Below are 55526 nucleotides of genomic sequence, written 5' to 3' on the forward strand. Positions count from 1 at the left end.
GACAGGATCTCCAGTGCGACGGGAACATCCCTCGCATCCGCGTCCAGAAACAGGACCCGGGGGTGGGCACTGACAACCGTGGGAAAATCACCGGACAAGGTCGCCTCCAGGGAGAGGTAGGCATCCAGCAGGCCGGCGCCATGAACCGCCAGGTCATAGTTCAGAAGAGGGTCTACGGTCGTGGTCAGCCGGCCATCAATCATCAATGCCCGGAAACGGTCCTGGGCCATGGGCACACCGCTACCCTCCGCCAGCCGGTGCATCAGGGCATAGACACCGGTCACATGGGGCGCTGCCATGGAAGTACCGGCAAGGTAGGCATAGCCCGAGCTCCAGCTGTCAACGTTATCCGCCCCGCAAATGGCGTCACTGCCGGCAACGTCGCACCAGGCGTTGTAGATGCCGTCGGCGCCGCTACCGACATCGCCACCGGGGGCAACCAGATCCACCGACTGACCAAAGTTGGAATAACTGGCCAGAGCGCCGGAGAGGCTGACGGCGCCGACACCCACTACACCCCGGTTCGCTGCCGGGTAAACCGCCGAGGCATTGCCACTGTTGCCACCTGCGGCGACAACCAATATGCCCTGCGCGAGCGCCGCATCGGTGGCTTGCTTCAGACTGTTGAGATCCGGCAACCCGCCCAGGCTGAGATTGATAACGTCTATGTCGTTGCGAGCCACTGCTGCATTGATGGCGTCGACCAGGTCAGCCACCGTACCACTGCCATCTTCGCCGGTATCCTTGTTTACCCCGAGAACCCGGTAGGGAAAAAGCGTCGAATCATCGGCAACACCCACCGTGCCAGACGTGTTGTCTTCTGCCGCTATAATCCCACCTACATGGGTGCCGTGAAAGCTGGTCATGGCGCTGCCAGGGGTGGGCGGCGTGGCTGGATTGACGTCCCGGCCCGGGCTACTGTCAACGTCGTAATCCCTGCTGACAAAATCGAGCTGCTCCACTTGGCTCTGGCCGATCACATTGGTATCAAGATCGTCATGCCAGGGACCATAGCTGCCCGGGGTCGGAGAGAACAGGCCGGTGTCCATGACTGCCACGCCGACACCCGTCCCGGCGCCAGAGTTCACCGTCAGGCCCCAGGCCTCAGCCATTCTGATCATGTCCAGGTTCCAACGATTGTCAGGATTGGAGTAGCCGGGAACGTTACTGGCAGGATCTGTCGCTAACAGACGAAACAGATAATTTGGCTCCACCACGGCCCCGGTTTCAGCCCGCAACTCCCGAATCCAATCGACCGTAGCCTGGCGAGGGTCGGATTCCGCTGATCCTGACGCACTCTGTGCCATAGCAGTTTCGGGGCGACGCAGGTGGAGGGTTCGGGGACCAATGGAGCGCAGGACTTGCACGTCCGGACGCTGCCCCAGAGCGGTTGCTGATGATGACTGGACCGTAACCTGATCCATCGTGACAATGGCCTCATTCACCGCCAGGGCCGGCTCTGGCCAGGCGGCGTTGCTGGACAATACCCCGCCCAGAGGCGCCAGAGTCAGAACATAGCGCACTGGCTCACCACCGGTAACGGCAATCCGGATTTCCGAATCGCCTTCCGCCAGTGACCGTGGCAGGCTCATCCCGTAACCTTCCGCCTGCGTACAGACGCCGTTTTGGCAAAGCTCCTGGCCGTCAATGGTCACGCTCAGGCCGATATTCTCGGGCGATCCGTCCGTCGCCGGGAAAACCTGAAGGAAAACATTGTCGTCTGGTTCCAGGGGGGCGTGGTAGTAGTCGAGGCCATCATCCGGAAAGACCAGGCCGTTGTCGTAGGTTCCCGGGCTCGCACTCAGGTAGCCGCTTACAACGGCCGGAACCGGCAGCAGCTGGGCAGTCTCGGGGGAATCATTGCGGGTAATACCCTGCCACCCGGAATCATTGGCTTGCCAGAGGTCCGCGTAATCCCGGTCGACCCGGGTATCGGCGGCAATATCGATAATACCGCTAAGGTCAGCGAGATCGGCGTCACCGGAAGATCCGCCGTCACTACCGCCACCACCACCGCCACCACATGCGCTCAGCAGAACACTGGCTGCAAGTAGCATGGAGACAGGCGCAAACCGGGAATACGTACCTCTATAGATCATACCTACCCTTACCTAGTTCTGAGTGGTGGCGGGTCGATCCGCCGTTGAACCCTACCTTCAGCATAGCGGACATGTCCGACCCTGCGGCCCGGACGACAGGCGCAGGTTCTTCGCGAACACTCGAGCCCGGGCACAGCGGCGGGCGCAGAGCGGCCTGCCGCGCTGCCGGTCTCGTAGTTACGGTAATTTAACAGGAAGGGATGAACAAAAAAGAGAAACGGAGCGCCCTTGGGCGCTCCGTCATGGGGTCAGGCGGAGATTGGTCACGAAACCCGGGGGTCAGTCACTGACCTTCAGCACGACCTTGCCGGTGGCGGTGCGACCGGTGAGGGCATGGAGGGCATCGACGTAATCCTCGAAATCGTAGACTTCGCTGATTTTCGGCTTGATCTTGCCTTCGCCAAAGAGCTGGAACAGTTCCTTCATGTTCTGGGCGCTGTTCTGCGGCTCTTTCTGGGTAAAGGCACCCCAGAACACGCCCACCACGGAACAGCTCTTGAGCAGCGTCAGGTTGGCAGGGATTTTGGGAATGTCCCCGGCAGCGAAGCCGATGATCAGGTGACGACCGTTCCAGGCCATGGCCCGCAGGGCCTGCTCGGTAAACTCGCCGCCAACAGGGTCGTAGATCACGTCCACACCCTTGCCGCCAGTCATTTCCTTGATCATATCCTTGAGGGGCTTGTCGGTGTTGCTGTAGTTCAACAGCTCATCGGCACCGGCCTCCCTGCAGACCTGGAGCTTATCATCGGTGCTGGCCGCGGCAATCACGTGGGCTCCCATAGCCTTGCCCAGCTCAACGGTGGCCAGACCAACACCGCCACTGGCGCCCAGCACCAGCAGGCTCTCGCCGGGCTGGATGTTGGCGCGTTGTTTCAGGGCGTGGTAGGAGGTGCCGTAGACCATGGTGAAGGCGGCACCCTCTTCATCGCTCATGCCTTCGGGCAACGGCAGCAGGCGGTTTTCTTCCACCAGCATCTCTTCCGAGAAGGCACCATAGCCGGTCATTCCGATTACCCGGTCACCGGCCTTGTAACGGCTCACTTTCTCGCCAACGGCGATGACCTCACCGGCCATCTCGCCGCCCGGGGAGAACGGCATCTCCGGCTTGATCTGGTACTTGCCTTCAATGATGAGCGTATCGGGGAAGTTCAGGCCAGCGGCCTTGACCCGCACCTTGACCTGGCTGCCCTTGGGCTCCGGGCTTTCAATATCCTCAATCACCAGCTTTTCGGCCGGACCATACTCTTTACAGAGAATCGCACGCATTCTGTTGCTCCAATCCTTTAACAGGGCGGTTCATGTTATTGACGGTATCCGGTGTCCCACCTGATCAGATCGCTGGTTGCGAACCAACCACAGGAGACACCAGCTGAAGCCGGGTTAACGGATCAAGCTACCCCGATGCGGGTCATGAATCAAATAAACATGCCTTATGGAACAACATCACTGTTATTGATTCAGAGTAAAAGGAGGCCTCCCACCAACAGCGCCCCCACAAGAACCACCGCCGCCAGGATTAACCCGTTGCGAATCCCCGGCGCGATCACCTGGCCACTCTCGCCCCTGACCCCGGCGTGATGATTGATCAGCCGGTCATGGTGATGGCTTTCGCGGATCACCGATATCATTTCCTCACACATTGCACGATCAAACAGCTCCGGTCGGAACTGGTCCATGTCATGACGCTTGAGGATTCTGGTGACGTCCTCCGCCTGGGGAACGTACTTCATTGACCAGTCGGTAAACGTCACTTCGTCAAGAGGCTCCTCCAGCAGTGTCGTGATGTTCCGGTGCCGTTCGTCCCTGCGGATACGCCCATAGAGCTCACGAACCTGATCCTCCTCACCCTCCAGGTACTGGAAAAAGTGATGGTTGCCGTAGTACAGGCCTCCGACGATTCCATACTTCGGATTATTGCGGCGGGACGCCAGCAGTATCCTTGCGACGTGGGGTTCCACGCCGGAGGCCGCGGGCTGGGGCTTGAAGGTGGCTTCACTGGCATAGGCCAGGCGGATCAGAGACATCGTATTTCTCCTGAACAGCGTTGGATGAGATCCCTGTCAAATACCCCTTTTAACCCGTTTTGGATCATCCTGCGGCGGATGAACCCCGGACCAAAATGGGCTATCCTTCGCGCTCCTGAACCCCCACGCCACTGACTGACCGCCCGAGCCCGGATCTTCTGCCATGCCCGATATCATCTATATCCTGGAAATGATTGGTGTTGTGGCCTTCGCCATTTCGGGGATGATCGTGGCACGACAGAAAAACATGGACCCGGTAGGGGTCTTCACCATCGGCTTTGTCACCGCCCTCGGCGGCGGTACCCTGCGCGACCTGATGATGGACAATCACCCTCTCTACTGGATCAAGCACCAGGAACAGCCCATCCTGATCCTTTCGATGGCGGTGGTGTTCAGTTACTCCGGCCTCGCCGGCCGGATCCGCGAGTCCCGCATCGTGTTTCCCGACGCCATCGGCCTTGGGGTATTTTCCATTCTTGGCGCCCAGCTGGCGCTGGATCTCGGTCACTCCTGGTTCATTGCCTCGTTGCTCGGCGTCATGACCGGCACCTTCGGCGGCGCCCTGCGGGATACCCTGTGTAACGAGGTTCCGTTCATCTTCCGCAAGGACCAGATTTATGCATCCATTTCCTTCGCTGGATGCTGGCTGTATTTTCTCTGCCAATGGCTGTTGGCCAGTGAATCCCTTGCCCTGACCATCGGCCTGCTGTTCATCGTTATCGCCAGGATGGCCGCCGTTCGCTTCGATATCCGTTTGCAGCGGGACCACCACGGCTGACCCGGGCCGTCATCCTGAGGTATGATTGCGCTTTTTTAACGCCACCCGATTCCCATCTGCATTGAGGCTCTCCTCCCATGCTTGAAAAACTGTTCCAACTGCAGGCCCATGGCACCACCGTCAGGCGCGAAGTCATTGCGGGGATTACCACCTTCCTGACCATGGCCTACATCGTGGTGGTCAACCCGTCCATCCTGTCCGCGACGGGCATGGACTTTGGCGCGGTGTTCGTGGCCACCTGTATCGCCGCGGTCATCGGCACCCTGATCATGGGTCTGTGGGCAAACTACCCTATCGCCCTGGCCCCCGGCATGGGCCTGAACGCGTTCTTCTCGTTCACTGTCGTAGGCAGCATGGGTTACAGCTGGCAGGTTGCCCTGGGGGCCGTGTTCCTGTCGGGCTTCCTGTTCTTCCTGCTGAGCATTTTCAAGGTGCGGGAATGGATCATCAACAGCATTCCGCTGTCGTTACGGTTCGGCATCTCCGCCGGCATCGGTTTCTTCCTTGCCCTGATTGCCTTCAAGAACGCCGGCATCGTGGTGGACCACCCGGCGACCCTGGTGGGCCTGGGTGACATCAAGGCGGCCGAGAGCCTGCTGTTCTTTGCCGGTTTCGCGGTGATCTGCGCCCTCTCCTTCCGTCGCGTGACAGGCGCCGTGATGATCGGCATCCTTGCGATTACGGTGACCGCCATGCTCCTGGGTATGGTGGAATACAACGGACTGGTGTCAGCGCCCCCGAGCGTGGCACCCACCTTCCTGCAGATGGATGTCGCCGGCGCCCTGAATGTCGGCATGATTTCCGTGGTCTTCGCCTTCCTGTTCGTGGACCTTTTCGATACCTCCGGCACCCTGATCGGTGCCGCCCAGCGGGGCGGACTTCTGGACAAGGACGGCAAGCTTCCTCGCCTGGGCCGGGCGCTGATGTCCGATTCCGTGGCCACCATGTCCGGTGCCGCCATGGGCACATCCACCACAACCAGCTATATCGAGTCCACCGCGGGCATCACCGCCGGCGGACGCACCGGCCTTACTGCTGTGGTGGTGGCAATGCTGTTTCTGGCCTGCCTGCTGTTCTCGCCGATCGCCGCGGTGATTCCCCCCTACGCCACCGCCCCTGCGCTGCTCTATGTCGCGGTGCTGATGACCAGTGGCCTCAAGCTGATCGACTGGGATGACGTCACCGATGCCGCCCCCGCGGTGGTGACCGCGCTGATGATGCCGCTGACCTTCTCGATCGCTCACGGCATTGCCATTGGCTTTGTCACTTACGCGGTACTCAAGGCCCTGAGCGGTCGCTGGTCGGACCTGAATATCAGCGTGGTGGTCATCGCCATTGTCTTCGTTCTCAAATTCATCTTCCTCGACGCCTGATCCGGCGCCGGAGCCCCTATGGACTACTTTGCCGACAGCATCAAGAAAGCCATCCGCACCGTGCCGGACTGGCCCAAACCCGGTGTCGCGTTTCGGGACATCACCACCGTCCTTCAGGACCGGACCGCCTTCCGGAAACTAGTGGATGCGTTCGTGCACCGCTACCACGACCAGAAGATCGACGCCATTGCCGCCATTGATGCCCGCGGGTTCATTATCGGTTCGCCCCTGGCCTACGAGCTGAACGCCGGCCTGGTGCTGGTGCGCAAGAAGGGCAAGCTGCCCTTCGATACGCTGGTGGAGGACTATGAGCTGGAATACGGTACAGCTTCCGTTGAGCTGCACAAGGACGCCTTCCGTCCCGGCGACAAGGTGGTCCTGGTGGACGACCTGATCGCCACCGGCGGCACCATGCTGGCGGCCAGCCGGCTTATCCGCCAGATCGGGGCGGAGATCGTCGAGGTGTCCGCCATGATCGACCTGCCGGACCTGGGCGGTTCAAGCAAACTCCGGGAGGAGGGCCTGAACGTCTATACTGTGTGCCAGTTTGACGGCGAGTAGGATCCTCCTCGCCAAAACCGGAACTGACACGGGAGCGCAGACATGCCCTATCAACACCGCTGGTACAATGACACCACCATCGACTGGCCTGTGGGCAAGGTGGTGTGTGTCGGTCGCAACTACGTAGCCCATGCCCGGGAACTGAACAACCCCGTACCCTCGCAGCCCCTGCTGTTCATGAAACCGGCCACCTCGGTGGTGGCCCTGGACGCCCCTCTGCTCCTGCCCTCAGGAACCGGCCCGGTCCACTACGAAACCGAACTCGCGATCCTGATCGGCAAACCCCTGACCAGGGCCAACGGAACCCAGGCCAAAGAGGCCATCGCAGGCGTGGGCCTGGCCCTGGACCTGACCCTGCGGGATCTGCAGACCCAGCTCAAGGCCGACGGCCACCCCTGGGAAAGGGCCAAGGCCTTCGACGGCGCCTGCCCCCTTTCTTCCTTTGTTCCTGTGTCTGACTTTGGCGATATCGCCGGTGCCGGTTTCTCCCTGACCATTGACGGCGAACTCCGCCAGAAAGGCAACACCGCCGACATGATCACGCCGGTGCTGCCGCTGATCATCCACATCAGTGAGACCTTCACGCTCCGGCCCGGGGACGTGGTGCTCACCGGTACGCCGGCTGGCGTCGGGGCTCTCGAGTCGGGCCAGAAGCTGCTTCTGAGTCTCGATGGTGGGCTTGAGGTGGAAACCAGCGTACAGTGAGAGTTCCTCCGGCAGGAGGTCATTCTGATCCCGCTATACGTATTGGTGATATGTCAAAGAAACCTGTTACGTCCCGGCGCGGGCGGTTCCTCAAACTGGCTGGCATGACGGCTTCCGTGGCCGGACAATACGCTGGCCAGCGGGCCCGGCGCCTTGTCGGCCGCGAGTCAGAGGAGCAGCGCTCCAAACAGTACGCCCGCATGGCGGACGAAATCGTCGACACCCTCGGCGAGCTCAAGGGCGCGGTCATGAAGGTGGGCCAGGTGGCGTCCCAGACCCAGGACTTCCTGCCCAGGGAGTTCTCCGAAGCCCTCCAGCGTCTGCAGAAAGAAGCCCCGCCGATGCCCTTCGAGATCATCCGTCAGCAGGTGGAGGCGGAGCTGGGAGCGCCGGTTGACGCTTTGTTCGCCGACCTCCAGGAGCGGCCCTACGCCGCCGCTTCCATCGGCCAGGTCCACCGGGCCACGCTGAAAGATGGCCGCGAGGTGATCGTCAAGGTCCAGTATCCGGGGGTTGATGAATCCTGCGACTCGGATCTCAGGCAGCTGCGCATGACCCTCAAATTCGGCGGCCTGCTGCGCATGCCCAGGGAAAGCGCCGACCGCCTGTTCGAGGAAATCCGCGTCCGCCTGAAAGAGGAGCTGGATTACAATAACGAAGCCAGCAACATCCGTCGCTTTCGCGCCTACCATGAGAAGCACCCCTGGGTTCGCATTCCGGAGGTGATTGACAGTCACTCCACCCGCCACGTGCTGACCATGGGACTGGAGGAAGGGGATCATCTGCAGCAGGTCGCCAATGACCCCGACCGCTACGACCAGGCCACCATCAACCTGCTGGGGGAGCGCCTCTTCATCACCATGGCGGATGAACTGTTCGACTTCCAGTGCATCCATGGCGACCCCCATGCCGGTAACTTTGCGTTCCGGCCGGACGGCATCATCGTCCTTTACGACTTTGGCTGCGTGAAGTCGCTGCGTCCCTCGGTGGTGGCAAGCTATCGTCAGGCGCTGATTGCCACGCTGGAGGAGGACTACGAGGCCCTCGACCGGCATCTCATCGATCTGGGGGCCCGGGTCGCGACCAAGCCGCCCATCCACGCCGACTACTACGCCATGTGGCGAAATCTTCTGATTCCTCCCTTCGCGGGCGAGACACCCTACGATTTTGGCGCGTCGGATATCCACAGGCAGATTGCCGCCCACACCCACACCGTCTTCCGCTATCTGGACCGGTTGCAGCCTGCGGTGGAGAGTATGTTCATCGACCGCATGGTGGCGGGGCATTACTGGATTCTGAAACAGATGGGAGTCCAGGCGGCCCTCGGGCCGCTGCTGGAGCATTATCTTAAGGATGATGAAACCGGATCAGAGTGACCGGACGGTCGTCTCGACGTCACGGGCCTCAAGGAACTGCTTGGCGGCGTCCAGCTGTTCGCTGTCGGCGGCGTGGATAGCCACCACGTAGTCCCCCTTCCGAAGGGATGTCTCGGCGCTGGCCGCATAGGCGGTGTGATCCGGCCGTAGAGCGAGGATACCGCCAACTATCAGGCCAATCATGGCGCCATAGGCCGGCATGGCGGCACCAGAGAAGAAAGGGTTGTCCGAGACCGTATTGACGCCAACAGCCGCCAGTATCAGGTAGAGCACGAAGCCGACCACCGCACCGATGACCGTCATCCAGACCAGGGAACGGACCAGCGTACGGCGGATGCCCCGGTTCTCGGGTTCCAGGGACGCGCCGGGGTTGCTCTGGTCCGGCGTGACAACATGAACCTGGCCCGAAGACAGGGTGGTGTTCTCGCAGAGCGCCTCGGCGAGCTCTTTCGCCTGCTTCTCACTGTCGCATTTGGCCGCGAGCTTGTGATCGTGGCGTTCGCCGGAGAAAGGCACTGAGCTGTTCATGGCTACCTCCTTGAAGGTTCGCTGAAAAATACGCTCACCTTCGTTTACGATGACATTTCGAATGCGTTCATCGTCAGTGTAGCTGAAGAACCCGAATCATGAAGTCGAAGGACGAAGTCAGCGGGGGGAGGTCATTGCGGCAACCCATTCGGGTACGCCGACGCTGGCGGGCTGGCGGATCACCCGTGCCCGTGACATGGTCGGTACCTCGCCAGGGTCAATGACGGTAATGGGTACGTCGAAATCCACCAGTTCCACCAGACCCGCCGCCGGATAGACCTGCAGTGAGGTCCCCACGATCAGCAGATGGTCTGCCTGGGGAACGATCTCGGCGGCTGTCTCGATCATCGGCACCGCTTCGCCGAACCAGACCACATGGGGGCGGAGCTGGCTGCCCTGCTCACAGGTATCCCCCAGATGGATTTCCCCGTAGCCATGCTCATAGACCAGATCCGGCTCCCCGGAACTGCGGACCTTGACGAGTTCACCGTGGAGGTGCACCACCTCGCTGGAGCCCGCCCGCTCATGCAGGTCATCCACGTTCTGGGTGATGATCGTGACCCGGTAATTCCGCTCCAGCTCCGCAAGGGCATAGTGGGCCGGATTTGGGCGCACATCACCAAGCTGGCGCCGTCGCTGGTTGTAGAAATCCAGCACCAGCTCCGGGTTGCGGACAAAAGCCTCCGGTGTGGCCACCTCCTCAATGCTGTATTTCTCCCACAGCCCGCCGCTGTCGCGAAAGGTGGACAGGCCGCTTTCGGCGCTGATGCCGGCGCCGGTCAGCACAACCACATGGTCTTTCATCAGACTCCCCCCTTTTCGGACAATCACGGTCAAAGGTCGAAGATCTTGCCCGGGTTCATCACGCCATTGGGATCGAACACCTGCTTGATACCTCTGAGATAATCGATCTCCGCCGGGCTGCGGGTGTACTGCAGGTAGCCCTTCTTCACCAGGCCGACGCCATGCTCGGCGGAAATGCTGCCCCGGTGGCGCTGGACAATATCGAACACCCAGGTGTTCACCTGCTGGCACTTGTCGAAGAACTCCTCCTTCGCCATGGCCTCAGGCTTGAGGATGTTCAGGTGCAGGTTGCCATCACCGATGTGACCGAACCAGATGATCTCGAAATCCGGGTAATGCTCGGTGACCACCGCCTCGATCTCCCGCAGGAACGGCGGCACCTTCGATACCACCACGGAGATGTCATTCTTGTAGGGCGTGCGCGGCGCGATGGATTCGGAAATCCGTTCCCGCAGCTGCCACAGGTTCCGCGCCTGGGTCTCGCTCTGGCTGATCACGCCGTCCACTACCCAACCATTTTCAACGCATTGCTCGAACAGGTTCATGGCTTCGTCCATGACCTGATCGGAGACCGCCTCGAACTCCAGCAACGCATAGTAGGGCGCTTGGGTGTCGAAGGGCGCCTGCACGAGGCCATGGGCCAGCACATGCAGCATGGCCTGGTGGGAGAAGAACTCGTAGGCAGTCAGGTCGATGTGTTTCTGGAAGGTCTGCAACACATCCATGGTGTTGGTGAGATCCGCAAGCCCCAGGACCATGACCGTGAGATTGGTGGGCTGGCGGGTCAGCTTCATGGTGGCTTCAGTGATGAAGCCCAGGGTACCCTCGGCGCCGATAAACAGGTGGCGCAGGTCGTAACCGGTATTGTTCTTCTCCAGGTCCAGGTTCAGCTCCAGCACATCGCCCTTGCCGGTAACCACCGTCAGTCCGGAGACCCAGTCCCGGCTCATGCCGTAGCGGATCACCTTGATACCGCCGGCGTTGGTGGAGAGATTGCCACCGAGCTGGCTGGAGCCGGCGGAGGCAAAGTCCACCGGATAATAAAGGCCATTTTCCTCGGCGAAAGCCTGAAGCTGCGCCGTTACGACGCCAGCCTGGCAGTGAACGGTGCGGTCGCTGGGGCTGAATTCCAAGATCCGGTTCATATTGTCGAACGCGATCACTACCTCGCCATTGGCCGCCACGGCCCCGGCGCTCAGCCCCGTCCTGCCGCCCGATGGCACCAGGGCTACCTGGTTGTCATTGGCGAACTTCACCACCGCCTGCACCTGGGCGGTACTCTTGGGCAAAACAATGGCCAGCGGCCTTGGGGCGAACTGCCTGGTCCAGTCCTTGCCGTAGGCCTCAAGGTCGGCCGGATCAGTCAAAACCCTGCCGTCATCCACCAGGGTTCTCAGGGTGGCGATGATCTGTTCTGGATTCATGGGTGTGCAGTCTCTCGGAATGTTGACCCCGGCACGCATTCATGGTGATTCAGGTGAACAGGCCGGCTGTGAAAATCTGCCGTTATGGTATCATACCGCCCCTATTCTGTGAGCCCGCGCCAGGTACCTGCAAGGGAAGGCAAGGGCCACAGGTATTTTCTGGTCCAGGGAGCCCGGATAATCCGGTGCTTCGTACCACGCAATAGAAGGTCTGGAAGCTTACCCATGTCAGAAACGTCTCTTGAAAAGAGCAAGATCCGCATCCTGCTGCTGGAAGGGGTTCACCAGTCTGCACTGGATAACCTCAATGCAGCGGGTTACACCAACATTGAGTACCTGACCCACTCCCTCGGAGAGGAAGAGCTGATCGAGAAGATCGCCGACGTTCACTTCATCGGCATCCGCTCCCGCACCCAGCTCACCGGGAAGGTATTCGAGGCCGCCAGGAAACTGGTGGCGGTGGGCTGTTTCTGCATCGGAACCAACCAGGTTGACCTCCAGGCGGCCACCCGTCGCGGTGTCGCCGTCTTCAATGCACCCTTTTCCAACACCCGCAGTGTCGCCGAGCTGGTCCTGGCCCAGGCCATCCTTCTGCTGCGGGGTGTGCCGGAGAAGAACGCCAAGGCCCACCGCGGCGAATGGCTCAAGTCCGCCAAGAACAGCTATGAGATCCGGGGCAAGAAACTGGGCATCATCGGTTACGGCAACATCGGCACCCAGTTCTCGGTGCTTGCCGAATCCCTGGGCATGGACGTTTACTTCTACGATGTGGTCTCCAAGCTGTCCATCGGCAACGCCAGGCAGGTGGGCTCTCTCAAAGAGCTGCTCAACATGGCTGACGTGGTGAGCCTGCACGTGCCGGAAACCCCGGCCACCAAGTACATGTTCGGGCCCGATCAGTTCGCCCAGATGAAGCCCGGCAGCATCCTGATGAACGCCTCCCGGGGCACCGTGGTGGATATCGACGCCCTGGCCGAGGCCCTCAGCAGCGGCAAGCTTCTGGGTGCGGCCATCGACGTCTTCCCGGTGGAGCCCAAGTCCAACGACGAGGAGTTCGTGTCGCCACTGCGGCAGTTCGACAATGTGATCCTGACCCCCCATGTGGGTGGTTCCACCATCGAGGCCCAGGAAAACATTGGCCGGGAGGTAGCGGAGAAGCTGGCCATGTACAGCGACAATGGCACCTCCGTATCGTCCGTGAACTTCCCGGAGGTGGCCCTGCCCTCCCATCCGAACCAGCACCGCCTGCTGCACATTCACGAGAACGTGCCGGGGGTGATGTCCGAGATCAACCAGGTGTTCTCCGAAAACGGCATCAACGTCTGCGGCCAGTACCTCCAGACCAAGGAGGAAATCGGCTACGTGGTGATCGACGTGGACAAGGCCTACGGCGAACTGGCCCTTGAAAAGCTGCGCAAGGTCAAGGGCACCATTCGCTGCCGCGTACTGTTCTGAGGTCCCATGACCTCTGTCTGGAACCGGGGCCCTGCCCCGGTTTTTTTATGCCCACAAACAGCACCCTGCGGATGCCGTTATCAGGGGCGGCCCCTTGAGATCCCTTTTTGGCACCCAAATACCTGCTATAAGTTAATACAGGTTCCTGATGAACTGATCATTCACTCAAGTGGAAAACAGGAGTTCACGATGTCGCTGAAAGACAGTCTTATGAAGAAGATCGAGACACAGTCCGAATACTGGAGCAAGAAGATCGAACAGATCCGGGCCGATGCCGAAGCCAAGAAGGCGGAGGCCAAAGACCAACAGGCCGAGGCTGAGATCGAGCAGAAAGCCACGCAGCAGTTGCAGGGACTTGAAAGGCAAGTGAAGGAGGCGAAATCCCGGCTTCAGGAGTTACAGGAAGCCGGCGAGGAACGCGCCGACGAAATGAAAGATGACGTTGAGAGCTGGCTGGCCCGCAACAGGAATAAGGAATCTGGCTCCTGAGACCGATCGTGTTGATGGAAGCACGAACCACAAACGAACCATAATGATATAAAAAAGGCCTGCCGCTATCAGCGGCAGGCCTTTTTTCTGGTCCGGATTCAGACAGATTACTGCTGCATCGGTACCAGCTTCAGCTCAACACGGCGATTCTGCTCACGGCCAACTGCGGTGTCGTTGGTGGCGACCGGACGTCGCTCACCATAGCCAACCGCGCTGGTACGGGCGGGGGCGATGCCCTGATTCAGCAGGAAGTCGCGAACGGAACCTGCACGCTGCTCGGAAAGCAGCTGGTTGTAGCTGTCGGAGCCCCTGCTGTCGGTATGACCCTCGATCCGGATGCGGGTCTGGTCGAACTCCTTCAGCACCAGCGCCACTGACTCAAGCACACCGGTAAAGGACGGCTTGATGGAGGACTGGTCGGTATCGAAGGTGATATTGCCCGGCATCACCAGGTCAATACGGTCACCCTCTCTGACAACCCGGACCCCGGTCCCTTCCAGTTTGCGACGCAGCTGCGCTTCCTGGCGGTCCATGTAGTAACCGATACCACCGCCTACGGCAGCACCACTGGCGGCGCCGATCAGAGCGCCCTTGCCACGATCACTCTTGCTTGAGGTAGCCGCACCGACAGCCGCCCCACCAATGGCACCAATGATACTGCCCTTGGTGGCACTGGACGTCTTTTCCTCGCCCGTATAAGGATCGTAGGTTTTGCATCCCGCCAGAGCGAATGCGACCAGCGAGAGTACGATAAATAGTTTTTTCACGGTTTTGTCTCCTGTACCCGTTTGTTAACCATACTGCGTTGCGGAACAACGCCAGTTTCTTGATGGACTCTTTCAAAGGCATCAATGATGCCATTGAAGACCACTGCCTGCAGATCCTGTGCTTCGTTGACCAGATGATGGCGACCCTCGGGGAGTCGTAGCTCCTTCACCGCCGAAAACTTGTTCCTTATGATTCTCAGGTTGTGCTGCCAGTCGACCGTGCCGTCCTTTTCACCTTGGATCACTGTCAGCGAAAAATCCACCGGGCGCGCGGATTCGATATGAGGCACCCAGTGTCTCAGCGCGTTCACCCAGTCCACGTGTACGGCCCTCGCCTGCAGCGGATCATGGTCCTTCAGGAAACGGAGAAACCGGGCGTTGGCACTGTTCTCGGAAAACGCCCGTTTCCAGCCCCGCACGAAGGGCTTCATCAGGCTGTGGAGAATCTGCGCTCCCAGCCATCCGGCGGGCCGTACCAGTGGCGCCAGCAGCACCACCCCCCTGAACGCCGAGGTTTCCCGGGTATGGTGATTCGAGAGCAGATAGTCAATGAGAATTCCGCCGCCGGTACTCTGACCCACCGCATACCAGGGCCTTCGGGTATGCTTCCGGGCCGTGACCAGGAGGTCACTCAGCACCGCCTGGTACTCCATGAAGCTGCCGATGGCCGCCGGGGTGCCACTGGACAGGCCATGCCCGGGTTGGTCCCAGGTGAAGACGTCATAACCGGCACCCAGACATCGCTCGATCAACTGGCTGTAAAGCCCGACATGATCGAAGTAGCCATGGAGAACAAAAACCGTGCCCCTGCTGTCCTCATGCGGAGGCTGACGGAAGTAGTGGACCGCCACCTGGTGGCCACCGGCTCCGACCGTTCCCGCCGTGTAGCGGATGTCAGGATACTCCACCCAGAGGTCCAGGCCGTAAAACCGGCAATAGGCCTCCATTTCCGGGCCTGGCACCTGTCCGGCCTCCGGGTCAAATGGCTCAAGGCCGGACCGGACCGATTCGCTCTCCCACTCCGGGAGCCCTATTTTGTCTTTTTTCCAGTACACGTAACGTTAAACGCCTGTTAGCAGGGGAACCAAAAACTCTCAGAAACGCCTGCAGGAGAATACCACAGCGTTTACCGGCATCGGACGCAGACGGGCTTATTTACCCATTATTTACCGGTTCACCTGGCCCGGAACGGGACAGGCCCACATCCTCAAGACGACGCTCACCCCGAATGAGTTCCTCTTTTTTCCGCCGGGACAGACGCTTGGTGTGCCATTCCAGGCTCAACGCCCGGGAACGACTGCCCACCGCCTGACTGAACACCAGGGTCAGTGGCCCCCTTCCGCGGAGGCTGCGGGCACAGAGCCGCCCGCTGGCCTGATGCTCCGCGAAGCGCCGGGCCACATCCGTTGTCACTCCGGTATAGAAGGCCTCGTTGGCGGTGCGGATGATGTAGAGGTGCCACTCAGCCATGACCCGGCTCCGTCGGTACCACTTCCCGGCGGCGGCTGTCCCGCTGCTGGAGCCAGAGCCCTCCAACAATAAGGATCAGGCCGGCCCAGGTGGAGGGCAGAATGACCTCCCCGAGAATCAGGTAGATGAACACCAGCGAGAGGAACGGTGAAATGAAAATAAGATTGCTCACCCGGGAGGTATTGGTGGCCAGCTTCATGGCCCGTGACCAGAGTACAAAGGCAACACCCATCTCGAAGGCACCGACATAAAGCCCGCCCAGGAAACCTTCGGTTACCAGCGCAGGCCAGCCGTCCCGCCATCCGGTAAGGATGGCGATCACCGGCAGGGCGAACAGGAAATTCAGGAACAGGCCCACCACCGGATCCCGCCGGTCCCGGGTCGCGAGAATCCAGTAACTGGCCCAGACGAGGGTACTGGCGATGGCCAGCGCCACGCCCAGGGGGTCGGAGAAGCTGAGCCCGGTCACATCCCCCCGTGTAGCGATCACAACCACACCGCAATAACACACCAGACCGGCCAGGATATCCTTCATTTTCAGGGTATGGCCCAGAAAGGGCACCGACAGGTACGCCAGCACCAGTGCCCAGGTGTAATTGATGGGCTGGGCCTCCTGGGCAGGCAGGCGGTCGAAGGCGCCGAACAGGAGCAGGTAGTAGAGGCAGGGATTGATCAGCCCGAGTCCCAGTGACTGGACGTACTGAACGGGTTTGAGCCGGACCACCTGGCCGAGGCGCCCCTGAACCCGGAGGATCAGGGCAAGCACCAGCACCGAGGCGGAGCAGGCCACCAGCAGCATCTGTAGCGGCGTGTAATGGTTCAGGGTCAGCTTGAAGGCGGTGGCCACGGTGGACCAGAGCAATACGGCTCCCAGGCCGGCCAGCATGGCCTTGCGCTGATCTTTCATAATGGACTTCCTGGCTACCGGTATCAGTTCAAATCAAAGCCGCAATGGTAGCCCTGCGGCAGGGTGGTGTGGAAGCGGCCGGCCCGGACGAAAGCCTCGCTCTACCGAGGCAATACTATCGGCCACTGGCCGACAAGATGGATGAACTGTCACCCTGAATTCATAAACTTCTGTTTTTATTGCGAATAACAGTTGATACGGTAGCGGTGAGCAAGTGCCGGAACCATGGCCCATCAACCGGAAATACTCTTGCCGACACACAGGAGACTCAAGATGAATAAGCTTATGACCTGCGCCACCATGTCCCTGGCCCTGCTGGCCGGCGCCCCCACTCTCTACGCCCAGTCCCAGCCCGAACAGACCGACAAGAGCGGCTACAGCGACCCTGCCGCATCCGGTGAAGCAAAGACCAACTTCAACGACCAGGAACTGCGCCAGTTCGTGGAAGCCCAGTCCGGAATTAACGAGATTCGCGAAGAATACATGGCGAAGATCGAGAAGGCTGACTCCCAGAAGCAGGCCCAGGAACTGCAGATGGAGGCCAACGATGAGATGGTTTCCGTGATCGAGGAGGAAGGCCTGGACATTCCCACATACAATGCCATCGCAACCGCGTACAACAGCGAACCGAAGGTACGTAACCGGGTTGATGCGCTGATGTAAGCCAGCAGAAGTGTGAACGGATCGTCAACACTTCACATGCTTCGTTCGTGTCTCTTGCAACCCCGCTCCGGCGGAGTTTTTTCGTGGCCGGGTTCACTCCGGGCAACGGCCCCATTACCGTTCGCCCGCTATCTGGTCTAGGCTAAAGACCGATGTATCTTCACGAAAGCAGATGGAATCCAGTTCCCGCGGAGACCGCAACACGATGAATCCCAGGACACACCGGGCATTCCCGCCACTGCTGGCAGCCACTCTGTTGCTGGGAGCCTGCAGTGATAGCGGCGACCCCGTATCCCAGCTGATCAGCGACGACCCGGAGCCGGTGATCTGGCGATTCGCCCTCGAGGAAATCGCCGGCAGCGTGCAGGATGCCTGGGCCCAGGAATTTCGCCGGCGCATCGAGGCGATTTCCGACGGCGAGGTCCAGGTGGAAATCTATCCATATGGCTCCATTGGCACCTCGCCCGAACTGACCGGCCTTATTCAGGAGGGCCGGGTCCAGCTGGGATTCGCGGCTCCCGGTCACCTGGCCAGCACCATCCCCGAGGCGGGTGTGTTCCTGCTGCCCTACCTGTTCCCTGACGACGATGAGGCCAACCTGAGTGTCCTGGCCGACGAAGAGCTCAGTGGGATGCTTCGGTCAGCCTGGCAGCGACAGGGCCTTCAGTTGCTGGAGAGCGTTCCTGAAGGCTGGATGGCCTGGACCGCCGACCGTTCGCTGCGTTTGCCCGAGGACCTCCAGGGAGTACGCATGCGGACCATGACAGCCTCACTTCATGCCGAGGTTTTCGGAATCTGGGGAGCCGAGCCCGTGCCGCTGCCCTATGGCGAGGTCTACAGTGCGCTGCAGGAGCAACAGATCGATGGCCAGAGCAACCCGGTTTTCGCCATCCAGGAAATGAAATTCCACGAGCTGCAGTCGGTTCTGATTCAACCCCGCGCTATCCGCTTCGTCGCCACGGTTGTGGGTAACGCGGAATGGTACGAGGGACTGGATGACAGGCACAGACGCTGGCTGGAAGAGGCCCGGGAGGGCATGCCCCGGTTTATCGATGAGGTGCAGAGGAAGTACAACGCCAGCCGTCTGGAGCTGATACGGGAAACGGGTGGCACCCGGATCGAAGTGCTCGACGAATCAGAGCGGGCCCGTTTTCGCGAAGCAAGCCTCCCGGTCCGCGACCGATACCGTGAACTGGCCGGCGACAGGGGCGATGAGATTCTCGACCGGATCCTGACCCTCAGCCGGGCCGACGGATAGTCTCCCGGCTACTCGGGGACCAGCCATGCCTGTTGCCGGCTGATGTTGAGACCCTCGTTCCCTGAGACCGCGTCGAGCATGGCGGCAAGGCGCTCATCCAGCCCCCACGGCGGGTTGCCCACCAGCATCCCCGACCCCGTCATGCCTCTCTCCGGCGGGTTCTCCAAATGGACTTCCTGCTGCCAGACCTTGCGAACCGGCCCGGCCGCAATACGGTCAAGCAGCACCCGATGGCCACCACCGGTCAATATCGGATACCAGACCAGAAACACGCCATGCCGGCAGCGCTGCCAGGCCCTGGCGAGGGTATCCGCGACCCGGCCATAGTCTTCCTTGAGTTCGTAGGACGGATCCACCAGGACCGCCAGCCGGGGCTGCGGTGGCGGCAACTGGCCGAGCAGGCCCTTGAGACCATCCTGCGGAAGCACCCTGAGACGCTGTTGCTGTGCCCATCGGGCAAGTCGCGACGACTCCATGGAGTGCAGTTCAAAAGCGGTGAGGGTATCCTGCCGCCGCAGACAATGGGTAAACCAGGCCGGCGAGCCCGGATAACGGTTCAGTTGGTTACCGCCCTCATTGACTGCATCCAGCACGCTGAACCAGGCCTGCCAATCCGGTAACCTCAGCTGGTCGCGCATCCGCCATATCCGCTGGACGCCCTGCTCCGCCTCCGCTGTCTTGCGGGCCCTGTCGCCTTCGAGATCATAGAGGGCGCTGCCAGCGTGAGTATCGAAACAGGCGATGCCGGAGGCCTTGCCCTGCATCATGGTCAGCACCAGCATCAGGGTGACGTGTTTCTGGACATCGGCAAAATTGCCGGCATGAAATTCATGTAGGTAACTAAGCATCGAATCAGCCGTTCGCTCCGTAACAGTGAACAGGACATGGGCCGGCGGCCACGGCCATTATTAGGCCCGAAGCCTGCTCCAACGACAAGGGCCGGAGGATCAGGGGCTCGCCAGAATGCGCCGTGATGGCGTTTATTGGTATTCTGGCGGGATCTTTCCGACTTTATGGCCCACCAAATTCATCAACTCCAGAGGTTGAACACTTGGCAAGTTCAATAAACAGCGAGAGAACCGCCGACAGGCTCTATGGCCTGATTGCCAATGAGGAAGACGCCCGCGCCTGTACCGACCTGCCGGATTCGGCCTGCCGGGAGGTACCGCGTAATTTCTTCCTGGTACTGGCCAGCCTGGTGCTTACCAAGCTAGGGGACCTGTTGATCAGTCCCAAAACCGTGCTGGCCTGGCTCCTCAATGCCGTGGGCGCACCGGCACTGGTGGCATGGCTCGTGCCGATCCGAGAATCCGGCTCACTTATTCCACAGATGGTGATTGGCGCCTGGGTCAGGCGAAAGCCGGTCCGCAAATGGTTCTGGACCCTCGGGGCCTTTGGCCAGGCGCTCAGCGTCGTGGTCATGGCCGCCAGTGTCTGGTTTCTTGAAGGCTATGCCGCAGGGGGGCTTGTGGTGGCAGCCCTGGTCATTTTTTCTCTGGCCCGGGGTTTCTGCTCGGTTGCGATCAAGGACGTGCAGGGCAAATGCATCCCCAAGGGTCGTCGGGGCCGGCTGTCCGGCCTGGCCACCACCTTTGCGGGGGCACTCACCGCACTACTGACAGTAGTGCTGTTCTGGGACCGGGGCGATCCCTCAATGCTGTTCTATTCGCTGCTCCTGCTACTCGCCGCCAGCCTCTGGGTCATCGCCGGCACCCTGTTCGCCGCCGTCGACGAGTACGACGGTGAGACCAGCGGTGGCGGCAACGCCCTGAAAGAGGCCGTCGATAACTTCGGCCTGCTCCGCACTGACCGGCTCTTCCGGCATTACGTGGTCACCCGGGCGTTGCTCCTGTGTTCGGCCCTGGCCGCACCTTACTTCGTTGTGCTCTCACAACAGCAGACAGGCTCCGTCTGGCAGCTTGGCATCTTCCTTCTGGCCGCCAGCCTGGCCAGCTCCCTCAGTGCCAGTGTGTGGGGTTGGATGGCCGACGCCAGCAGCCGCCAGGTAATGATCCGCGGGGCAATGCTTGCCAGCGGCATCTGCCTGCTGGTGGGCTTTGCCACATTGCTGGCCGGTGGCCCTTTCGGTGGAGTGTGGTTCTATCCCGGCGCCTTTTTCGTCCTGAGCATCGCCCATGCGGGGGTGCGACTTGGACGCAAGACCTACCTGGTGGACATGGCCGGGGGCAACAAGCGCACGGACTACACCTCGGTAAGCAACACCGTCATCGGGCTACTGCTGCTGGCCACCGGTGGTCTGACGGCACTGGTATCGCTGATTTCCGAAGTGGCTGTCATCCTGGTTCTCGGCTTCATGGGACTTGCCGGCATGTTCAGTGCCATGGGCCTCAAGGAAGTCTCCGTGGGCAACGACTGATGGCCTGGTGTCCCGACTGGCTGATTCGCTGACCCACCGGCGCCCCGGGCCCTGAGAGCCCTGTAGCGATGTGGTCAGGGTGCCCGGCCATCATTCAGCGCCAGGGCGCCCCGCACCACGCGGTAGATGAACCAGATGGCGGCACCCAGCAGGATAAACCAGCCCACTATGATGAAGGTGGTGACGGTTCCGATCACCAGCCACAGCAGACCCAGCCAGAATGTGCGGATCTGCCATCGGAAATGGGCCTCAAGCCAGCTGTTCCTGGCCTCACCGATCTTGAGGTAATTGATGATCACGCCCGCCAGGGCCGTCAGGCTGCTGGTGGGAATGGCCAGTGCCTGCAGCAGGTAGACGATCACCACCAGCCTCCAGACCGGGTCATCACTGGGCTTTGGCTGCCGTTCCCCGGCGGGGATGTAGTCTCCGGTCAATGTCTGTCCTTACTGCCTGGAATGTGCCACCAGTATAAGCGCCAAGGCCATCAGGCGGATACCCGGGCCCGGCCGTTTCCACTCTGCGGACGGTAGCCCAGCCGGAGACCACCCCAGTGACGGCCGTTAACGTAAATGGGCACTGACAGGTCGTGCATGATTTCGCCGGTGTCCCGGCGGTAGGTCTGCAACAGCAGTGATTCGGTGTGGCTGCCGCAACGGGCCCCGGTACGGTCGTTGAAAAGGCGCTTGCTGCGGCTGCGGGTCAGATCCTTCGCGGGATCTCCCGTGGGTTCGTGGGCGAAAGCCTGGTTATGGGTGGGCACGTAGCCATCGGGCGCGGTGGCAATGGCAAACACCATGGCATCGTGGGAATGTGCAATAGGCTCCTGGATCGGCGGCAGCGCCTGGTCGGTGAAGCGGTCGAAGTCGCTGTGATACTTGGCCGGATGGGTCCCGGGAACGGGTGTTCGCTTGCGGTCGAAAAGCTGGCTTTCGCTAAGCTCGCCCCGCTCCAGAGCCTCACCAAAACGCTCGCCAATGGCCCGGGCGCCCTGCCTTGCCTGCTCGTAAAAGAAGTGGTGATAGCTGTCGCTGCTACTCTGGGCAAAGGCGGCGCTGGCCTTCTCGGCCAGCTCCATCAGCCGCGAGGCCTGGCTCGCCAGTTCACCCACGCCACGGTCGCTTTCCGACATTTCGTCCCGCAGGGTCTCGACGCCCAGGGATATCTGCTCCAGGTTCTGCTCGTTCTCCCGATCGCTGTCGGCGATAGCCACCACTTCCCCTTCCAGGTTGTTGGCTTCCTCGCCGATCCGCTCCAGGTTACCGCCTACGGCCTGTACCGACTCCAGGCCCTTATCCACGGTGCGGGCAAGGTCTTCCACGCCTGCCAGAATACGGCTGGCGGCCTGGCGAATGCCTTCGAGCATGCCGGCGACTTCCGAAGTGGCCTCGGTTGTGCGGGCGGCCAGCTGACGCACCTCATCAGCCACCACGGCGAAGCCCCGCCCCTGGTCACCGGCCCGGGCCGCTTCAATGGCGGCATTGAGGGCCAACAGGTTGGTCTGGTTGGCGATATCCTCAATGACGGAGGTTACGCCCTGGATCTGGTCGGAGCGGCTGTCCAGCTCGCGAATCAATGCCAGGTTTTCACCGGACTGGCGATGAACAGCCCGGATTTCCTCGATGGCTGCTGAAAGTGCCACTCTTCCCTCGCGACTCAGCAGGCTGGCACTACGGGCCACGTCCGCCGCGGCGGTGGCTCGCCGGGCACTGTCCCTTACGGTGTCTGTTACCTGCCCCGCATAATCCGCCATCTGACCGGTCTCTCCCACCTGCCGGTCAAGGCGCTGCTTGATCTGGTCCGCCGCCCAGGACACTTCGGCGGCGGAAATGGCGTTCTGGTCGGCTGAGGCCGACAGGGTCTCAGTCAGCACCCGGCCGGTGTCTGCATCCCTCAGCAAACCCCGGAAGCGGGCATAAAGCGGATCGGAGGAATCGAGCCGGCCTTCAGCCAGCGCCTGTAATGCCCGCTCCGAGGGCACCAGTACCAGCCGCCAGGCAATCGCGATCACCAGTAGCGCTGCCAGCCCGGATACCACGGCCGCCATCCACGCGCCCCCCCCTGCCAGGGCCAGGGTGCCCGCTGTGATCGCTGCCACCAAGACGATGGCCAGCAGACCGGCTACAGCCAGAAACCGGTTTGAAACTCCCATGTGAACCTCTCACTCTTGGTTTTTGTTCATATTATAAGCAGGAAAGCATAGGGGTTTGGGAGTAGGTGATAACTTCGACTTTAGTGTAAAGAGGTAATTTAACAGCACTATTCGATCATGGACAGGCGGGGAACTGAAAACGCCGGCACGAAGTGCCGGCGTAAACTCAGACAAACTAGGCGTCACACAATCAGGCGCCGATGACACCGCCATCGGCGCGGGTTACCACAACCACAGAAGAGCGTGGATGGCCTTCCGCAGAGCCGGCCGGCCAGGCCACGGGGTGCTGGATGCCCAAGAACATGCTGGTCTGGTCAGGCGTGGTGACCACGCCGGTGACCTCACAGTTACTGGGGCCGACCAGAAAGCGCTTGATCTCCCGGGTGTCCGGATTGGCCGCCAGCATCATGTTGTTGCCAAACGGCTCTCCCCAACGGCCGTCCGTCTGGATCCAGAGCCGACGATCATTGTCGAACCACAGGCCATCCGGGCTATTAAAGATATTGGTTTCATCCAGCTCAACCACGACATTGTCACCGACCACGGTCTGGGTGCCAGCGTCACCGCCGAATACGTAAATGTCCCAGTCAAAGGAGGTGGCTGTGTACTCGTCACCAGCTTCCTTCCAGCGAATGATATGGCCATTACGGTTCTCTGCAATGGGATTCGCTGCGTTAGTCTGGTCTTCGGTACGTTGGGAATTGTTTGTCAGGGTGAAGTACACTTCCCCCGTAACCGGATCAATGGCTCCCCACTCAGGGCGATCCATGGGCGTGGCCCCGGCAATGTCCGCCGCCAGACGGGTATTCAGCAGCAGGTCCGCCTGATTTATGAATGGCCCATCGAACTGGATTTCGCCCACCGGGGTACCAACCGCGTTTTCCATCTTCTGGACAAAGCCTGCATCGTCCATGGACAGGGGCAGCCATTCCCCGGAACCGTCGTCATTGAATCTGGCGACATACAAAGTCCCGCTGTCCAGCAGGCTGCCATCGGCAGTGTCGGCGAAATAGGGCTGGGCGGAGACGAACTTGTAGATGTATTCGAAGCGGCGATCGTCACCGGAATAGCAAACCACGGGCTGACCGTCGGTTGCCGGCGCAAAGATGACGCCCTCGTGGCCGAATTTACCCAGGGCCGTCCGCTTCTTCGGAGTGGACTCGGGGGCGAAGGGATCAATCTCCACCATAAAGCCGAAGCTGTTCGGCTCATAACGATAATCTTCATTTGCTGATTCGCCGGTCGACGTTGCGTCGAAGCGAACATACTCCTCGGCACGATTGTCGGCCAGCTCCCAATCGTACCGGGACTCTGCCTTGACCCCTGCGCGACTCAACTCCTTGGGCAGGGGGTTGTCACGACTCACAAAGTAACCGTGCCAGTTTTCCTCGGCAGTCAGATAGGTATTCCACGGAGTTGGGCCCATGGAACAGTTGTTCAGGGTCCCACGGGTGCGGGTGCCATTCGGGCTGTATGGCGTCACCACTTTGGCACTGCCACGTACCGGACCGCTGAGTTCCATGGGGGTTCCGCCGGTAACACGACGATTGTAAGCACTGCCATGCACCAGGTCCCATTGGCCATTGGTGTCCCGACGGATGTGGGCGACAGTGACCCCATGGGCGGCTATTTCCTTGCGAACCTCATCAAAGGGACGATTGCCACGATCATCATAGGTAGGCCCGTTCGGGTGAACCGCATCTTTATCAATGTATTCATGATTGATAACCAGCAATCCTTCAATCGAACTGTTGCCACCCTCATTCACATCAATGGGAAAATAATGCATGCCGTCGTGGTGCATGCCAACCTGCTGCTCCTGATCCGAACCGGTGTTGTTAGCCTGAAGATCAAATGCCGGGTAACTTCCGGTAACCGGAGTGCCCCATGGCAGGAACACCGACGCGGTATAACCGGCTGGAACGGTGATGTCATTGGCATCGGTTGTTGGTATGGCTTCGAAACCCAGTGACACTTGCTGCGAGCCACCGTTCCCACCATCCGAGACATCGTCATCATCATCGCTGGAACAACCCACCAGGGATAGTCCCATGAAGCTGGCGAGGGCGGCGCCCACGGAGCCCTTCATGACGGTCCGGCGCTGCATGCGTGCGGCCAGGACCTGATGAAATGGCTGGTTGCCACTGTGATTCACCACCGGTTCGTGCTCCGGGTCAAGCTTGATCATGCTGAGTTCTTTATTTTCCATTTTGGTTTCTCTCACTGCCTGTTGTAGGAGTCCTGCGAAACCATAGGATGGAAACCCTGCATGACACCGGGATGACGCCAACTTGGCGATTTCATGAAATAAACGTTTCAGGGGAGGCCTGTTTTACTGTTCGGGGTAGTTCCACGGGCAGGCCCGGGTAACAAAAACGGCAGGCGCAAGGGCCTGCCGTCTATTGGTCGTCTGTTCGGGGCGGCTTACTGGGTCATTTCATCCGTTCCCTCTTCGATTTCGTCACCCACGTCCTCTGCCGTCTCGGAGATTGTTTCACCGACCTGCTCTACCGGACCTTCCTGGGTGCCGGTGGCGTCCTCATAGGTCTCTTCCGTTGCATCAGCCGTGTCTTCCGCCATCTCTTCAACGTTTTCGCCTGCCTGGTCGAAATCCACCCCTTCCTCATCGTTGTCGCTACAGGCCGAAAGGCCAAGAACCAACATCAATGCGAAGATACTCAGCGTCAGCTTTTTCATCGGTCATCCTTCTCTGGTTGGTGATGACACAGCTCAGAACCCCTCCGATTCTGATTGATCGACTGTGTATTCACACAACAGGATAAGGTGCGAGGGGTTTCTTTTGCATTGCCGCCGGATTACCGGATATCAATAAGCGTTCAGGTTCTGGCCGTCGATGATGAGTATGTGGTCCACCGCAAGCAGCACCCCCTTGTCGAGGGCAAGGAAGTCCCCGCCAGGGCGGGTGAACAGGTCCCGGATGCGGGAATGGACGACCTGAACCTGGCCCGAGGCGTCCCGATATACCAGCTCAACCATCTGTTGCTGGAGGATGTAACGGGTCAGCTTTGACCGCAGGGACGTTTCCAGAAAAGGCTTTGCTCCAGCCATATCCTATGCCTGTACATTAAGGGAACCGGTCGGAATCCCGGGCTGAAACCACCCGGGAACCTCCGGTTCTTGTCGTTGGAAAAATCGACGGCAACGCCGTCCGCAGACGGGATCGGGGCCCCGGACAGGGAGTATCCCCCACAGTCTGGTTCAGGGCATCCGGATTTTCCAGCATTTGCGATCTCCAGCCAGTTTCGGCGTGTCTCATGCCACCTGTTACTGCCCGCCTGGTTAGTCTAGAATATCGCCCGCTGATTCGACCCCATTCAATTCCGCTGACTACAGGAAGGCCCATGGACTGGCTCCAGGTTCTGATTCTGTCCCTTGTGCAGGGTATTACCGAATTCCTGCCGGTTTCGTCCTCCGCCCACCTGATTCTGGTCCCGGTCTTTAGCAACTGGGACGACCAAGGCCTTGCCTTCGATGTCGCCCTCCACCTGGGCAGCCTGATGGCCGTGGTTGTCTACTTCCGTCAGGATCTGGCCACCATGAGCACCAGCTGGTTCCGGTCACTGCGAACCCGGCGGCCGGATGCTGACGCCCGCCTGGCCTGGGCCGTGCTGCTGGGAACCATCCCCGTAGGATTGGCCGGGCTGGCCTTCAAGGACACTATCGAAACCGTTCTGCGTTCGCCGCTCTACATGTCCGCCGGCCTGATCGTATTCGGCGTGGCCCTTGCCTGGGCGGATCTGCGCCACCGCGGCGCGCGACCGGAGTATCAGATCACCTGGAAGGACGTTCTGGTGGTTGGCTGTGCCCAGGCCCTGGCCCTCTTCCCCGGCACATCCCGCTCGGGCATCACCATCACCGCCGCCCTGTTCATGGGCATGAACCGGGAGGGCGCCTCACGGTTTTCCTTCCTGCTGTCCATTCCGGTGATCGTGCTGGCCTGCGGGCTTCAGCTAAAATCACTGCTGGAGACACCGGAGCCGGTCCAGTGGGGAGCCGTGGCGGCCGGCGTGGTACTTTCCGGCCTTTCCGCCTACCTGTGTATCCACTATTTCCTGGCTTTCATCAAACGCATCGGCATGATGCCCTTCGTGGCCTACCGGATCATTCTGGGCGTCATCCTGATCGGCGTGTTTGCCTGAACCACGTCTGAACCTGTCCGGCCGCGGTCAGAACCAGGCGGTCCGCATGTCCAGGCAGGTGCTGTCCTGATTCTGGAGCAGCACCAGGTCCTGGGCCACCTCCGGCAGTTCCCAGTGAAAGAAGTAACGGGCTGCCTGCAGTTTTCCACGGTAGAAACCCTCCTCCGTCACGCCCGCCTGGTTCAACTTGCCGGCGGCGGCGTTGGCCTGGCGCAACCACATCCAGGCGGCCAGGATCTCGCCGAACAGGTTCAGGTAGCGGTTGGCGTTGCACAGAACCTGCTCCGCCGAATCCCGGTGAAGCCCCTGCGCCAGCGTCTGGGTTACCTTGACGGCCCGCTGCAGGGTTTCACTCAGGGACAGGGCCCACTGCTGGGTCTCCTGGGTGACCGCCGCTTCCAGATCCGCCTGAAGCGCCTGGAGAAGGAGCTGAAGACCATGACTCTGATGCTGCCAGACCCGGAGGCCGAGGAAATCCCGGGCAAGCTCACGGGTCTGACGGGGGTCCGGTACACAAAGGCCGGCAACAGGTCGGCCCGCTCCCTGCAACGAGGACACGAAGGCGGCATCCAGCGGCCACCAGGACAACAAGGGGGTCAGGAACTGCAGCAGGCGCTCGGCTGCCTGGCGGGTGGGCGGATCGGGATGGGTAGCGGCATTCTCCGCAAGGGAGGCACCGTATAGACACATGGCCAGTGCCGCCTCGCAACGGCTCTTTCGGACCAGCAGACGGCGGCGCTGATCCGCCGCGGCGGCGGCATCCAGAGCCGCCGTGTCCTGGGAGGCCAGCTCCACCCGAAAACCCTGCCAGGCGGTCAGTGTAACCGCCACCGGTGTCGCCAGCAGGTCCTCCGAGCGGGTGCGGAACAGTCTGGAACCCTGACCGGCGGCATCATAGAGACCATTACCCAGAGTCAGCACCACTTCCGGTACAACACCAACGGAGCCATCCGCCAGGGCTTCGGCCCGGTCATCACCCAACCCGGTTTCGCCTCCGGAGAGCCGGGTAAAGGTTTCCACCACCGCCTTGAGGGACTCGCGGGTATGCTCCTGGTAGCGATCTCTGGCCACCAGGCCACCAGTGTCCAGCACATCGAACAGCTGGAAAAGGAACTCACGGGCACTTACCTGACTGGAAACCATGGATACCGCTCTCTAGTTACGCCGCTTTGGATATCGCTCATCGCCGGGCCATGCCGGTCCGGGAGCGCAGGGGCAGACAGCCTCGCACAGGTGCGCGACTTGTTCCAGAGCAGCGGACACACTCCGGCCCCCTGCCCACCCGCGACGGACGGCACCGGCGGGTTTTGAGGGAGCGGGATCCTGGGCGGGCCGTTCAGGTCACCCGTGGATAGACACCTTCCGTGCCTCCCTTTGAAAACACCCACTGCCAAAGCTGGATGTCCCTGGAGCGGAACACCCCGGCACAGGACAGCAGGTAGAATCGCCACATGCGATAGAAGCGATCGCCCAGCTCGCTGGCGAACTCCGGCCAGGCCTTCGCGAAGTTCTCGTACCATGCCATCAGGGTCCGGTCGTAATCGGGGCCGAAGTTGTGCAGGTCCTCCACGATGAACAGGTTGTCCGCCGCATCGCCGATCTGGCCTATGGACGGCAGCTCGCCGTTGGGGAAAATATACTTGTCCATCCAGGGGTCCGCTCCCGGGGCACGCTCGTTCTTACCGATGGTGTGCAACAGAAACAGCCCCCCATCCCTGAGGCAATGATGTGCCACCTTCATATAGGAGCGGTGGTTCTTGTTTCCCACGTGTTCGAACATGCCAATGCTGACGATACGGTCAAAGGTTTCATCCACATCCCGGTAGTCCTGCAGGCGGAACTCCAGAGGCAGGTCCGGGTAGCGTTTCCTGGCAAACTCGGCCTGTTCCTTCGAGATGGTGACGCCGACACAACTTACGCCATAGTGTTCCGCGGCGTAGGACATGAAACTGCCCCAGCCACAGCCGATGTCGAGAACCTTCATTCCCGGTTCCAGTTGAAGCTTTCGGCAGATGAGGTCGAGCTTCGCCTCCTGGGCCTGCTCAAGGTCCGTGGCGTTCTTCCAGTAGCCACAGGTGTAGGTCATTCGGGAATCCAGCATCGCAGCATAGAACCGGTTACCCAGGTCGTAGTGCTGCTCGCCCACTTCCCGGGCCCGGGCAACGGTCTGATGGTTGAACAGCCGTGCCTTGAGATAATGGAACAGGACCCGGGCCGGCTTAACCTTCTTCTGGAGTCGCGCCCTGAGAATGCGGTGAATGAATTCATCGAGGGCCTGAACTTCCCACTCACCATCCATGTAACTTTCTCCCAGCCCCAGACTGCCCTCCCTGAAAACCCGCTCGGCAACGCGCGGAGAATTCAACTGAATGTCCCAGGGACGGTCCCCGCCAACCCGGATATCTGCCTGCGCCAGCAACTCCTTGAAGTAGTTCTGCAGGGCTGATCGCCCGGAGAGGTTCGCCTTGCCCGATTGCTTTGCCAGTTCCATGTAACCAAGCCTCCTGAATCAATGAACAGAGCGGTGAGCCATCCACCATTCATTTGCCGTGGGCCTCTGAAAAAACCTGAAAGCTCGGGAGTTCAGGCTTTTCCGGAAGCCCAATTTTCAAGATAGACCCGAATGACGAAATTTTTAATTAGCGACAGCCAATGGTGAGACCGCCGGCTATTCATGACCACTATCACGACATGCAGAATTTTCCCCGTCACCATGAAACCGATAAACACGTTGCGGGTGAAATGCCACCTGGTTCTCAAGCCTGAACATTCGGGTCAGGATATATCCTGTTTTTCGAGACATTTCCGTTTTTAGTCTTAATTAGTCGCTAGCCTTGGTTCCCAGGATCTGGTTTGGCTGCAGGTCAGGCCATCTCCGACTCAGAGGAAACCGGGTTTCTTCAATAAAAAAACAGGGTCCTGTGGCGGGCACGGCCATATCCAGTGGACCTGAAAAAAGATTGCAAGGGAGGTGCTTATGTCTGAGAAACAACCGTCAAATTCACCCGTCAATACCGGAAGGCGGCAGCTGCTGATAGGCTCCGGCCTGCTCGGCGCGGCCGTCGCCGTGAATCCCGGCATGGCCTTCGGCCGCGGCTGGGGCCGAGACAGGGACAACGTTCAGGAAAACGTGGAACCGGTCGACTGGACCGTGGAGCAGCTCCGGACCGCGCTGGACAAGCTGCGGGACGATACTTTTTTTGGCCTGACTGCCTTTGCGGTACCCGGAAACGACCCCTACTCCGAATACCAGGGCCGCAGCACTCCGGCCCCCGGTGGCATTGCCACGCGGGCGGACCTCTACCTGGCCGGTGGTGTGAATCTCCTGCTTCCATTGCCGGCGGCTTTCATGCAACAACTGCTGGCTTCCATTGCCACCTACCTGAGCCTGAGCCCCATGGATATCCCGGAAATGGCCTCCGGGGACGTGGGCGAGAACGGCGAATGGATCCTGGAGAACCTCGACAGTACCTTTACCGACTACCTGGAGGGCGAGGCTTCCAATACCGTCCTGGCCGCCCTGCTGCTGAACCTGGCCGCCACCCGCGCCGCCGGTTCCGTGGATGGGCCCTTCCCCTCACCCTTTGCCAACCTGAGCTGGGAACAGAAAGCACAGCTGTTCGAGGAGCTGGAAAGCCCCCACTCCTGGCTCAAGCGCGCCCTCGTCTGGAACATTCCCGACCGGGACTTCCGGGAGGCGGCGCCGGGCGTCATCGGTTCCCTGGTTTCCTTTATCCTGCGAATCGGCGGCTTCGCCAGCTATAACGAATTCGCAGTGTTCGATCCCGCTACCCGCGAAGTGGTCCAGCGGCCCCTGGGCTGGGTGTTGAGCCAGTACGCACCCGATGCGCCTCCCAGCAGTATCGGCAGCGATGACTTTATCGGTTATTACCAGGGACGGAGGAGTGTCTGATGCGTGATGTCATTATCATTGGTGCTGGCGGCGGCGGTCCTGTTGTTGCCAAAGAGCTGGCCGAACGAGGCCTGGACGTCCTGGTACTGGAGGCAGGCGCCCGCCATGCCAACCCGGAACAGGAATGGTCCGCCCTGGAAAACCACATGAACAGTTCCCTGGCCGGCAAGTTCCGCTTCGGCCCGGCCGACCCGGCCAAACCGGCATGGTTCAGGGAACTGGTAACGCCAGGCAACTTCTCCCAGGTGGCCGGCGTTGGCGGCACAACGCTGCACTACTACGGCAACAGCCCGCGGGCCATGCCCGGCGTATTCGCCGGTTACCGGGGACGTGACCGCTGGATGTACGACTACAGGCACCAGTTCCCGTTCAGCTACGAGGAAATGCGCCGCTACTATGAGTGGACCGAAGCCACGCTGCCGGTACAGACCGCTGCCATGGGCACCAAGGAACAGGCCTTCTTCGATGCCGCCACCGCTGCCGGCCTGACCCCGATTACCGGCAAGGACATCACCCATGCCGGTTTCCGGCCCCAGGAGAATGCCATCCTGCAGCCGGGAGGCAATGCGGGGCGCACCAGCGACCCGTCCCAGCTGAATTATCCGGACGCAACCGGTTGCACACTGTGTGGCCACTGCTTCCAGGGCTGCATGCTGCCGAAATCGGCGCCACGCAACCTCAAGGCCCGTCGCTCCACGGACAACAGCTACATGCCCATGGCACTGACCGCCGACCTGTGGAAGCCAGGCGGCAAGGCGATCACCCTGGTGACCGATGCCTATGTCACCCGCATCCTGACTGACCCTCGCTGGGGAGGCCGGTTGCAGACCGCGACCGGTGTGGAATGGCGCGACGTCAACACCGGAGAGATTCACAGCGAGGACGCCAAGGTCGTGGTGATGGCCGGTGGCTGTATCGAGAACCCGCGACTGTGGCACAACAGCGACCTGCCCGATCCCAATGGCTGGGTTGGCCGTGGCCTCACCGATCATGCACTCGACTGGGTAACCGGTATCTTCGACCACGATGTGGGCGGTGCCACTGGTACATCCTGTTCCTCCCGCGCCGACTTCCCGGGCTATGGCGCCATGCAGAACACCGCCAACACCCCGGGTGTTGCCGCCAACAACCTGGCCGCCAGCGACAGCGGTATCCGGGGCGCCTACGACAACGGCCTTGGCCTCGAGGGAACCTGGGACGGCAAGGCCGGCCGGGCCTATGGCACCGAGCTGAAGGAGATGATGTCCAACATCAACAACCAGATGAGCATCCTGATCCTCACTGACGACGATGTGGAACATCAGAACAAGGTGGATGTCTCCCGGGTGTTCAAGGACAAGCAGGGACCGGTGGCAAGGGTCGATATCGACAAGCGCCGCCGTTCACGCCGCACCTTCCGCAACCGGGAGTATCTGGCCAACAAGGCGGCGGAGATCCTCAGGGCTGCCGGCGCTACCAAGATCGTGCGCACTGACTGGACACCGGTGCTGCTTCACCTCCAGTCCTCAATGCGTATGGGCGACGACCGTCGCAACTCGGTACTGGACGAAAACTGTGAGGCCCGGGCGGTCGGAGGGCTGTTCATTGCCGACAACTCCGCACTGCCCAACTCACTGGGCGGTCCCAACCCCACCCTGAGCACCCAGGCCCTGGCCACCCGTACCGCTGAAAAGATCTTCCAGCAGTATTTCGGAGGCGACGTCTGGGTCGGCGGTGAAACCCCGATCTGCTCCATCGACGATGCGGTCACCCAGGCCGTCATCAACCGGGGCATCTGATCAGAACCACAGCACCAGCGGAGGGTGCCTGCAAGCCGGGACGGATTTCCGGCGACCATTGGGGGTAACACTCTGCTCGCAGAGTGTCGTTTTGGCCCGGCGTTTCGCCGGGCCTTTTTTTGGCGAGAGTCAGGTACGAGTGTCCCGGCTGGCCGATTCGCTGACCTGCTGCTTGCCCTCAAGGCTTTCAGGGGCCAAGCGCCTCAGGCAGTCAGGAAGCTCCTGCAGAGAGTCAGCGTCTCGGAGATCCGGGCATTCAGCCGCAAATCGAGGATCTCGTCGGCGCGGGTCCGGCCCAGGTTCAGGGCAGCCATGGGCTTGTGCCACTCCTTCCCGTAACGGCAGAATCGCAGGCCCGAATACACCATCAGCGATGACCCGACCACCAGCAGGCCATCCGCCTCTTTCAGGTAGTCCAGGGCCCGATCAACCCGACTTTTGGGCACGTAGTCGCCGAAAAAGACCACGTCAGGCTTCAGGATTCCGCTGCAGGCCGGGCAGTCCGCAACCCGGAAATCACTGAAGTCCACCTCCAGGTCAGCGTCGCCATCCGGCGCCGCTTCAGCCGACAGGCCCCTGTAGCCCGGGTTCAGCTCGGCACATCGCTCATGAACCTCGTCCCGCTCGCAACGGTAATCACATGCCATGCAGATGACTTCGTCGGCCCGGCCATGAAGGTCGATCACCTGCTGACTGCCAGCTTTCTGGTGCAGCCGGTCAACGTTCTGGGTCACCAGGAGGCCCGAGTAACCGCTGCCTTCCAGGCTGGCAAGCTGATAATGGGCCTCACCGGGGCGGGCGTTCCGCATGACCGGCCAGCCCAGCAGACTACGGGCCCAATAGCGCTGCCTCGTCTGCGGCTGCGTCATGAAGGCCTGGTGCTGTACCGGCTGGCGGCGCTTCCAGGCTCCCGCCTCGTCCCTGTAATCGGGAATTCCGGAATCGGTGCTGACCCCGGCACCGGTCAGAATCATGAGGCGCGGATGACGGCTGATGAACTCGGCCAGCTGTTCCGCCGCGACCGCCGGAGGCACTTTTACCGGTTCAGGGCCGGTGCTGGGCATGGGAACAGAGCGACTGGTTGTGCGCATCGCCTTGGTGACCTCCTTTACTGGCCTTCTATTGGGCCTTCAATACGGGCGGCCTGCTTGATCAGTGCACTGGCAAGAAAATCCATCGCCACCCTCACCCTTGCCATCTTACGCAGGTCCTGGTGGGCCAGCAGCCATAAATCAATACTCTCACCGTCAATAGGCCCTGAAAGCTGCCGCAGATGTGGCGACTGGCTACCCAGGTAGCACGGCAGCACGCCGAGCCCCGCACCGGCATTCACCAGACTGAACATGCTGTACAGGCTGTTGCAACGAATGGTGGAGCCGGCCCGGCGAAGATTCCTCCGGTACCATCGACCCGTCGCCAGGTGACTGAAGCTTTCGTCCGGTACCACCCATACGTGGCTACCGGGAAGATCGGATTCATCGAACGGTCGTTGCCCGAGATAGCCGGCGCTGCCGAAAATGGCCGACTCAATGGTCCCGACCCGGTGCCCCACGAGGGTTTCCTGGGGCTGATTGGTTGGCCGCAGCACCAGGTCCGAATCACGCAGGGTAAGTCCGGCCACATCCGTACTGCTGACGGCTTCGACATCAATGCCCGGGTAGGCGGCCACCAGATCGGCAAGCATCGGCGCCAGCAGTCCATTAAGCAGACTGTCGGTGGTCGCCAGACGGACCCTTCCCTCCGGAGCCGCGTTCTGTCCCGCCAGTTTTCGCTCCAGATTCTCGATGTCGGAAGAGAACCGCTCCGCTTCCTGGTACGTCAGCTCGCCGGCGGGCGTCAGCGCCAGACCATCCCGGTTACGCTCGAACAGCTGGACGCCCAGCTCCTCCTCCATCTGGTCGAGCCTGCGTAGCACCGTAGTCTGGTGGACGCCCAGCAGTTCACCGGCTTTTGCGAGGGTGCCCCCATTGGCGAGGGCATGTACATATCGTAAATAATCCCAGTCCATAGCTCACTGCATATTTGCAAGTTGGGTATGCATTTTAACGTATTTAAACTGCAAAAAAGAACCTTCAGAATACGCGGTGAAATCAGGCAATACACCAAACCGCAACGGAGGTCAGACAATGCAAGATTTCAACAGAGTATCACCCGTCCCCTCCACCCTGTTCCACAACGGGGCTGAGCTTCGCCGGGTCTACACCCGGGTCGCTGCGAGGCATGCGACGAAAGCGGCGGCCAGGTGGATGCGCCAGGTCCAGCACCGTATCAACGGCCGGATCTGGCCGGACCAGCCGGCAGCGGGCTGAGGTCCGGACAAAAAGACTTGCCAGGGAGTCCCGGGAAAGGCAGCATTCCCGTTCCCTTAACTTACGGAACAGGAACACAGCCATGACACAAGCAACCGCCCGTCACATCCTGGTTGACAGTGAAGCGAAGGCCGAGGAACTCAAGCAGGCCATCGAAAACGGACAGGACTTTGCCGAGGTCGCCCGCAAGCACTCCAGCTGCCCTTCCGGCCGCAATGGTGGTGACCTCGGGTCGTTTGGTCCCGGCCAGATGGTCCCCGAGTTCGACAAGGCGGTTTTCAACAGTGAGCTGAACACGGTCATCGGTCCGATCCAGACCCAGTTCGGCTACCACCTGCTGGAAGTCACCAGCCGCTCCTGATTCCCCGCCACCACGGCAGGGATTCAGCGCGCCCGTCGAAAAGTCAGATTGTAGCGGACATGGCCGGTGACATCGCACCGGCCTTCCTTTACCGGCGCGATACCATGGTAACGGAGCCGGTCCTCCCCGCCCCATACAAGTACATCTCCATGCTCCAGGGTCAGTCTTGCCGGCGATCCTCCCCGCTTCAGACCACCCCAGAGAAACACAGCCGGAACCCCCAGGGACACCGAGACAATCGGCCACCGGAAATCCTGCTCGTCACGATCCTGGTGTAGCCCCATTCTCGCTCCACTCTGGTAACGATTGATCAGGCAGACATCGGGGACAAATCCGGAAAACCCGGCCGCGGCGGCAACGGCGGTGGCCAGGTCCCGAAAAGCCACTGGCATCGCCGGCCATGGCCGGCCGGTGTCCGGATCCAGATCGGTATAGCGGTATCCCCGGGCGTCCGTGACCCAACTGTACTGGCCACAGCCGGTCATCGCCGCCGACATGGACCGTCCGCCGGGCGTTTTCATCTGGCGAAAAGGCGACCGGGCGCTGACCTCACCGATTCCGGTCAACAGAGCGCCCGCCATCGACAGGGCGTAACCACGGAAAAGATAGGCGTCCGTGCCTAAAACCTCCGGGGAATCCCCATCGGACGAATCTGACAACTGCGTAAAGAGGTCGGGCATGGTTCAGTCCGGCTCCGGTAATTTCTGGACGCTATGGGTCACTATACCTCCATTCGGGGGCACCGTGAGCGGGCGTTTAAAGCCATCCATGACTGCCAGGCCGGGATCCCCGGGACCGCATCATTGTGGCCTGCTTTATGCTGCATTTTCCATTAGGCGCCAATAAACCGCCAGCCTGTAAAGTAAGCTGACACCCATGGAGACCCATCATGACCTGTGGACCGCACAATCAGCAGGCCGCCTTACTTAACCGCCTGTACCAGAACAAGCAACGGCAACTGGACGCTGCCAGCAAGCAGACCGACAGCCTGCTTTACCGGGTTTTGCTGGCAGAGGCGCAGGCAATCAGCGACGCCCTGAGCACCGTTAACCGACGATAACCCGCATTTCCCTTAGGGCCGGTCCGGCTCACCCTGCCTGTCGATGCCGACTGCGGACGCGCGCTCCCTCCAGTTTGCTACCCTGTGTACGCCTGTTCACTATACTTTACCTGCCGTCAGCGTATTTCCGGCGAGGTTCCCGATTATCCACCCAGAGCATCAGGTCAACGGAGGAAGGATGTTTTCAAGCGAGCTGCCCATCATGGACATACTCATCCGCCTTTCCGCCGCCACCGGTCTTGGCTTCCTGCTGGGCCTGGAGAGAGAAATACGCAACAAACCAGCCGGTCTCCGCTCCCATATGCTGGTATCCATGGGTGCCGCCACTTTTGTCATGGTGGGTCTGCACGTCCTCTTCGCAACGGCGGAAGGGGACCCTTCTGCCCGCATCGACCCGACCCGCATCGTGGAAGGCGTCATCGGGGGCATCGGTTTTCTGGGGGCGGGCAGTATCATTCAGGCCCGGGGCAGCGTCCAGGGCATCACCACCGGAGCCTCCATCTGGATCGCCGGCGCCCTGGGGGTCGCCAGTGGTATCGGGAATCTGCCCCTGGCCGGGCTGCTGGCTATTTTTGCGCTGGTTACCATTGCCGTTCTCGGCTATTTCGAAAAGCGCGTCCTGGGAGATCAGGGATAAAGGGAAGCAACGTAGCCTGTGCTACCCAGCTGGCGCATCTGTCGCTGGATCCAGGCCACCCTTCGCCATAGGTAATCCGAGGGTGCGCCGGCATCAAACCGTTTGGGGCTCGGGAGCACGGCGGCCAGTCTGGCCGCCTGGGCAGGGCCCAACTGACGGGCCGGGACACCGAAATAGGCGTGGCTGGCAGCCTCGACTCCATAGATCCCATTGCCGAACTCGGCCACATTGAGATACACCTCCATGATACGGTGCTTGTCCCAGAGGCCCTCCAGAACAAGCGCGAGGCCGGCCTCCAGACCTTTCCGCATGAGACTGCGGTCGCTCCACAGGAACAGGTTCTTGGCGGTCTGCTGGGTAATGGTGCTGGCTCCCCGTAAGCCGTCTCCCTTGCGGAAGGAACTGACAGCGCTGGCAATGGCATCCAGGTCCAGCCCCCAATGACCAAGGAACCGCTGGTCTTCACTGGCAATGACGGCCAGGGGCATCCAGGGCGAGATCTCTTCAAGGGGAACCCAGGTCTGTTTTACGGGACTTGCACCGCTGTGACCTATCTGATGACCCAGGATGAAAGCGGTGGTCGGCGGATTAACAAACCTTAAGAGGCCCACCACCAGAACCGTCACAGTGAAAACGGCCGCCATTCCCCACAGCAGCCACTTCATTGACCGCCACAACACTGCCTTCAAAGGCTCACTCCCTTCAACGACCTGATCCCGTCCACCTGACCAGCTGCGCCCCGACGGCAGCTACCGGCTCCAGGACAGCATCGTGAATGCTGTCTCCGGCGATTGCCGTAAAATCCCGGCCCTGGGGAGACTCGAGAAAGGTCAGGTAACGGTTCAGTTCCTCAATGGAGAAATCCTCATAGATATGCAGGTAGGCTGTATACACCTGCGCCCGCACCTGCTGCTCGATGCTGTCCCGGTGCGCCAGTACGGCGGCCTCCAGGGACTCATCGGACGTCCCGTCGCCACGGGCCGCTGACATCGCCCGGGCGAGACTCAGCTGAACCGCGACAGCGGTGTCGACCGCGCTTTCGGTCGCACGGGAAGCGTCATTGTAGCGGCTGAACAGGTGCTGGCGGTCGGTGCCCTGATACTGTTCCCGGAGCTCGCCCCTGCGGGCATCCAGGGATTCCCAGGCCGCCGGCGCGACCGCCTCTGATTCAGCGGCGGCAATGCGCTCCCCCAATGGGGACTGGTACCACTGTTCCACCTCCCGGAGTGCACTCTGATCCATACCGTGGTCTAGATCGGTCACCAGCCGTACCCGCATTCGCTCGGCACTGAACGCGCGGCTGCTGAAGTTGGCGATGGTTTCGGCAATGAAGGGGTCCACCTGTCCGGTCGCAACGAGGCCGTCGCGGATACCCTGGCGCATCATGTCCGGGGAGTGACGGGAGATCTCATTCAGGGGGGACAGGCGCACGACAGCCTCCCCCAGGGCCGAGGCACTGGCGGCCAACGGATACAACATCGCTGTGAGTATCAGGATCAGGGAGGTAATACGGGGGATCTTGCTGGGCATGGCGGTTTTCCCGGCCGGTGGCATGTGAGCGCTTTATGACACGGCGGGAGGCCGTCATCAAGGGCAATCATGCCCGGGCAGATGACGGTCTGGACAGGTTCAGGTTACGCCGCCGGCTCCGGGTGGCCGTCTGCGTACTATCAGGTTCTGCTGGGCCATGCCAATGTGGCCTTTCTCATCGTAGAGTTCAGAGCGGGCAAGCCCGATACCGTTGGGCTGAACGGTCATCCGGCTATCCAGCGCCACCCATTCGGTTGCCGGGTGGCGATGAAGGTAGACGGTCAGATCGGTATTCAGGAAAGTGAACTCCTCGATCGGCAGAATCCAGCTGAGGCCGTTGCCAAAGTCCGACGCGGCAATGGCCCGCATGGCGGCGGACACCGGGGCACCGCCCACGATGGGGTGGCGCAACCGGAACCAGGCCGCGGCAGGACCGGGGGCGACTGTCTGTCCGTGGGCCAGACGGATTTCCATGGCAGTGTAATGGAATGAGGTCACCTGCTCCATGCCGGGAACATAGAAGGGTTCGTGGCACCGGTCGGGGCCCGGCAACGGGTGACCATCAAGACGGGCATCGATATCCAGCGCTTCACTGCGAAGGAACAGCGCCAGTGCCTTTGCCACCATTGTGCCGTCATGGCTGAGTGTCAGCTCAACCCGCCGGACCGTCCGGCCCTTGCCCATGGTCGCCGTGACGGTCATGGCTGCCATGGGCACCGGGCGGATCAACTCCAGGGTCAGCCGTGACAGCAACATATCCGGATCGTCCACCAGATCTTCCGCGTAGCCCGCCAGTAGTGACGCCGGTGCACCACCGTGAAGCGCATCCGGACTCCAAGGGCCCCGGCCCAGTTCCGTCGGAATAAAACAGTCTCCTTCGCGGACAAAGACAGAATCCACCGATAGCTCACTCATGCCACAATAACTCTCGTCAACAACATCCAGGGAATGGCCCTTTATACCATCGGGACGGGACAGGCCAAAACGAAAAAGGGCACCCCGCAAGGTGCCCCGTTACCAGGTGCGGCCCTGCCGCCCGGAATCAGGCCACGGACGCCAGGGCATCCTCAACGATCTTCAGGCCTTCCTCCAGCACTTCGTCCTCAATGGTTACCGGCATCAGGAAGCGTATGGTATTGCCATACATGCCGCAGCTGAGCAGTATCAGGCCGTTTTTCTTGGCGTGAGCGAGCACCTTCGCGACCATATCGGCCCGGGGTTCACGGCTCTGCTTGTCGGTGACCAGCTCGATGGCAGCCATCGGTCCCAGATTGCGGACATTGTCCACGTGGCCGAACTTTTCCTGCCACTGGGCAAAGCGCTTGCTCAGCTTCTCTCCGAGCGCCTGGCTCTTGCCCAGAATATCCTCTTCCTCGAACACTTCCATAACCGCCAGGGCCGCGGCACAGGCGGTGGGGCTGCCGGTGTAGGTGCCGCCCAGGGAGTTCGGACCGGAGGCATCCATCACCTTGTCGGTGCCCACGATGGCGGAAATCGGCATGCCGTCGGCCATGCTTTTGGCCACGGTCATGATGTCAGGCTCCACACCGCTGTGCTCGATGGCGAACAGCTTGCCCGTGCGACCAAAGCCGCTCTGGACCTCGTCCACGATCATCAGCATGCCGTGCTCGTCGCAGATTTCGCGGATTTTCCTGAGGAAACTCGCGGGAGCCGGGTAGAAACCGCCCTCACCCAGCACTGGCTCGATCACGATGGCGGCGGTGTCCTTGGGGTTGGCGTCGGTCTTCAGCACCATCTTCAGGCCGCGGATGGCCTCGTCCTCGGAAACACCGTGGTAGGGAACCGGGAACGGTGCCCGGAAGACCGTTCCCGGCATGGGGCCGAAGTCGGTGGCGTAGGGGTTTACCTTGCCGTTCATGGCCATGGTCATGAAGGTCCGGCCATGGTAACCGCCATCAAAACAGATAACGTTAGTCTTGCCGGTGGCCGCCCGGGCCACCTTCAGGGCGTTTTCCAGCGCTTCCGCCCCGGAGTTCGCCAGCATGACCTTGGCATGACCACGGACCGGTGCCTTCTGGCTCAGTTTCTCGGCAACCCGCACGTATCCCTCATAGGGCATGACCGTCTGGCAGGTATGCATGAGCTTGTCCAGCTGCGCCTTGACGGCTTCAACCACCTTGGGGTGACGGTGGCCGATATTGAGTACGCCGATACCGCCCGCGAAGTCGATCATGCGCTTGCCATCGGCATCCCACACCTCTGCGTTTTCGGCGTGATCGGCAAACTGTTCATTCGGACTTGCGGCACCCGCAGCCACATAGCGCTCTTTCAGCTTCTGCAGTTCTTCGTTCGTCATGCTTCGCCTCAGGTATATTCATGTTGGGTTTGGGGTTGCTTTCAGTATGGTCGATTGCCTGCCCTTATTGCCAGCCCGGGCCTCACTTTCCCCAGCGGGACTCACCGTGATGCCTACTTGTATAAATATTAAGAATAGATTCGTATAAGTTAAATTCAGTTGATTGATTGTCTGGCCAGGCACATAGTGAAGCCTTCCTTCAAACCGATGCCACGGAGAGACCCAATGGATTTCCAGTATTCCGACAAAGTCAAACAACTGAGGCAACAGCTGCTCACCTTCATGGACGAGCACATCTACCCCAATGAGGCGCTCTACAGGGAGCAGGTGGAGCAAAACCGGGCCAATGGACGTGCCTATGCGGCCGTGCCGGTAGTGGCTGAACTCAAGGAAAAGGCCCGCGCCCAGGGCCTGTGGAACCTGTTCCTTCCGGAAGAGGAATACGGCCCCGGCCTGACCAATCTCGAATACGCTCCCCTGGCGGAGATCATGGGACGGGTGCTGTGGTGTTCGGAGGTGTTCAACTGTGCCGCCCCGGACACCGGCAATATGGAAGTACTGGCCCGTTACGGCAATGAAGAGCAGCAGGCCACCTGGCTGCGCCCCCTGCTCGAGGGCGAGATTCGCTCTTCCTTCGCCATGACCGAACCGGCGGTGGCTTCCAGCGACGCCACCAACATCGAGACCCGGATCGAACGGGACGGTGACGAGTACGTCATTAACGGTCGGAAATGGTTCATCACCGGTGGTTGCGGCGAGGAAACGCGCTTCTTCATTGTGATGGGCAAATCCGACCCGGACAATGCCGACCGCCACAAGCAGCAGTCCATGATCATCGTCCCCAAGGATACCCCCGGGGTTACCATCGTCAGGGACATGCCGGTGTACGGGTATTACCACGCTCCGAAGGGCCACCCGGAAATCCTGTTCGAGAACGTGCGGGTGCCCGCCGGCAACCTCCTTCTCGGTGAGGGACGGGGCTTCGAGATCGCCCAGGGCCGCCTGGGGCCGGGACGGATCCACCATTGCATGCGAGTCATTGGCCAGGCCGAGCGGGCATTCGACCTGATGTGCCAGCGCCTGACTTCCCGTGAGGCCTTCCACAAGCGCCTGTCCGATCAGGGTGTCTGGCGCGAGCGCATTGCTGACTGCCGCATCGCCATCGACCAGACCCGGCTGATGGTGCTGCAGGCGGCCCAGATGATGGACCTGGTGGGCAACAAGGTTGCCAAACAACAGATTGCCATGATCAAGGTGGCAGCCCCGGACATGGCCTGCAAGGTGATCGACTGGGCCATCCAGGCCCATGGTGCCGGCGGCTACACCGAGGACTTCCCGCTGGCGGACATGTATGTCTATGCGCGCCATCTTCGCACCGCTGACGGCCCCGATGAGGTCCACCGCAATGCCATCGCCAAGGAAGTACTGAAAGCCTACCTTTAAGCCCCCCGGCTGCCCTCCGGGGCAGCTGTTCCCCCACTGACCGCGCCCGACACAAAGCGTTACCCGCCGTTACTACCTTGCCACTGAATATTAATTAGACTTCATTACCATCAGGCGATCTACCAGCCAGCAATGGAGGACGTCCATGTCTCCCGGGAACGGTGCCGATCCAAGGGCGGGCCATCAGCTCTTTGACCTGTTTGACCTGTATAACCGACGTTACTTCCATCGCACGTTGCGACCATCGGAAGGCTTCGGGCTTCGGTACACCCAGTCAGGGCGTCAGCTGGGCCGCTTCCGCTACTGTCCCGAAAGCCACAGGGATGAGGGTATCGACCTGGCCGCCCGGCTACAGGACCATCCCCGAGCCCTGAGAAGCGCCATGGTGCGCGAGATGATTCCGATGCTCGGCCTGCAACGCTACCGGGAAACCGGTGACACTACGTTTCTGGACCGCAGCCCGCTGTATGGGCATCTCTTTATCGAGCCTGGCATAGGGGCCTTTTTCCTGGCCCAGATGGAGCACCTGAATGTTTCGTTTCCGGAGCTTTGTCTCACCATCAAGCCCCGCTTTGGCAGTGGCTCGCTGTTCGAGCAGAACCGGATTCCCAGCGCCCGCCTGATGATCGTGTGGGTGGACAACCTGCGGGACCGCGGCGTGATCTATCGACTGCACGACCGGGCAACAACCGACTGGCCCCAACTCCAGGATACCGCAGAGCGTTTCCATGGTACCCGGCATATTTCCGTGTTACGGGTGGCCGGAGCCCTTGCGGAACAGTATGCGATGCTGAAGAAAGACAATCTGCCGCGGTCCAGGGCGAAGAGCCCGGAGCTGGAGGACTTTGCTCTCACGGTCCGTGAAATCCAGGACCACCGGCTGACAGCGGAAGTGCCCCCTGTGCAGAGGAACCTCTCCCAGCAATCCGTCAGCGAGCAATTGTCCCGGTGGACCCCGGAAGCCTATTCCGGCTACTAGCCCTTCCGTGGTGCCGGCCTTTCCGCTGAGGAGATTTCGCCGCAGACCACCTCCAGGCGTCCGGGGCAGCACCGGGCGTGAAACGGCGTTACTCCCGCCTCATCGCCATCCACCGTCACGGGTTTCTCCGCCGGCGTGGTAACCTCGCACCAGGAACTCAGCCAGTCCACGACCGTACCGTCAGCCCTGGGCGAACGCCTCATCATTTTGGTTGAGAGAAACGCCCGCAACAGCCTGAGCACCGAGGCCGGCCGCACCCCGACGATCACCAGCTGGCCATTGTCGAGCCGGGCTCCGGGCACGGGGTTACCGCCCCCGTAGAACGCGCCGTTGGCCACCGCAATGGACAGCCAGCGGCCGGAGATCTCACGCTCACCGGAGCGGATAGTGGCGCGGAAACCCTGCTTTGAAAACAGTGCACTGAGAAGTGACAGGCCATACCCGAAACGCCCGAATCTCTGTTTATAGCCGCCGCGTTCCTCCTGGGAAGCAAGGGCACCGAGACCGATATGGGCGACATTCAGGAAGATTCCATCCCCGAAATCCGCCACATCCAGCTTCCGGGTTGGCCCCTGCGCCACCACGCGGCACAGTTCGTCCGGATCATCGGGCAATCCCAGGTTACGGAAGAAGTCATTCGCGGTGCCGGATGGCAGTACCGCCAGGGTGGCACCGGTTTCCATACAGAATTTTGCCGCCTGATTGACAGACCCGTCACCCCCCGCCACCAGGATCCGGTCATCGGACGTCACCGAGTCGAGCCATGAGCGGTCATCAAGATCGCAGGCACGGATATCATCGAGCCCGGCGGCCTCAAGCCGGTCCAGCCAGAAATCTCCCTGTCGGTCCCCATCACCAGCGTCGGGGTTCCTCAGCAACCAGTCGGTCATTGCAGTCCTCGGACAAGAGCCAGTATGTCAAAACCTGCTGTCAGACTACCGGTTTTCAAGCCAAATTCGATGACAAATCCGCAACTCAGCCGTGCTGGCGGACATCCTCCCCCAGCGTCCGCAGGAGAATCGGCACGGGCTCTTCCGCCACGCTGTGCCGTATGTAGACATCCACCAGCTTTTCCACCACGAAACGTCGCACCGGTTTGTGGTAGCACGCCTGCATACCCGCTTTCAGGCAGCGTTCTCGAAACTGGGGGGTGTCATCCGTGGAAATGGCAATGATTGGCACCGTTGCCGGCAACAGCCTCCTGATACGTATCTCCAGAGAGGCTTCAGGCCCGTCAAGCCGGGGCATCTGACCATCCATGAGCACCAGGTCCCACTCCCCGTGCCGAACGGTCTCCAGGGCCTCGGTGCCGTCGGCCGCGCTGACCGAGTCCACGTCCAGCCTTAATAGCTGCTTGCGCAGAATCATGCGATTGATCGGATCATCGTCCACGACCAGGACCCGGGGGCGACGACCCGGAGGTTGTTCCGGGTATCCCACACCGGCCCCCGCCACCGGCGTTCGGTCAGGCGCCGACTCCACCGGGGGAATCTCGGCTCCGGTCCGGACGCCGGCGCGTAGACGGACCCGCTCATTGCCGAACTGGAGCATTTTGACCCAGGCCACCAGCGCCACCTCCAGGATCAGGATGCCGCCAATCATCACCACGGGCACCTGGATATCCAGGGCAGGCTCGCTCCAGGACTCCAGGGGAAGACTGAGGCTGTTCCACACGAACGCGGGCACCATCACCGCAATAGCCACCAGGGAATAGCTGATCAGACGGAAACCGCGGGCACCGCGCACCCAGGGCAGCCTCCTGAGCAGCGACCTGCCGCTCGCGCTGCGGGGCACGCCGTTGGGGAGAGACGATTCGGATTCTTGTATTTCTGGCTTCTTGCGGATCATCCGCATGACTGTCCTCCTTAACAGTGCCAGGGAACCCCCGTTGCCGATAACGGGAGAGTCTGTCCGATGGGACAATCGACCGACACCAGCCAGTGTTATGTCCCACCTTACTGGAGTATGGAACTTATTTAATAAAGATTGAAAGGGGAACACGACATTTTTATGAAAAGGTACCCCACCCCGCCTCGAAGACAGCGCCAGGTCGCAATTCCGGCGTCAATCCAGCTGGTGGCTACATACATGTACTATCTTTTTCCTGGAACCTGGCTTGTTATGGTGCCGCCATGATCTGTTGCCCCCATCGGGGACGCGGCTCCGTCAGACACCCCTGAACCAAAACTACGCTGAGGTCATCCCCTACCATGTTACTCCCCGCATTTGCCGTGGTCTCCGGACTGGTCCTGCTGGTGTGGAGTGCCGATCGCTTTGTCGACGGGTCCGCCCAGACCGCCCGTTACTTTGGCATGCCCCCTCTCCTGATCGGCATGCTGGTGGTGGGCTTCGGCACCTCCGCGCCGGAAATGGTGGTCTCGGCCCTGGCCTCGGTCGGGGGCAACCCCGGCATTGCCCTGGGTAACGCCTATGGCTCGAACATCACCAATATCGCCCTGATTCTTGGTCTCACAGCCCTTATTGCGCCGATTGCGGTGCAGTCGCTGATCCTGCGCAAGGAACTGCCAGTGCTGCTTGCCGTATCACTGTTTGCCTTCTGGCAGGTACTGGACGGCGACCTCACCCGGGTTGATGCCCTGTTGTTGATACTCGTCTTCCTGGGCCTTCTTGTCTGGAGCCTGTGGCAGGGTCTTCGCAATCCTGACGACGCCCTGGGCACGGAGGTTCAGCAGGAACTGGGCGCAGTGGCTGCCCCCGGCTATCCAGGCAAGGCTGTGGCCTGGATGTTGATCGGCCTGCTGCTGCTTATCCTGGCCTCGCGCATACTGGTTTGGGGAGCAGTGGAAATCGCGTCAGCCCTGGGGGTGAGCGACCTGCTGATCGGACTGACCGTGGTGGCCGTGGGCACTTCATTGCCGGAGCTGGCGTCGTCACTGATCGCGATCCGCAAGGGCGAACACGATATCGCGCTGGGCAATGTACTGGGCTCCAACCTGTTCAACACCCTGGCAGTGGTGGGCATTGCAGGCCTGATCAGCCCCCTGACGGTGCCCCCGGAGATACTGACCCGTGACCTGCCGGTGATGATGGCGCTGACTCTCTCACTGTTCGTATTCGGCTACGGTTTTCGCGGTCCCGGACGGATCAACCGGCTGGAGGGCGGTATACTGTTGAGCTGTTTCGTCGGTTACACCGTATTCCTGGCTTTGACCGCCGTTTAACGCCATTGAGATCACTGTCAGGGCTTTCAGGGGCTCGGCAGATCAGCGAATTAACCAGACGGGGCGCTAGCAACTCACCCTCCACATCGGAGACCGCATGTTGTCTGAGATGAATACGGTATGGCTGGGTTCCCTGGCAAGCCTGCTTGCCGGGATGGGAACCGGCCTTGGCGCACTCGGTGTATTCCTTGTGCGCCGGCTGCCGGGCTGGCTCGAGGATGCGCTTCTAAGCGGGGCGGCGGGGGTCATGCTGGCGGCGTCCTTCTTTTCACTGCTGCTGCCAGGCATTCATTACGGGGAGGCCCTCACCGGGCACACCTGGTCCGCAGCCCTGATTGTTATCGCCGGGCTGCTGATGGGGGCCGGCACATTATTCTACCTCCACCAGCGGCTCCCCCATGAGCATTTCGGCCAGCAGGGCCGCGAGGGACCGGACGCTGCCCACATCCGCAGGATCTGGCTGTTCATCATCGCCATCGCCCTCCATAACTTCCCTGAAGGAATGGCAGTGGGGGTCGGTTTCGCGGGGGAGAACGTTGGCAACGGCGTTGCACTGGCGATCGGCATTGGCCTGCAGAACATTCCCGAGGGCCTGGCCGTCGCGGTATCGTTGCTCGCCATACACAACACCCGTACCCAGGCCTTCCTGGTCGCGTTTCTCACGGGCCTTGTGGAACCGATCGGAGGACTGTTCGGCAGCGGTATGGTGTGGCTGGCCGAACCCCTGATGCCGTGGACCCTGGGCTTTGCCGCCGGGGCGATGCTGTTCATCATCAGCAGTGAGATCATCCCGGAAACCCACCGCTACCCCAACAAGACCATTGCCACGTTCTCACTGCTGGCAGGCTTCGTGATCATGATGTTTCTGGACGCCACGCTCGGTTAGCGAAGTCAGATCATAACCCCACCTTCCTTATTTGTATTCACAATGCACTTGATGTTATTGGCATATATACAAAATGTTACCCGGTCTTTACTTTTCTGTCACAGACGTTTTATCTGATAGCGTCTAGTTTTTACCCACATATAACAACAACAGGCCGGGCACAAGATGCCCGGTACGGGAGAAGTGGACCATGTCAGCATCTGTTGATCATCTGCATGAACGTGTTCTGGACGCCGGCGAACCGCTGGCTGACATCATGCCTTCGGCCATCACCCTCGCAGTCATGCTTCGCCACCGCTCGATGGCGGCCTGGCTGAGATCGGAACTCGAGGGCTACGGGCAGGCAACAGAACTTCCCCCCTATCGCCACGACGTCCAGGGGCACATTGTGGCCAGATCGCCCCAGTACGGCTGGATTCCCGCACCCATCGACAAGCACCAGCTGAAGCAACTGGGGCATCTGGATCTGCGGGACGGAGTCGCTTCGCTGGAGCGCACCTGCCTGAGCTGCAGGAAAGGCAACGGCCACCGCATTTCCCTGCCCCCGGAGCGATTGCTGGAGCTTCAGCAGAAGGTCAACCTGTCGGCGGAACTGGCCATAAATATCAGTCGAAGTACTTACTGCGAGGTGCTTCGCACCATTCGCGGAAGCATCTTCCTGTGGGCACAGGCGGTGATCGAAGCCGGCCTGGGCGGCGATCACAATGCCTTCAGCAAGGAAGAGAAGGAAGCCGTAGCCGGCCTCGACAATCCCATCCGTTTCTGGCGCGAAGCCATGGCGTCACTGGATCGGCTACCGGTGCCCGACATTCGGGAAGCGGGCTTCCTTGAGCGGATGTTCGGCAGGGCCAGCTAAGGGGCAGGCCGAGCGTCCCACATGAGGGGAGGCCACCCGATTCAATGGTCTCTCCTTTCTTTCTTCTGCTTTTGTGACATATCCGACAAAAGTCTCATTGTCGTGTCCGTGTTTTACGTTTCGTAACGATCCGCAACTACCTGTCCTTATATACTACGGGTTCAGAATTGTATCGGGGCCGGACGCTGTATGTCCTTATTTGGCAGATCGAAGCCTGGAAAAAAGACCGCCCGGACGGTGCAATCGGCCCGGCAACGGGAAATTCCCAGTTCCCAGGCAAAGCTCGGCATGCGGATTGTCGCTCTGGACCGGCCATGGGACGAGGTACCGGTACTGTTCCAGAACTTTGTCGTCGAGAATGTGGAACAGCTGGAGATACTGCGCAGCTACTGCCAGATGGTCACCGTGGAGGAAACCGGGGGCCTTCTGCAATCCGGGGAATCTGGGGCCTTCCGGCCGCCGCTCCCTGAGCCCGAGAGACCGACGCTCACTGAACTGAAGCCCCTGTCGGACGAACTTGCCAATGCCCGCAAGCAGTACGGCCGCGCCAGCATCTACATGGATGACCTTCTGGGAAAGGTGTCCCGTGGCGAGAGTTTCAGTGTTGAAGGCGCCAGGGAGGTCGTCCGCAACTGCATCAACAGTATCGCCAACAATCCCAACGCCATGTTCTGGCTGACCCGTATCCGCCACCAGGACGCCTACACCGCGGAGCACTGTGTCAGGGTCGGCATCCTTGCCATCACCTTCGGCCGCTATCTGGGAATGGCTGGTCCGGAGCTTGAGACCCTCGGCCTTTGCGGCATGCTCCATGATGTGGGAAAGATGCGGATTCCCCCGGCGGTACTCAACAAACCGGGCGCCCTCGACCCGGAAGAATGGCGCATCATGCGCCAGCACTCCCGCTTCGGCTTCGAGCTGCTGGGCTCGGGACACAAACTGGAGCCGGAGGTTCTGGCAGCCACGCTTTCTCATCACGAGCGCCTGGATGGCAAGGGCTACCCGGAGGGACTGGTTGCCTCCCACATCAGTCAACCCACTCGCATCATCACCATTGTCGACGCCTACGACGCCATGACCAGCGACCGGGCCTACCGCAAGGGTATTCCCAGCGCCGAGGCCATGAGCGTGCTCTATCGCAACCGTGGGCCCCAGTTTGATGCCGAGCTGGTGGAAGCCTTTATCAGGATGATCGGAATCTATCCCGCCGGCAGCCTGGTGGAGCTGAATAGCGGAGAGATCGCCATTGTGCTGGCGGCAAGCCCCTGCCAGAAACTCAGCCCTGTGGTGGAACTGGTGCTCGACGCCAGCGGCCACCTCTGCGAACCCCGGGTACTGAACCTGAGCCAGGGCCCGTCAACGACCGACGGCCAGGCCTACGCCATCAGCCGGGCGCTACCGGATGGTGTGGAAGGGTTCGACCTGGCTGAGCACATTCGCCGCCAGGCTGCCCTGGACTCTTCCCCGGACACGAGTGCCCCGGCCGGCCAGGACACTATTCCACCAGCGCCCCGTTGATGATTGCCCGGAGCTCCTGACGTATCGGATACGCGGACGACGGTATCAGTTGCGTCATGAACACCATGACCATGTCCTCGACCGGATCCACGAAGAAGTTGGTGCTCGCCAGGCCTCCCCAGCCATATTCCCCCACCGAACCGATGGTATGGGACTTGGCTACATCGGTTTTCACCGAGAACCCCAGACCGAAACCATTGCCCTCATAGGGGGTCTCGCTGAACGCACCGATGGAAAGTCCCGGAAGATCCTGGTTCCCCGGCAGATGGTTGCTGCGCATGAAGTCCAGGGTCTTGCGCCCGATAATCCGCTCGCCGTCCAGCTCACCGCCCCGGCACAAGGCCTGGGCGAACCGGTGGTAGTCATCCACGGTGGATACCAGTCCCGCACCGCCGGCAAGGAAAGTGGGCTTCCTGCGGTAGTGGGAGGTTTCAGGGTCGTCCTGCAGCGCCATGGCGTCGCCGGGCCGGTAGAGGTAACAGGCAGCGAAACGGTCGAGCTGATCATCCCGAAGCTGGAAGCCGGTATCCTTCATCCCCAGCGGGTTGAGAATGTGTTCCTGGAAATATTCGTCAAGGGGCTGGCCGGACAGCAGCTGGACCAGGTAACCCAGAACGTCCGTGGCCACCGAATAGTTCCAGGCCGTACCGGGAGAGAACTCCAGCGGCAGCTCCGCCAGCTGTTCCACCAGCCGGTCCAGGGTCAGGTCCTTGCCACCATCCAGTTTCAGGGCGCGGTAGGCGGCATCCACATTGCTCTGACAGAGGAAGCCGTAGGTCAGGCCCGACATGTGGGTGAAGAGGTCACGGATCGTCATGGTGGTGGTTGACGGCACTGTCAGGAAATTGGGGTGAACGCCGCTGGCGTAGACCCGAAGGTTTTTCCAGGAAGGGATGTACCGGTGAACCGGATCGTCCAGCAGAAAACGGCCCTGCTCATAGAGCTGCATCATGGCGATGGACGTTATGGGCTTGGTCATGGAGTAGATACGGAAAACGGTATCCCGCTGGGCCGGCTTGTTGCGCTCCAGATCCATCATTCCCTGGGCCTTCACCCAGGCGATTTCACCGCGGCGTGCCACCAGCGTGACCGCCCCCGGCAGCTTGCCGGGCCTGATGTAGTTTTCCTCGATATGACGAGTGACATTTTCCAGCCGATCGAGGGACAGGCCGGCAACAACGTTTGACTCTGGCATGGGGTTTCCTGTTGTTATCGTGGTAATGCATGGCGCCGGAAGGGATTGAATCCCGGCAGGCCAGGCGCCATACCATGGATAGCGGTATAAATTCAGCTTAATCGATCCCGCTTCCGGGGAGAAGCCTATGCGCATGGTACTGGCACTGATACTCGTCGTCGCGGCCCTGGGGGCGGCCGTATACGCCCACCTCCAACTCGCCCGGCAGGTCCCGGCACCCCAGCGTCGCTGGTCGGGTCACGTCGTGCTTCTTGCGGTGGCCATCGCCTTTGGCTGGGTGGTTTCGACAGTTTACATGAGCGCGGAGGAAGGCGCGGCGGTGACCGTATTCCTGACGGCGTTCGGGGTGACTCACATGCCCCCGGCCATCGTGCTCTGGCTAAAAAGGCACCAGCGTCGCCAGCAGTGATGGTTACCGGTGAATATTGCCAATCTGCGGTCGTCCGAGTAATATCACCAATACTGTACATTTAAACAGTATCGGTGAGCCCATGAAAACCCGCGGAACGTCGCTCAACCCCACCAACCGTTATCAACCGATCGTCACCGACCGCTCGGAGGACGACGGCTGGTACCAGGACCCGCCCGACCAGCTGTGCCCGGATTCCATGGCCACCGAGGTCACCGATGAGCAGGTGCGCACCATCATCAGCCGCAACCAGTCACCGGATGTGCCTTTCGACCAGTCCATCAACCCCTACCGGGGCTGTGAGCATGCCTGCGTGTACTGTTTCGCCCGGCCTACCCACGCCTACTGGGACATGTCGCCTGGCCTCGATTTCGAGACCCGACTGATCGCCAAGCCGGGAGCGGCACGCCAGCTGAGGCGGGAACTCGACAAGCCAGGATACAGGCCGTCCCCCATTGCCCTGGGCATCAACACCGATGCCTACCAGCCGGTGGAGCGGGAGCGCCGTATCAGCCGAGAGATCCTGGAGGTATTGCTGGAATACCGGCATCCGGTCTCGGTGATCACCAAGGGGGCGCTGGTCCTGAGAGACCTGGACCTGCTATCGGAACTGGCCCGCCAGGGCCTTTGTTCGGTGGCCGTCAGCCTCACCACTCTCGATAACCAGCTCAAGCGGATAATGGAGCCGCGCACGGCGGCCCCGGCCACACGATTGAAGATCCTGCGGGAACTGTCCGCCGCAGGTGTACCCACCAGCATCATCATGGGCCCGGTCATTCCGTTCATCAACGATCACGAGCTGGAGCATATACTCGAAGCGGCGGCGGAAGCCGGCGCCCTGCGGGCCAGCTGGGTAATGCTGAGGCTGCCACTGGAGCTGGACAAACTGTTCCAGGACTGGCTGCAACGCCACTTCCCGCAGCGGGCGGACCATGTGATGAACCGGATTCGCGACCTTCGCGGCGGCAAAAGCTACGACAGTGAATTCGGCAAACGGATGACGGGTACGGGGCCCTACGCGGACCTGATTCGCCAGCGCTTCAACCGCAAGGCCAAAGCTCTTGGGCTGAGAGGGGAAAGGGGAACGGAGCCCCTGCGAACCGACCTGTTTCGGCGGCCCGCGGGGGATCAGTTGGGGCTTTTCTGATGCCGTCCGCTCCCAACGCGAGGAGTCGTCTCGGGCTCAGCCTGGGCGACGGGATCAGAGAAGACGCATTCACATCAGCGACTGGACCAGGCCCACGAGACTGACGGTGAGCAGCAGGCTTCCCAGGACACGGAAGAACACCGGCGTTTCCGCTCTGAGAAGATACTGGTGGGCCTTGAGCCCGAGGACATGACCCACTGCCGCGCAGGGCAGCAGCCAGAGGTGATGAATCAGCTGCAGGTCCACATCGGCCCAGACGAACGCCGCCAGCTTGATGGCCACCAGGATGAACCAGAGGGCAAACAGGGTGTCCCTGAGTTGCTCCCTCCGCAGGTGCTGGGCGGCCACCGCCATGATCAGCGGTGCGCCAATCAGCGATGTGCCACTGATGTACCCGCCAGCCATCAGGAACACGATGTCCACTGTCCGGCTGCCGCTGCGGAAGGGCCGGTTGAGGATGTAGGACAGCGAGTACATCGCCACAATCACGAAGATGATACCGCTGAGCACAGCCGATGGCAGGGTGATGAGGCCAAACACGCCAATCAGCTTGGGTACGATCATGACCGTCAGCAGGTACCGCAGATAGCGCCAGTCAACGGTGCCATCCAGAAGACCCGAGGACGCGTCCGCTCCCCGCCCCCTGCGGTTGTTCAACCAGATGGTAAGGGAGGAGAACACCAGCAGGTGAATCGAAATGATCGGCAGGTAGACCAGCGGGGCATTATGCACCAGCAGCAGGAAGGGCAGCGACAGTACAGCCCCGCCAAAGCCCAGACCGGACCTGACGAATCCGCTCCACACGAAAATCAGCGCGATCAGGACATACTGGTACAACTGCAGGTCGGACATGGTCAATCAGCGTCGTAAAGTGGGATGGCTGGCCGATCATACAGCGTTGCCCGTATGATGGTTAAATCCGGTTTCGCCATTTTAGAAGGGAGAGCGATATGAGCAAGAAAACCTCCGCCCAGCCACAAGAACCACAGAACGAGCTGGACGAAGACGCCATCGCCTTTGCCCAGGGCATTTTTGACCTTGCCAGAAATGGCGGCGCGGAAATGCTTGCGCCTCTGCTGGACGCCGGGGTGCCGGTGGATATCCGCACCAGTAACGGCGACAGCCTGCTGATGCTTGCGGCCTACAACGGCCACACCCAGACCGCTCGCCTGCTGCTGGAACAGGGTGCCGACCCGGACCTGCCCAATGACCGCCTGCAGACGCCCCTGGCCGGCGTCGTCTACAAGGGCGATATGGAGACGGCCAACCTGCTGCTGGAGTACGGCGCGGGCGTAGACAGCCGGCCGGAGGGGGCCAAGACACCTCTGATGTACGCCGCCATGTTCGACCGCACCGGGATGATCGACCGGTTGCTGGAAGCGGGCGCGGACCCTGGCCTCAGGGATGCCGATGGCCACACGGCGCTCTCCCTGGCCAGGACCATGGATGTAAAGGAGGCGGTGAGCAGACTCAAGGCCCTCAGCTAGCCGGCCGATGCCTGGCTACCAGGATCCCGGTATCGGAATTTAAATTGCGCACAATTTAATTGTACAATATTTATTATTGAGGTATGTTACTTTGCACCGCCCCTGCAAAGGGCCAGAAAATGCAACAGGAGGAAGCTCATGTCTCTCGATCAGGTTTTGTATACCGCTTATGCGGAAGCCACCGGGGGCCGCGATGGCCGTGCCGTATCATCCGATGGCGTGCTCGACGTCGCCTTGACCACACCGAAATCCCTGGGCGGTGCCGGGGGCGAGGGTACCAACCCGGAGCAGCTGTTTGCCGCCGGCTATTCCGCCTGTTTTATCGGTGCCATGAAGCTGGTCGCCGGTCAGGAAAAACTGCCCATGCCCAAGGATGTCTCCGTCGAGGGCGTAGTGGGCATCGGCAAGACCAACGATGGCATTGGCCTCGAAGTGGAACTGCGGATTTCCCTGCCCGGCATGGACGATGACAAGGCCCGGGAGCTCATTGAAAAGGCACACCAGGTATGCCCCTACTCCAAGGCGACCCGTGGCAACATTGACGTCACCCTGAACCGGGTGGACTGAGCAGACCCGGCGACACACCGCGTCACCCACAACAGCCACAGTGCCCCGGCCTGTGGCTGTTGTACGTTTAACCAGGTTAGAATCCCGTCTTCCAACCCGCTCCGGACAGAGGACGTTTTTCATGGCATGGATCAAGGCATTCATCAGTGGTTTTCTGGCAACCCTGATCTTCCACCAGGGCCTGCTGGCGGTGTTCTACTTCGCCGGCATCGCGCCCGCAGCACCCTTCAGTCTCGCACCGGTGCCTCCCCTTGGTGTGCCATCCGTTTTATCACTGGCCTTCTTCGGGGGCCTTTGGGGCATTGTGCTGTGGGCACTGGTCGGGCGCCTTGGCACCGCCGCTTTCTGGAGCCTGATGGTGATTCTTGGCGCCCTCGGCCCCACAGCGGTTGCCATGCTGGTGGTTTTCCCCATGAAGGGACTGACCGTGAGCGCCCAGATCGTGGTGGGCGGACTGATACTGAACGGCTTCTGGGGGCTGGGCGTGGCCGTATTCCAGACCCTCCTGGGCGCCCGCAACGGTCGGTTGAAATCCTGAGAAGGCACGGTGATTCCGGCCTGCCCCACCCCCGGATCAGGTCCGCA

At 60.9% G+C, this 55526-nt stretch carries 57 protein-coding genes (1 of these 57 cut by a window edge); 28 read left to right on the forward strand and 29 right to left on the reverse strand.

From position 1 onward, the window contains the following. The 3 genes from BM346_RS05785 to BM346_RS05795 form a co-directional block, all read right to left on the reverse strand. On the reverse strand, window positions 1–2099 hold the 5' portion of the coding sequence (locus tag BM346_RS05785) for a S8 family serine peptidase (RefSeq protein ID WP_092009692.1). The gene continues 652 nt to the left of window position 1, outside the view; only the first 2099 of its 2751 coding nucleotides appear in the window; its start codon is at window positions 2097–2099; its stop codon lies off the left edge, out of view. 279 nt (window positions 2100–2378) lie between these two features. Continuing rightward, window positions 2379–3365: an NADPH:quinone oxidoreductase family protein gene (locus tag BM346_RS05790; protein WP_092009694.1), complete on the reverse strand. Its 987-nt coding sequence runs from the start codon at window positions 3363–3365 to the stop codon at window positions 2379–2381. Window positions 3366–3556: 191 nt separating this feature from the next. Then, entirely contained in the window at window positions 3557–4123 is a 567-nt protein-coding gene (locus BM346_RS05795) for a BLUF domain-containing protein (protein WP_092009696.1), read from the reverse strand. 163 nt (window positions 4124–4286) lie between these two features. On the opposite strand from BM346_RS05795, the gene BM346_RS05800 reads away from it, so the two are divergent. The 5 genes from BM346_RS05800 (at window position 4287) to BM346_RS05820 (ending at window position 8916) form a co-directional block, all read left to right on the forward strand. Continuing rightward, window positions 4287–4901 carry a trimeric intracellular cation channel family protein gene (locus BM346_RS05800; RefSeq protein WP_092009697.1) on the forward strand — a complete coding sequence of 205 codons (615 nt, stop codon included), beginning with the start codon at window positions 4287–4289 and terminating at the stop codon, window positions 4899–4901. Window positions 4902–4978: 77 nt separating this feature from the next. Then, window positions 4979–6274: an NCS2 family permease gene (locus tag BM346_RS05805; protein ID WP_092009699.1), complete on the forward strand. Its 1296-nt coding sequence runs from the start codon at window positions 4979–4981 to the stop codon at window positions 6272–6274. Between the two features lie 18 nt (window positions 6275–6292). Continuing rightward, window positions 6293–6835, forward strand: coding sequence for an adenine phosphoribosyltransferase (locus BM346_RS05810; protein ID WP_092009701.1), 543 nt, complete (start codon window positions 6293–6295; stop codon window positions 6833–6835). A gap of 42 nt (window positions 6836–6877) precedes the next feature. Beyond that, window positions 6878–7540 carry a fumarylacetoacetate hydrolase family protein gene (locus BM346_RS05815; protein ID WP_092009702.1) on the forward strand — a complete coding sequence of 221 codons (663 nt, stop codon included), beginning with the start codon at window positions 6878–6880 and terminating at the stop codon, window positions 7538–7540. A gap of 50 nt (window positions 7541–7590) precedes the next feature. Further along, window positions 7591–8916 carry an ABC1 kinase family protein gene (locus tag BM346_RS05820; RefSeq protein ID WP_092009704.1) on the forward strand — a complete coding sequence of 442 codons (1326 nt, stop codon included), beginning with the start codon at window positions 7591–7593 and terminating at the stop codon, window positions 8914–8916. Here the strand turns inward: BM346_RS05820 and BM346_RS05825 are convergent. The 3 genes from BM346_RS05825 to BM346_RS05835 form a co-directional block, all read right to left on the reverse strand. Then, window positions 8908–9444, reverse strand: coding sequence for a hypothetical protein (locus BM346_RS05825; protein WP_092009706.1), 537 nt, complete (start codon window positions 9442–9444; stop codon window positions 8908–8910). The genes BM346_RS05820 and BM346_RS05825 overlap by 9 nt on opposite strands. A gap of 117 nt (window positions 9445–9561) precedes the next feature. Next, window positions 9562–10248 carry an SIR2 family NAD-dependent protein deacylase gene (locus BM346_RS05830; protein WP_092009708.1) on the reverse strand — a complete coding sequence of 229 codons (687 nt, stop codon included), beginning with the start codon at window positions 10246–10248 and terminating at the stop codon, window positions 9562–9564. Between the two features lie 29 nt (window positions 10249–10277). Beyond that, on the reverse strand, window positions 10278–11672 hold the full coding sequence (locus tag BM346_RS05835; protein WP_092009710.1) for an FAD-binding oxidoreductase: 1395 nt from the start codon (window positions 11670–11672) through the stop codon (window positions 10278–10280). Window positions 11673–11897: 225 nt separating this feature from the next. Between BM346_RS05835 and serA the strand changes: the two genes are divergently transcribed. Further along, on the forward strand, window positions 11898–13127 hold the full coding sequence (gene serA, locus BM346_RS05840) for a phosphoglycerate dehydrogenase (protein ID WP_092009712.1): 1230 nt from the start codon (window positions 11898–11900) through the stop codon (window positions 13125–13127). A gap of 189 nt (window positions 13128–13316) precedes the next feature. Further along, window positions 13317–13616 carry a hypothetical protein gene (locus BM346_RS05845; RefSeq protein WP_092009714.1) on the forward strand — a complete coding sequence of 100 codons (300 nt, stop codon included), beginning with the start codon at window positions 13317–13319 and terminating at the stop codon, window positions 13614–13616. A gap of 107 nt (window positions 13617–13723) precedes the next feature. Here BM346_RS05845 and BM346_RS05850 read toward each other — a convergent pair whose 3' ends face one another. The 4 genes from BM346_RS05850 to BM346_RS05865 all read right to left on the reverse strand — a co-directional run bounded on the left by BM346_RS05850 (window position 13724) and on the right by BM346_RS05865 (window position 16760). Beyond that, window positions 13724–14383 carry an OmpA family protein gene (locus tag BM346_RS05850; protein ID WP_092009716.1) on the reverse strand — a complete coding sequence of 220 codons (660 nt, stop codon included), beginning with the start codon at window positions 14381–14383 and terminating at the stop codon, window positions 13724–13726. Continuing rightward, window positions 14380–15438 (reverse strand): alpha/beta hydrolase, encoded by a 1059-nt coding sequence (locus tag BM346_RS05855; protein WP_092009718.1) that lies wholly within the window; start codon window positions 15436–15438, stop codon window positions 14380–14382. Before BM346_RS05855 ends, BM346_RS05850 begins: the two co-directional genes overlap by 4 nt. Before the next feature lie 100 nt (window positions 15439–15538). Next, window positions 15539–15853: a GIY-YIG nuclease family protein gene (locus tag BM346_RS05860; protein WP_092009720.1), complete on the reverse strand. Its 315-nt coding sequence runs from the start codon at window positions 15851–15853 to the stop codon at window positions 15539–15541. Beyond that, entirely contained in the window at window positions 15846–16760 is a 915-nt protein-coding gene (locus BM346_RS05865) for a DMT family transporter (protein WP_092009722.1), read from the reverse strand. Before BM346_RS05865 ends, BM346_RS05860 begins: the two co-directional genes overlap by 8 nt. A gap of 273 nt (window positions 16761–17033) precedes the next feature. Between BM346_RS05865 and BM346_RS05870 the strand changes: the two genes are divergently transcribed. Both BM346_RS05870 and dctP read left to right on the forward strand, forming a co-directional pair. Then, complete coding sequence (locus BM346_RS05870; protein ID WP_092009724.1) at window positions 17034–17423, forward strand: DUF4168 domain-containing protein; 390 nt, start codon at window positions 17034–17036, stop codon at window positions 17421–17423. A 205-nt stretch (window positions 17424–17628) separates the two neighbouring features. Beyond that, window positions 17629–18681, forward strand: coding sequence for a TRAP transporter substrate-binding protein DctP (dctP, locus tag BM346_RS05875; RefSeq protein WP_092013376.1), 1053 nt, complete (start codon window positions 17629–17631; stop codon window positions 18679–18681). A gap of 8 nt (window positions 18682–18689) precedes the next feature. Here dctP and BM346_RS05880 read toward each other — a convergent pair whose 3' ends face one another. Further along, window positions 18690–19529, reverse strand: a complete 840-nt coding sequence (locus tag BM346_RS05880; RefSeq protein ID WP_092009726.1) for a 23S rRNA (adenine(2030)-N(6))-methyltransferase RlmJ — start codon at window positions 19527–19529, stop codon at window positions 18690–18692. A gap of 203 nt (window positions 19530–19732) precedes the next feature. On the opposite strand from BM346_RS05880, the gene BM346_RS05885 reads away from it, so the two are divergent. Further along, complete coding sequence (locus BM346_RS05885) at window positions 19733–21058, forward strand: MFS transporter (RefSeq protein ID WP_227662880.1); 1326 nt, start codon at window positions 19733–19735, stop codon at window positions 21056–21058. Between the two features lie 74 nt (window positions 21059–21132). Here BM346_RS05885 and BM346_RS18045 read toward each other — a convergent pair whose 3' ends face one another. From BM346_RS18045 to BM346_RS05910, 5 genes are all read right to left on the reverse strand, one after another. After that, on the reverse strand, window positions 21133–21492 hold the full coding sequence (locus tag BM346_RS18045) for a DUF4870 family protein (protein ID WP_227662879.1): 360 nt from the start codon (window positions 21490–21492) through the stop codon (window positions 21133–21135). A 50-nt stretch (window positions 21493–21542) separates the two neighbouring features. Then, window positions 21543–23207 carry a methyl-accepting chemotaxis protein gene (locus BM346_RS05895; RefSeq protein ID WP_092009728.1) on the reverse strand — a complete coding sequence of 555 codons (1665 nt, stop codon included), beginning with the start codon at window positions 23205–23207 and terminating at the stop codon, window positions 21543–21545. Window positions 23208–23397: 190 nt separating this feature from the next. Then, a complete protein-coding gene (locus BM346_RS05900) occupies window positions 23398–25416 on the reverse strand; it encodes a PhoX family protein (RefSeq protein WP_092009730.1) in 2019 nt (672 codons plus the stop codon). Between the two features lie 215 nt (window positions 25417–25631). After that, on the reverse strand, window positions 25632–25904 hold the full coding sequence (locus BM346_RS05905; protein WP_092009733.1) for a hypothetical protein: 273 nt from the start codon (window positions 25902–25904) through the stop codon (window positions 25632–25634). A 129-nt stretch (window positions 25905–26033) separates the two neighbouring features. Then, window positions 26034–26276: a hypothetical protein gene (locus tag BM346_RS05910; RefSeq protein WP_092009735.1), complete on the reverse strand. Its 243-nt coding sequence runs from the start codon at window positions 26274–26276 to the stop codon at window positions 26034–26036. A 293-nt stretch (window positions 26277–26569) separates the two neighbouring features. On the opposite strand from BM346_RS05910, the gene BM346_RS05915 reads away from it, so the two are divergent. Further along, a complete protein-coding gene (locus BM346_RS05915) occupies window positions 26570–27367 on the forward strand; it encodes an undecaprenyl-diphosphate phosphatase (RefSeq protein WP_092009737.1) in 798 nt (265 codons plus the stop codon). A 27-nt stretch (window positions 27368–27394) separates the two neighbouring features. On the opposite strand, the gene BM346_RS05920 is transcribed toward BM346_RS05915, so the two are convergent. Together BM346_RS05920 and cfa are read right to left on the reverse strand one after the other, a co-directional pair. Further along, window positions 27395–28510: an acyl-CoA dehydrogenase C-terminal domain-containing protein gene (locus BM346_RS05920; RefSeq protein WP_092009739.1), complete on the reverse strand. Its 1116-nt coding sequence runs from the start codon at window positions 28508–28510 to the stop codon at window positions 27395–27397. A gap of 193 nt (window positions 28511–28703) precedes the next feature. Beyond that, window positions 28704–29858 carry a cyclopropane fatty acyl phospholipid synthase gene (gene cfa, locus BM346_RS05925; RefSeq protein WP_092009741.1) on the reverse strand — a complete coding sequence of 385 codons (1155 nt, stop codon included), beginning with the start codon at window positions 29856–29858 and terminating at the stop codon, window positions 28704–28706. Between the two features lie 486 nt (window positions 29859–30344). Here cfa and BM346_RS05930 point away from each other — a divergent pair, with 486 nt between their 5' ends. Both BM346_RS05930 and BM346_RS05935 read left to right on the forward strand, forming a co-directional pair. Then, window positions 30345–31280 (forward strand): hypothetical protein, encoded by a 936-nt coding sequence (locus tag BM346_RS05930; protein WP_092009743.1) that lies wholly within the window; start codon window positions 30345–30347, stop codon window positions 31278–31280. Continuing rightward, window positions 31280–33058, forward strand: a complete 1779-nt coding sequence (locus BM346_RS05935) for a GMC family oxidoreductase N-terminal domain-containing protein (RefSeq protein WP_092009745.1) — start codon at window positions 31280–31282, stop codon at window positions 33056–33058. Before BM346_RS05930 ends, BM346_RS05935 begins: the two co-directional genes overlap by 1 nt. 203 nt (window positions 33059–33261) lie before the next feature. Here BM346_RS05935 and BM346_RS05940 read toward each other — a convergent pair whose 3' ends face one another. After that, window positions 33262–34122, reverse strand: coding sequence for an NAD-dependent protein deacetylase (locus BM346_RS05940; protein WP_092013385.1), 861 nt, complete (start codon window positions 34120–34122; stop codon window positions 33262–33264). A gap of 44 nt (window positions 34123–34166) precedes the next feature. Beyond that, window positions 34167–35066, reverse strand: a complete 900-nt coding sequence (locus BM346_RS05945) for a LysR family transcriptional regulator (RefSeq protein WP_092009747.1) — start codon at window positions 35064–35066, stop codon at window positions 34167–34169. Window positions 35067–35184: 118 nt separating this feature from the next. On the opposite strand from BM346_RS05945, the gene BM346_RS05950 reads away from it, so the two are divergent. After that, complete coding sequence (locus BM346_RS05950) at window positions 35185–35367, forward strand: hypothetical protein (RefSeq protein ID WP_092009749.1); 183 nt, start codon at window positions 35185–35187, stop codon at window positions 35365–35367. 82 nt (window positions 35368–35449) lie between these two features. After that, window positions 35450–35728, forward strand: coding sequence for a peptidylprolyl isomerase (locus BM346_RS18370; RefSeq protein ID WP_092009751.1), 279 nt, complete (start codon window positions 35450–35452; stop codon window positions 35726–35728). Between the two features lie 23 nt (window positions 35729–35751). Here BM346_RS18370 and alkB read toward each other — a convergent pair whose 3' ends face one another. Next, the gene (alkB, locus tag BM346_RS05960) at window positions 35752–36408 is read right to left on the reverse strand and encodes a DNA oxidative demethylase AlkB (RefSeq protein ID WP_092009753.1); all 657 of its coding nucleotides are present in this window, start codon (window positions 36406–36408) and stop codon (window positions 35752–35754) included. A 209-nt stretch (window positions 36409–36617) separates the two neighbouring features. Between alkB and BM346_RS18050 the strand changes: the two genes are divergently transcribed. Next, window positions 36618–36788 (forward strand): hypothetical protein, encoded by a 171-nt coding sequence (locus tag BM346_RS18050; RefSeq protein WP_167812635.1) that lies wholly within the window; start codon window positions 36618–36620, stop codon window positions 36786–36788. A 178-nt stretch (window positions 36789–36966) separates the two neighbouring features. Continuing rightward, window positions 36967–37425 (forward strand): MgtC/SapB family protein, encoded by a 459-nt coding sequence (locus BM346_RS05965; RefSeq protein ID WP_092009755.1) that lies wholly within the window; start codon window positions 36967–36969, stop codon window positions 37423–37425. Here BM346_RS05965 and mtgA read toward each other — a convergent pair. The 4 genes from mtgA to gabT all read right to left on the reverse strand — a co-directional run bounded on the left by mtgA (window position 37416) and on the right by gabT (window position 41272). Beyond that, on the reverse strand, window positions 37416–38090 hold the full coding sequence (mtgA, locus tag BM346_RS05970) for a monofunctional biosynthetic peptidoglycan transglycosylase (protein WP_092009757.1): 675 nt from the start codon (window positions 38088–38090) through the stop codon (window positions 37416–37418). The two genes, BM346_RS05965 and mtgA, sit on opposite strands and share 10 nt — an antisense overlap. A gap of 37 nt (window positions 38091–38127) precedes the next feature. After that, complete coding sequence (locus tag BM346_RS05975) at window positions 38128–38955, reverse strand: DUF2059 domain-containing protein (RefSeq protein WP_167812634.1); 828 nt, start codon at window positions 38953–38955, stop codon at window positions 38128–38130. Window positions 38956–39054: 99 nt separating this feature from the next. Next, window positions 39055–39870, reverse strand: a complete 816-nt coding sequence (locus tag BM346_RS05980) for a thioesterase family protein (protein ID WP_092013388.1) — start codon at window positions 39868–39870, stop codon at window positions 39055–39057. A gap of 127 nt (window positions 39871–39997) precedes the next feature. Then, on the reverse strand, window positions 39998–41272 hold the full coding sequence (gene gabT, locus BM346_RS05985; RefSeq protein WP_092009760.1) for a 4-aminobutyrate--2-oxoglutarate transaminase: 1275 nt from the start codon (window positions 41270–41272) through the stop codon (window positions 39998–40000). A gap of 225 nt (window positions 41273–41497) precedes the next feature. Here gabT and BM346_RS05990 point away from each other — a divergent pair, with 225 nt between their 5' ends. Next, on the forward strand, window positions 41498–42715 hold the full coding sequence (locus BM346_RS05990) for an acyl-CoA dehydrogenase family protein (RefSeq protein ID WP_092009763.1): 1218 nt from the start codon (window positions 41498–41500) through the stop codon (window positions 42713–42715). Window positions 42716–42860: 145 nt separating this feature from the next. After that, a complete protein-coding gene (locus tag BM346_RS05995; RefSeq protein ID WP_092009765.1) occupies window positions 42861–43694 on the forward strand; it encodes a hypothetical protein in 834 nt (277 codons plus the stop codon). Here BM346_RS05995 and BM346_RS06000 read toward each other — a convergent pair. Both BM346_RS06000 and BM346_RS06005 read right to left on the reverse strand, forming a co-directional pair. Then, on the reverse strand, window positions 43691–44584 hold the full coding sequence (locus BM346_RS06000; protein ID WP_092009767.1) for a diacylglycerol/lipid kinase family protein: 894 nt from the start codon (window positions 44582–44584) through the stop codon (window positions 43691–43693). The two genes, BM346_RS05995 and BM346_RS06000, sit on opposite strands and share 4 nt — an antisense overlap. 85 nt (window positions 44585–44669) lie before the next feature. Continuing rightward, window positions 44670–45548, reverse strand: a complete 879-nt coding sequence (locus tag BM346_RS06005) for a response regulator (RefSeq protein ID WP_092009769.1) — start codon at window positions 45546–45548, stop codon at window positions 44670–44672. Between the two features lie 356 nt (window positions 45549–45904). Here BM346_RS06005 and BM346_RS06010 point away from each other — a divergent pair, with 356 nt between their 5' ends. The 4 genes from BM346_RS06010 to BM346_RS06025 all read left to right on the forward strand — a co-directional run bounded on the left by BM346_RS06010 (window position 45905) and on the right by BM346_RS06025 (window position 50136). After that, window positions 45905–46876, forward strand: a complete 972-nt coding sequence (locus tag BM346_RS06010; protein WP_092009771.1) for a calcium/sodium antiporter — start codon at window positions 45905–45907, stop codon at window positions 46874–46876. A gap of 97 nt (window positions 46877–46973) precedes the next feature. After that, complete coding sequence (locus tag BM346_RS06015) at window positions 46974–47762, forward strand: ZIP family metal transporter (protein WP_092009773.1); 789 nt, start codon at window positions 46974–46976, stop codon at window positions 47760–47762. Window positions 47763–47952: 190 nt separating this feature from the next. Then, window positions 47953–48618: an AbiTii domain-containing protein gene (locus tag BM346_RS06020; protein WP_092009775.1), complete on the forward strand. Its 666-nt coding sequence runs from the start codon at window positions 47953–47955 to the stop codon at window positions 48616–48618. A 189-nt stretch (window positions 48619–48807) separates the two neighbouring features. After that, entirely contained in the window at window positions 48808–50136 is a 1329-nt protein-coding gene (locus BM346_RS06025) for an HD-GYP domain-containing protein (RefSeq protein WP_092009777.1), read from the forward strand. Here the strand turns inward: BM346_RS06025 and BM346_RS06030 are convergent. Continuing rightward, window positions 50114–51331, reverse strand: coding sequence for a serine hydrolase domain-containing protein (locus BM346_RS06030; protein ID WP_092009779.1), 1218 nt, complete (start codon window positions 51329–51331; stop codon window positions 50114–50116). The two genes, BM346_RS06025 and BM346_RS06030, sit on opposite strands and share 23 nt — an antisense overlap. A 127-nt stretch (window positions 51332–51458) precedes the next feature. Here BM346_RS06030 and BM346_RS06035 point away from each other — a divergent pair, with 127 nt between their 5' ends. Together BM346_RS06035 and BM346_RS06040 are read left to right on the forward strand one after the other, a co-directional pair. Beyond that, on the forward strand, window positions 51459–51740 hold the full coding sequence (locus tag BM346_RS06035) for a hypothetical protein (protein ID WP_092009781.1): 282 nt from the start codon (window positions 51459–51461) through the stop codon (window positions 51738–51740). Window positions 51741–51822: 82 nt separating this feature from the next. Beyond that, complete coding sequence (locus tag BM346_RS06040) at window positions 51823–52887, forward strand: PA0069 family radical SAM protein (RefSeq protein WP_092009783.1); 1065 nt, start codon at window positions 51823–51825, stop codon at window positions 52885–52887. Between the two features lie 69 nt (window positions 52888–52956). Here the strand turns inward: BM346_RS06040 and BM346_RS06045 are convergent, their stop codons facing one another. Then, entirely contained in the window at window positions 52957–53739 is a 783-nt protein-coding gene (locus BM346_RS06045; RefSeq protein WP_092009785.1) for a sulfite exporter TauE/SafE family protein, read from the reverse strand. 98 nt (window positions 53740–53837) lie between these two features. Between BM346_RS06045 and BM346_RS06050 the strand changes: the two genes are divergently transcribed. The 3 genes from BM346_RS06050 (at window position 53838) to BM346_RS06060 (ending at window position 55479) form a co-directional block, all read left to right on the forward strand. Beyond that, complete coding sequence (locus BM346_RS06050; protein WP_092009787.1) at window positions 53838–54374, forward strand: ankyrin repeat domain-containing protein; 537 nt, start codon at window positions 53838–53840, stop codon at window positions 54372–54374. A 138-nt stretch (window positions 54375–54512) separates the two neighbouring features. Then, entirely contained in the window at window positions 54513–54941 is a 429-nt protein-coding gene (locus tag BM346_RS06055) for an organic hydroperoxide resistance protein (RefSeq protein WP_092009789.1), read from the forward strand. 121 nt (window positions 54942–55062) lie between these two features. Then, window positions 55063–55479 (forward strand): hypothetical protein, encoded by a 417-nt coding sequence (locus BM346_RS06060; protein ID WP_092009791.1) that lies wholly within the window; start codon window positions 55063–55065, stop codon window positions 55477–55479. The last annotated feature ends 47 nt before the right edge of the window (window positions 55480–55526 follow it).

The organism is Marinobacter daqiaonensis, assembly GCF_900115285.1.
In the GTDB taxonomy this organism is placed as follows: domain Bacteria; phylum Pseudomonadota; class Gammaproteobacteria; order Pseudomonadales; family Oleiphilaceae; genus Marinobacter; species Marinobacter daqiaonensis.

Coding starts and splice junctions, on each gene's coding strand:
- BM346_RS05790 (WP_092009694.1), bottom strand. CDS start 3,365: ATGCGTGCGATTCTCTGTAAAGAGTATGGTCCGGCCGAAAAGCTGGTG.
- BM346_RS05795 (WP_092009696.1), bottom strand. CDS start 4,123: ATGTCTCTGATCCGCCTGGCCTATGCCAGTGAAGCCACCTTCAAGCCC.
- BM346_RS05800 (WP_092009697.1), top strand. CDS start 4,287: ATGCCCGATATCATCTATATCCTGGAAATGATTGGTGTTGTGGCCTTC.
- BM346_RS05805 (WP_092009699.1), top strand. CDS start 4,979: ATGCTTGAAAAACTGTTCCAACTGCAGGCCCATGGCACCACCGTCAGG.
- BM346_RS05810 (WP_092009701.1), top strand. CDS start 6,293: ATGGACTACTTTGCCGACAGCATCAAGAAAGCCATCCGCACCGTGCCG.
- BM346_RS05815 (WP_092009702.1), top strand. CDS start 6,878: ATGCCCTATCAACACCGCTGGTACAATGACACCACCATCGACTGGCCT.
- BM346_RS05820 (WP_092009704.1), top strand. CDS start 7,591: ATGTCAAAGAAACCTGTTACGTCCCGGCGCGGGCGGTTCCTCAAACTG.
- BM346_RS05825 (WP_092009706.1), bottom strand. CDS start 9,444: ATGAACAGCTCAGTGCCTTTCTCCGGCGAACGCCACGATCACAAGCTC.
- BM346_RS05830 (WP_092009708.1), bottom strand. CDS start 10,248: ATGAAAGACCATGTGGTTGTGCTGACCGGCGCCGGCATCAGCGCCGAA.
- BM346_RS05835 (WP_092009710.1), bottom strand. CDS start 11,672: ATGAATCCAGAACAGATCATCGCCACCCTGAGAACCCTGGTGGATGAC.
- serA (WP_092009712.1), top strand. CDS start 11,898: ATGTCAGAAACGTCTCTTGAAAAGAGCAAGATCCGCATCCTGCTGCTG.
- BM346_RS05845 (WP_092009714.1), top strand. CDS start 13,317: ATGTCGCTGAAAGACAGTCTTATGAAGAAGATCGAGACACAGTCCGAA.
- BM346_RS05860 (WP_092009720.1), bottom strand. CDS start 15,853: ATGGCTGAGTGGCACCTCTACATCATCCGCACCGCCAACGAGGCCTTC.
- BM346_RS05865 (WP_092009722.1), bottom strand. CDS start 16,760: ATGAAAGATCAGCGCAAGGCCATGCTGGCCGGCCTGGGAGCCGTATTG.
- BM346_RS05870 (WP_092009724.1), top strand. CDS start 17,034: ATGAATAAGCTTATGACCTGCGCCACCATGTCCCTGGCCCTGCTGGCC.
- dctP (WP_092013376.1), top strand. CDS start 17,629: ATGAATCCCAGGACACACCGGGCATTCCCGCCACTGCTGGCAGCCACT.
- BM346_RS05880 (WP_092009726.1), bottom strand. CDS start 19,529: ATGCTTAGTTACCTACATGAATTTCATGCCGGCAATTTTGCCGATGTC.
- BM346_RS05895 (WP_092009728.1), bottom strand. CDS start 23,207: ATGGGAGTTTCAAACCGGTTTCTGGCTGTAGCCGGTCTGCTGGCCATC.
- BM346_RS05900 (WP_092009730.1), bottom strand. CDS start 25,416: ATGGAAAATAAAGAACTCAGCATGATCAAGCTTGACCCGGAGCACGAA.
- BM346_RS05905 (WP_092009733.1), bottom strand. CDS start 25,904: ATGAAAAAGCTGACGCTGAGTATCTTCGCATTGATGTTGGTTCTTGGC.
- BM346_RS05910 (WP_092009735.1), bottom strand. CDS start 26,276: ATGGCTGGAGCAAAGCCTTTTCTGGAAACGTCCCTGCGGTCAAAGCTG.
- BM346_RS05915 (WP_092009737.1), top strand. CDS start 26,570: ATGGACTGGCTCCAGGTTCTGATTCTGTCCCTTGTGCAGGGTATTACC.
- BM346_RS05920 (WP_092009739.1), bottom strand. CDS start 28,510: ATGGTTTCCAGTCAGGTAAGTGCCCGTGAGTTCCTTTTCCAGCTGTTC.
- cfa (WP_092009741.1), bottom strand. CDS start 29,858: ATGGAACTGGCAAAGCAATCGGGCAAGGCGAACCTCTCCGGGCGATCA.
- BM346_RS05930 (WP_092009743.1), top strand. CDS start 30,345: ATGTCTGAGAAACAACCGTCAAATTCACCCGTCAATACCGGAAGGCGG.
- BM346_RS05935 (WP_092009745.1), top strand. CDS start 31,280: ATGCGTGATGTCATTATCATTGGTGCTGGCGGCGGCGGTCCTGTTGTT.
- BM346_RS05940 (WP_092013385.1), bottom strand. CDS start 34,122: ATGCCCAGCACCGGCCCTGAACCGGTAAAAGTGCCTCCGGCGGTCGCG.
- BM346_RS05945 (WP_092009747.1), bottom strand. CDS start 35,066: ATGGACTGGGATTATTTACGATATGTACATGCCCTCGCCAATGGGGGC.
- BM346_RS05950 (WP_092009749.1), top strand. CDS start 35,185: ATGCAAGATTTCAACAGAGTATCACCCGTCCCCTCCACCCTGTTCCAC.
- BM346_RS18370 (WP_092009751.1), top strand. CDS start 35,450: ATGACACAAGCAACCGCCCGTCACATCCTGGTTGACAGTGAAGCGAAG.
- alkB (WP_092009753.1), bottom strand. CDS start 36,408: ATGCCCGACCTCTTTACGCAGTTGTCAGATTCGTCCGATGGGGATTCC.
- BM346_RS18050 (WP_167812635.1), top strand. CDS start 36,618: ATGACCTGTGGACCGCACAATCAGCAGGCCGCCTTACTTAACCGCCTG.
- BM346_RS05965 (WP_092009755.1), top strand. CDS start 36,967: ATGTTTTCAAGCGAGCTGCCCATCATGGACATACTCATCCGCCTTTCC.
- mtgA (WP_092009757.1), bottom strand. CDS start 38,090: ATGAAGTGGCTGCTGTGGGGAATGGCGGCCGTTTTCACTGTGACGGTT.
- BM346_RS05975 (WP_167812634.1), bottom strand. CDS start 38,955: ATGCCCAGCAAGATCCCCCGTATTACCTCCCTGATCCTGATACTCACA.
- BM346_RS05980 (WP_092013388.1), bottom strand. CDS start 39,870: ATGAGTGAGCTATCGGTGGATTCTGTCTTTGTCCGCGAAGGAGACTGT.
- gabT (WP_092009760.1), bottom strand. CDS start 41,272: ATGACGAACGAAGAACTGCAGAAGCTGAAAGAGCGCTATGTGGCTGCG.
- BM346_RS05990 (WP_092009763.1), top strand. CDS start 41,498: ATGGATTTCCAGTATTCCGACAAAGTCAAACAACTGAGGCAACAGCTG.
- BM346_RS05995 (WP_092009765.1), top strand. CDS start 42,861: ATGTCTCCCGGGAACGGTGCCGATCCAAGGGCGGGCCATCAGCTCTTT.
- BM346_RS06000 (WP_092009767.1), bottom strand. CDS start 44,584: ATGACCGACTGGTTGCTGAGGAACCCCGACGCTGGTGATGGGGACCGA.
- BM346_RS06005 (WP_092009769.1), bottom strand. CDS start 45,548: ATGCGGATGATCCGCAAGAAGCCAGAAATACAAGAATCCGAATCGTCT.
- BM346_RS06010 (WP_092009771.1), top strand. CDS start 45,905: ATGTTACTCCCCGCATTTGCCGTGGTCTCCGGACTGGTCCTGCTGGTG.
- BM346_RS06015 (WP_092009773.1), top strand. CDS start 46,974: ATGTTGTCTGAGATGAATACGGTATGGCTGGGTTCCCTGGCAAGCCTG.
- BM346_RS06020 (WP_092009775.1), top strand. CDS start 47,953: ATGTCAGCATCTGTTGATCATCTGCATGAACGTGTTCTGGACGCCGGC.
- BM346_RS06025 (WP_092009777.1), top strand. CDS start 48,808: ATGTCCTTATTTGGCAGATCGAAGCCTGGAAAAAAGACCGCCCGGACG.
- BM346_RS06030 (WP_092009779.1), bottom strand. CDS start 51,331: ATGCCAGAGTCAAACGTTGTTGCCGGCCTGTCCCTCGATCGGCTGGAA.
- BM346_RS06035 (WP_092009781.1), top strand. CDS start 51,459: ATGCGCATGGTACTGGCACTGATACTCGTCGTCGCGGCCCTGGGGGCG.
- BM346_RS06040 (WP_092009783.1), top strand. CDS start 51,823: ATGAAAACCCGCGGAACGTCGCTCAACCCCACCAACCGTTATCAACCG.
- BM346_RS06045 (WP_092009785.1), bottom strand. CDS start 53,739: ATGTCCGACCTGCAGTTGTACCAGTATGTCCTGATCGCGCTGATTTTC.
- BM346_RS06050 (WP_092009787.1), top strand. CDS start 53,838: ATGAGCAAGAAAACCTCCGCCCAGCCACAAGAACCACAGAACGAGCTG.
- BM346_RS06055 (WP_092009789.1), top strand. CDS start 54,513: ATGTCTCTCGATCAGGTTTTGTATACCGCTTATGCGGAAGCCACCGGG.
- BM346_RS06060 (WP_092009791.1), top strand. CDS start 55,063: ATGGCATGGATCAAGGCATTCATCAGTGGTTTTCTGGCAACCCTGATC.